Source organism: Vogesella mureinivorans, from assembly GCF_007644035.1.
Taxonomy (GTDB): domain Bacteria; phylum Pseudomonadota; class Gammaproteobacteria; order Burkholderiales; family Chromobacteriaceae; genus Vogesella; species Vogesella mureinivorans.
Genome location: NZ_VMTV02000003.1, coordinates 1 through 56,777, shown reverse-complemented (window position 1 = coordinate 56,777; position 56,777 = coordinate 1). Strand labels below are relative to the sequence as shown.

Sequence of the window (56,777 nt, the reverse complement as noted above, 5' to 3'; positions counted from 1 at the left end):
CGCGCCTTGCCTGTCAGTGCCGAGCCGCACGGCTGTTGGTAGCCGCCACATTACACGGTGCGGCGGCGGGCGGGTTTAGCGGTTCTTTTTGCGGCGTATATAGAGTGTCTTGTGGACCTTGGCCACCAGCTCGCCCTGGCTGTCCACCACGTCTACTTCCAGCTCGGGCAGGTATTTTTCGCCGCTGGCGGTGGCGCTGCGTACCTCTTCCAGCCAGCCATCGTGCAGCTGGAAGCGCGCCATGACCACGCCTTTGCCCGGCTTCACGTAGTCCACGCGGCCGGCCTTGTCCCACACGATGTAGTCATTGCCCAGGTTTTTCAGCGTCATCAGCATGAAAAACGGGTCGGTCATGGCGTACAGGCTGCCGCCAAAGTGCACGCCCACGTAGTTGCGGTTGGTCAGGCCCAGGCGCAGGCGGACTTCTACCTGTTTCCAGTCTGGCGCAATGCGTGCCACTTTGATGCCGGCGCCCCAGAACGGGGGCCACAAGTTGAATACGGTTTTGGCGAGGCGATGGTTCATGTGTGTGCTGTGAAACGGCTGTTTGAATCATGCCATCGTCGGTAATTTGCCGCGGGGCGTCAAGCACCTGGCCACCGACTAGGTGGCCAGGCTGTGGCTAGAACGGCAGCTCGCTTTGCGTGCCGTGCAGGGGTTCGATGCGCGCCCCGGTGACACCGTCGGCCAGGTGAATCTGTACATGTTCGCCAAACTGCAGCTCGCCTGGCGAGCGCACCACCTGGCCGGCGGCGTTTTGCACGATGGCGTAGCCGCGTGCCAGCACGGCCTCCGGGTTCATGGCCAGCAGGGTGGCCTCCAGCCGGCCCAGTGCCAGCGTGCTGTGCGCCAGGCGCTGGTGAATGGTGGCCTGCAGCGCCTGCGCCTGGTGCTGTAGCCCGGCTTGCTGGCGGCGGATATCGGGCCGCTGCCGCTGCAGGCGGTGTTGCAGGCTGCTGATGCGCCAGTTGCGCTGCTGCAGGCCTTGCTGCAGGCTGCGTTGCAGGCGGGCTTCCAGCTGTTGCAGGCTGGCTTGCTGGCGGCGCAGCTTGTCGCCGGGGTGTTGCAGGCGGCGCGCCAGGTAGTCCAGGCGCTGGGTTTTATCAGTCAGCAGGCGGCCCAGGGCACGCGCCAGGTGGCGGCGTGTCAGGTCTAGCTGCTGCTGCATGGCATCGCGGCTGGGCGAGACCATTTCGGCAGCCGCCGTCGGGGTAGGCGCACGGCGGTCGGCCACGAAGTCGGCAATGGTAAAGTCGGTTTCGTGCCCCACGCCGCTGACCACGGCCAGGGTACTGGCGGCGATGGCGCGGGCTACCGGCTCTTCGTTAAACGCCCACAGGTCTTCGATACTGCCACCGCCACGGCACACGATCAGCACGTCTACCTCGTTGCGGCGGTTGGCCGCAGCGATGGCAGCGGCAATCTGCTGCGCTGCGGTCTGGCCTTGTACCTGGCAGGGGTAGAGCACAACTTCGATGGATGGCATGCGCCGGCGCAGCGTGGTCACCACGTCGCGCAGCGCGGCGGCGGCAGGGGAGGTGACAATCCCCACGCGGCGCGGGTTGGCCGGGATGGCGCGCTTGCGCTGATTGTCGAACAATCCTTCTTTTTCCAGCTGCGCTTTCAGGCGCTCGTACGCCTCGTACAGCCGGCCCAGGCCTGCGGAGCGCATGCTGTCGACGTTGATCTGGTAGTCGCCCCTTGCTTCGTACAAGGTTACCGTCCCGCGCAGCTCTACCTGCATGCCTTCTTGCAGGCGAAAACCCAATGCGGCCAACTTGTTACGGAACATGACGCAGCGCACCTGCGCCCCGGCATCTTTCAGCGAAAAATAGCCATGGCCGGAGGCGGCCAGGGTCAGGTTGGAAATTTCGCCGCCTATCCACATGGGCGGCAAGCCGCTTTCCAGCAGGTCGCGGGCCATACGGTTGAGCGAGCTGACGCTGATGACGTCGTTTTGTGATGCGCCGAAAAACATGCTTGTCAAGTCATCCACAGAGGGGGGTAAAACAAAAACAGGCTGATTGCTTATGCATGCAGCGTGCAGTGGGGTAAATTGAAAAAATCAAAAACCTTTAAAAACAATGGCTTAGTTCTGCCGTGTAATTTGTGTGCAATGTAGCGGCAGGCTTGTTTTTACAAGGGGATAGGCACTTGCTCCGGCTTCATCCACAGAGTTATCCACAGCTTTTGTGGATGCTTGGTAAAAGCCTAGAAAAAATCGACACTTAGCGCCATAACTTGGGACAATGTCTCACCTGCGGTGGTAAGGCAATCGTATTGCGCCCCTGCCGCCTACCCGATAAAGTTTAACGCTTGCTCAATCAAGGGAGAATCCCCTCGTGCTGTCTATCATTGAAGCCGCTGGCTGGCCGATCTGGACCATCATTATCGCTTCCGTTATCTCCCTCACCATTACCATCGAGCGCTTTTACAGCCTGCGCGCCGCGCTGGTGGTGCCCAAAGGGCTGCTGGCGCAAACCCTGCAGCAGCTGCGCCGTGGCGGTGCCAGCCGTGATATGGCCGCCGAGCTGCGCGGGCATTCGCCGCTGGGGCGCCTGCTGGCTGCCGGCCTGCGCCAGGTCAGCGCATCGCGTGAGGTGATGAAAGAGGCCATCGAGGACGAAGGCCGCATTGTGGCACATGAGCTGGAGCGCTACCTCACCACGCTGGGCACTATCGCCGCCATGTCGCCGCTGCTGGGCCTGCTGGGTACCGTGATCGGCATGATCGAGATTTTCGGCTCGCAATCGCCCACCGGCACCGACCCGCGCGTGCTGGCGCATGGTATTTCGGTAGCCTTGTACAACACCGCATTCGGCTTGGTGGTGGCGATCCCCAGCATGATTTTCTACCGCCACTTCCGCGCCCGCGTGGATGATTTTCTGGTGGAAATGGAAGCCCAGGCCGTGCGCCTGGTAGAAGCCATCCACGGCGACCGCCACGGCGACTAGGAGCAGGCATGAACTTTCGACGTCGTGGCCAGCGTGAAGAGCCGGAAATCAACTTTATCCCGCTGATCGACCTGCTGCTGGTGATCCTGATCTTCCTGATGGTCACCACTACCTACTCGCGTTTTTCCGAGCTGCAAGTCAGCCTGCCACAGGCAGAGGGCAAGGCAGAAGAGAAGAAAAGCGCCGAGCTGCGGGTAGAGGTAAGCCGGGCAGGGGACTATCTGGTCAATGGCAGCCGCCCGGCAGACAAGTCGGTGGCTGCGCTCAGTACGCTGCTGAAAACACTGTCTAGCGGCAAGCAGAACCCGGTGGTGATCATCAGTGCCGACGCGCAGGCCACCCACCAGTCGGTGGTGTCGGTGATGGAAGCGGCGCGCTTTGCCGGCCTGTCGCAGCTGACCTTTGCTACCCAGTCGGTGACGCCGTGAACCGGCTGGAGCAACACTGGTACCGCCCTGTCTGGTGGATGACAGCCCTTCTGGCCCTGCCCGAAGGGCTGTTTGCCCTGTTGGCCGCACTGCGCCGGCTGCTGTATCGCTGTGGCCTGAAAACCGTGACCACGCTGCCGGTGCCGGTGGTGATCATCGGCAATATCAACGTGGGCGGCGTGGGCAAGACGCCACTGACCGAAACCCTGCTGCGCGACTTTGCTGCGCTGGGGGTCAAGGCGGGGGTAATCAGCCGCGGTTACGGTGGCAGCCATACCGCCGCCACGCTGGTGTCGGCCCACACACCTGCCAGCCTGGTGGGGGACGAGCCCTTGCTGCTGGCCGCCACTGGCGCACCCGTGGCGGTAGGGCGCGACCGTATCGCGGCCGCACGCCTGCTGCTGCAGCAGCACCCGGACCTGGACCTGATGCTGAGCGACGATGGCCTGCAGCACTATGCCTTGGGCCGGTCGCTGGAAATCGTGGTGCTCGACGGCGAGCGCGGGCTGGGTAACGGCCACCTGTTGCCGGCCGGCCCCTTGCGCGAAGCGCCCTCGCGCCTGCGCAGTGTGGACGCGCTGGTGGTGAATGGCGGCCAGGCGGGCGCATTGGCCTTGCCTGCGGGCGTGCCGGTGTTCCGCCAGACGCTGGCACCCGGTGCGTTCTACCGTGCGGCCAACCCTGCCGACACCCGCCAGGCGCAGGACTTTGCCGCGGAGCGCGTGGTGGCGCTGGCCGGTATCGGTAATCCGCAGCGCTTCTTTGACACCCTGCTGCGCCTGGGCCTGACCTTGCAGCGCAGCATTGCCCTGCCAGACCACCACCCGCTAGCCGCAGCCGACCTGCCGCAAGACGCCGACGCCGTGATTGTGACCGCCAAGGACGCGGTCAAGTTGCAGTGCGTCAATCATGCTAGACTATGGATTCTGCCCGTGGCCGCGCGGCTGGAGCCCGATCTGGCCCCGTGGATACTGTCCCGACTGAAAGAAACAAATGGACGCAAAATTTCTTGAAATTCTGGTTTGCCCGCTGTGCAAAGGCCCGCTGCATCTGGACAAAGCCAAGCAGGAGCTGATCTGCAAAGGCGACCGCCTGGCTTACCCTGTCCGTGACGGCATCCCCATGATGCTGGAAAGCGAAGCCCGCGAGCTGGCACCCGAGGAAGAAGTGCAATGAGCGGTTTCCTGGTGGTGATTCCCGCGCGGCTGTCATCCAGCCGCCTGCCGGAAAAACCGCTAGCCGATATCGGCGGTAAACCGATGGTGGTGCGTGTCGCCGAGCGTGCCGCGCAGTCTGCCGCCAGCCGCGTGATCGTAGCCACAGACCACCCGCGCATTGTGGACGCTTGCCGCGCACACGGCGTGGAGGTGGTGCTGACCCGTGCCGACCACCCCAGCGGTACCGACCGCCTGGCCGAAGTAGCCAGCCTGCTGGCGCTGCCAGACAATGCCGTAGTGGTAAACGTGCAGGGCGACGAGCCGCTGATTGACCCGGCGCTGATCGATGCCCTGGCCGCACAAATGCAGGATGGCGCGCTGCCTATGGCTACGCTGGCGCACGCCATCCACAGTGCAGAAGACATGTTCAACCCGAACGTGGTGAAGGTTGTGGTGAACAAGCAGGGGCGGGCGCTGTATTTCAGCCGTGCCGCCATCCCGTTTGCCCGCGACGCCTTCGCAGCCGACCGCAGCACCCTGCCGGCCGGCTTGCCGGTGTACCGCCACATCGGCATGTACGCCTACCGTGCCAGCCTGCTGCATACCTACAGCCAGCTGGCCCCCGCGCCGCTGGAGCAGTTCGAGGCGCTGGAACAGCTACGCATGCTGTGGCACGGTTTTGACATTGCGGTTGAATGTGTGGCCGACGCGCCGCCAGCCGGCGTGGATACGCCGGAAGACCTGGCCCGCGTGCGAGCCATCGTTGCGGCCAACCTTTCCGAATAACACAACAAGTGAATGATGGGAGTAAACGATGAAGTTGATTCTGTTGGGCGCTCCGGGCGCTGGTAAAGGCACCCAGGCAAACTACATCAAGGAAAAGTTTGGTATTCCGCAAATCTCCACCGGCGACATGCTGCGCGCAGCCGTCAAAGCCGGCACCCCGCTGGGTGTGGAAGCGAAACAGATCATGGATGCAGGCGGTCTGGTACGCGACGACATCATCATCGGTCTGGTGAAGGAGCGTATTGCCCAGGCGGATTGCGCAAACGGTTTCCTGTTTGACGGTTTCCCGCGCACCATCCCGCAAGCTGAAGCCATGAAAGAAGCCGGCGTGGATATCGACTACGTCGTCGAAATCGACGTGCCGGACGAAAACATCATCGACCGCATGTCCGGCCGCCGCGTACACGTGGCTTCCGGCCGTACCTACCACGTGAAATACAACCCGCCAAAAGCGGAAGGCGTGGACGACGAAACCGGCGAGCCGCTGGTACAGCGTGACGATGACAAGGCCGACACCGTGAAAAAACGCCTGGACGTTTATCACGAGCAGACCGAAGTGCTGGTAGGTTTCTACTCGCAAATGGCTGCCTCCGGCGATGCCAAGGCACCGAAGTACGTGAAGATCGACGGTACCCAGGCAGTAGAGTCGGTACGCGATACCGTACTGGCGGCACTGGGCGCCTGATCGCGCGCATGGCCACAAAAAAAGGCGGGGTTATCCCCGCCTTTTTTCATGTCTGTCCCCCGCTTAGCTGTTTTCCAGCGGCCCCAGTAACGGCGCGGGCAGGCGCCTTTCATTGACCAGCTGCAGCAAGGCGTTGACCACATGCGGGTCGAACTGCGTATTGGCGCGGCCGGCGATGTAGTCCAGTACTTCTTGCAGTGGCCAGGGCTCCTTGTACGGGCGCTTGTGCAGCAGCGCATCAAACACATCCACCACGGCCACGATACGGGCCGATAGCGGAATCGCCTGCCCCTGCAGCTGGTGCGGGTAGCCGCTACCATCAAAATACTCGTGGTGCCCGCCGGCAATATCGGCGCCCATGGACAGGTAGCTCAGCCCCTCTACCATGGTGCTGGCCTTGCGCAGGATATTGGCACCAATGGTGGCGTGCTGCTCCATGATGCGGCGCTCTTCCGGGTCCAGCCGGCCTGGCTTGAACAGGATATGGTCGGGTGTGCCGACCTTGCCCACATCGTGCAGGATACTGGCCATGCCTATCATGTCCATGAAGCGGGGCGTGAGGTCGTCTTCGTATACCCCCATGCGTTGCAGCTCGGCGGCAATGGCATCGCTTAGCAGCTGCACGCGCAGCACGTGTTCGCCGGTGTCGGTATCGCGGAATTCGGCCAGGTCGGCCAGCGCCACCACGGTGGCCTCTTGCGAGCTGATCAGCTGCGAATACAGGTACAGGTTGTCGTACGCCGATGAAATGCGCTGGCAGTACACCTCCAGCAGGCTGCGCTCTACGTCCTCCAACGGCCACGGTGGCGAAAAGTGCACCACGAATTCACGGCCGTTTTGCGGCGAGATGTACAGGATGTCCAGCGGGTGGCGGTAAACATTGTTCTTGCCGCCCAGGGCTTCCTGGATGGCGGTGTGCAGCTCGGGAAACTGCTGGGCGATGGCACTATCGTTTTTATTCAGCAGGGATTCGAATGCGCCGGTCGCCGCCAGCACTTCCAGCTCTGGTCTGCCGGTGTAGTGGGTGTTTTCCATGCACAGTACGCCGTCTGTGCCTACGTCCAGAATCGCGCTGATCTGCTTGAGCACGCCGGAGGCAAACTCCTTGAGCGAGCGCAGCCGGTACAGGTCGCTGGCGCCTTCCAGGATCTTGGACAAGCCCTGGCGGTTTTTCTCGATAGCCACCAGGTTTTCGTAGGCGCGCAGCGAGGCAATCACAGTGGTAAACAGCTTTTGTACCGTCAGCTCGGTTTTGGTTTTGTAGTCGTTGATATCGTAGTTCAGGATCACTTCCTGCTCGGGCGCCTGGCCAGGCTGGCCGGTACGCAGCACGATACGCGATACGGTATTGCCAAGCTCGTGGCGGATGCGCTCTACCAGGCGCAGGCCCGCATCGTCGGTTTCCATCACCACATCCAGCAGTATCAGTGCAATATCCTGATGCTGTTGCAGGATACGGTAGCCTTCCGCCGCGCTGTAGGCGCTCAGCAGGGCCAGCGGGCGGTCTTTGTAGCGCAGGTCCTTGATGGCTAGCCGGGTGGCGCTGTGGACGTCTTTTTCATCATCGATGATCAGTACATTCCAGGGGCGGCGCTGCGGGGTATCCGGTAGCGGGGTGTCCTGGTCGTCCAGCAGCCAGTCGTTGTTGTCGGTGAGCTCGCTCATACTGGTTCCTTACGCTTGTTGTTCTGGTGCCACGCAGGGCAGGGTCAATGTAAAGCGGGTCCCCTCACCCACCATGCTGTCCACATTGATATTGCCCCCCAGGCGCTTGAAGACGATGTTGAAAACAATGTGCAAACCCAGCCCGCTACCGCCATTGCCACGTTTGGTGGTGAAGAACGGTTCAAAGATGCGCTCCAGGTTTTCTTTTGGTATGCCCTTGCCATCGTCACTGACGACCAGCCGTAATTTTTGTCGCGATAGTGCATCGGCCTTGATCAGGATGGTGCCTTCCTGTTCTTCATCATAGGCATGCAGCAGGGCATTCATCACCAAGTTTGTTACCACTTGCGACAGGGCACCGGGGTAGCTATCCATCTCCAGCCCTGCCGGGCAGTCGATTTCCACCTGGGTATGCGTGCGCCGCAGCTTGGGCCGCAGGCTGGTAATGACCTCGTGCAGGTACTCGTTCAGGTCAAACGTACGGCGTGCCTCGCTGGTCTGGTCTACTGCCACCTGTTTGAAGCTATGGATCAGGTTGGCCGCACGTTCGGCATTGCTCAGTATCAGCGCCGACGACTCTTCGGCCGTGTGCAGGTAGTCTTGCAGATCGCTTTTCTTGATCTGCCCGCTGGAAAACTGGCTGACGATTTGCTGCGTCGATAGCGACAGGTGCGATGCGGCGGTCAGGCTAATGCCCACCGGGGTGTTGATTTCATGCGCCACCCCGGCCACCAGCCCGCCAAGCGAGGCCAGCTTTTCGGTGCGGATCAGCGTGTCCTGGGTTTCCAGCAGCTGCTGGTAGGCGCCTTCGGCGCGCTCTTTTTCTTCCAGCGCGCACGATTCGGCATTGCGGCGGCGTACCAGCTCGTTACTCACTTTCTGGGTGATGGCATTGACCCCGTGCGCCAGCTCGGAAAACTCGGAAAACCGTGCCTCGGGCAGCTGGGTGCTTTCATTGCTTTCCAGCTGCGATGCCCGCAGGAGGGCAGCGTGCAGTTCTTTGATGGGGGAGAACACATAGCTGCGCAGCAGCAGTACCAGGATGATGGACAAGCTCACGGCCACCAGCAGCGCCTGCATGCCCTGGCGCAATACTTCGTTTTCCAGGCGGTTGTCGATGCGCGCCCGCGACAGGTAAACGGTGATGGTGCCCAGGTTGTCACGCTGCTGGTACAGCACCGGGAGCACCAGCGTTTCGTCACTCTTGATCTGATCGTCTTTTTTCAGGTTTACCACGCGGCCATCGGGCAGGTTCTGGCGGCCAAGGTACAGGCCGGCATCGCCTTCTACCCGCATGCCTACCACGGCAGCAGATTCCAGCTCGGCATCCAGTGTCAGGCGGATGAACTCGTCATCCAGCTGCCACACCCCGTGCGGTAGCGACAGGGCCAGGCGCTGCTTCAGGCCGTCTTTCAGCGCCAGGTAGTCTTGCTCTTCCTGCGCCTGCGTGCTGCGATAAGATGCCAGCCCGGTTGCGCCCAGCACCAGTAGCAGGGCAAACAGGATCCAGATCAGCAGTCTTGCCTTGATGCTATGCATGGCAGCGTTCCATTCATCGGGTGTCTATTTCATATTACGCCACGCTTTTATAGCTTTTATGCAGAATATGGCGAGCCAGACCAAGTGTTCTTGTCTGCGTGTCCAAAATGCTGCAATGGCAATGCGGCCAACATGGTATTGAAATTGCCGCGAGCAGCCCTATCTAGTGTCTACCGTTGTTAACCTCACAGACAGACACTATGAGCGCACAGAAAGAAACCCTGGGTTTTCAGACCGAAGTCAAACAGCTTTTGAAGCTGATGATCCACTCCCTGTACTCCAACAAGGAGATCTTCCTGCGTGAGCTGGTATCCAACGCCAGCGACGCCGCTGACAAGCTGCGTTTCGAGGGCCTGAATAATGCGGCCCTGTTCGAGAGCGACCCCGATCTGAAAATCCGCATCAGTGTGGATAGCGATGCCAAGACCATCACCATTGCCGACAACGGCATCGGCATGAGCCGTGACGAGGTGATTGCCAACATCGGCACCATCGCCAAATCCGGCACCAAAGCCTTTTTCGAGCAGCTGTCCGGCGACGCCAAAAAAGACGCCAACCTGATCGGCCAGTTTGGCGTGGGCTTCTACTCCGCCTTTATCGTGGCCGACAAGGTCACACTGACCACCCGCCGTGCCGGTGCTGCCGCCAGCGAAGGCGTGCGCTGGGAATCGGCCGGTGAAGGCGACTTCACCCTGGAGCAGGTAGACAAAGCCGGCCGCGGCACCGAAATCGTGCTGTACCTGAAAGACGGCAACGAAGACTTCCTCAACGACTGGTCGCTCAAGCGCATCGTGCGCACCTACTCCGACCACATCTCGATTCCTATCGAGATGAAAAAGGGCAACAGCTACGGCGAAAACGGCGAAGTCATCGTCAGCGACGACTTTGAAACCGTCAACGAAGCCTCCGCGCTGTGGGCCCGCAGCAAGAACGACATTACCGAAGAGCAGTACAAAGAGTTCTACAAACACGTTGCCCACGACTTTACCGACCCGCTGGCCTGGAGCCACGCCCGCGTAGAAGGCCGCCAGGAGTACACCGAGCTGCTGTACATCCCGTCGCGCGCGCCGTTCGACATGTGGGACCGCGACCGCAAGCAAGGCGTGAAACTGTACGTGCGCCGCGTGTTCATCATGGAAGACAGCAACAAGCTGATGCCGCAGTACCTGCGCTTTGTACGTGGCGTCATCGACAGCAACGACCTGCCGCTGAACGTATCGCGTGAAATCCTGCAGGAATCCAAAGACATCGACGCCATCCGCGCCGGCTGCGTGAAGAAAGTACTGGGCCTGCTGGACGACCTGGCGGCCAACCAGCCAGAGAAATACGCCGACTTCTGGAAAGAATTCGGCCAGGTGCTGAAAGAAGGCGTGGGCGAAGACTTTGGCAACAAAGACCGCATCGCCAAGCTGCTGCGCTTTGTGTCTACCGCCAGCGAAGGCGATGTGCCTGCCGTGTCGCTGGCCGACTACGCCTCCCGCATGAAGGAAGGCCAGGACAAGATCTACTTCATCACCGCCGACACCCTGTCTGCTGCGCGCAATAGCCCGCATCTGGAAGTGTTCAAGAAGAAGGGCGTGGAAGTGCTGCTGCTGACCGACCGCGTGGACGAGTGGGTGACCGGCTCGCTCACCGAGTTCGACGGCAAGAAGCTGCAGTCTGTGGCCAAAGGTGCGCTGGACCTGGGTGCGCTGGAAGACGACGCCGACAAAGAAGCGCAGAAGCAAGTGGAAGAAGCCGCCAAGCCGGTGGTGGAGCTGGTACAGAAAGCGCTGGGCCAGCGCGTGAAAGACGTGCGCGCCACCGCCCGCCTGACCGACAGCCCGGCCTGCCTGGTGGTAGGCGAGCAGGACATGAGCGCCCACCTGGAGCGCATGCTCAAAGCCGCCGGCCAGCCGGTGCCGGAAGGTGCCAAGCCCACGCTGGAAATCAACCCGGAGCACGTGCTGGTAAAACGCCTGGCCGCCGAGTCTGACGACGGCCGCCGCGAAGACCTGGCCAATGTGCTGTACGACCAGGCGCTGCTGGCCGAAGGCGGCAAGCTGGAAGACCCGGCAGCCTTCGTTAAACGCATCAACAAGCTGATGCTGGAGCTGTCGGCCTGAGTGTAACAGTTGGCCGCAAGCCGCCCGGTTGGGCGGCTTTTTGTTTTTGGGGGCACCCATAACGCGCACGGTGCGCCAAGCGGCATCCGGCCTGTTTTACGGATTTGTGGTGGTTTTCATGGTCAAAGCCTGCTGTGCTTTGGTACTGTTACGGCCATGAAAATTACCCGCCACCTCCCCAAAGACGAGATCAAGGCGCTGCCGCCGTTTGCCGGTTTGCCGCTGTCGCAGATTACCCTGGTGCAGGACGAAGCCGGCTTGCTGGCCGCCGTTGCCGCCCTGCAGGCGCACGACGTACTGGGTTTTGATACCGAGTCGCGGCCAACCTTTCACAAGGGCCAGAAGCCTACCGGGCCGCACTTGGTGCAGCTGGCTAGCGCCGACCATGGCTGGCTGTTTCCGCTGGGCGAAGGCCCGATGCCGGCACCGTTGGCCGCACTGCTGTCGCGCCCCGGCCTGACGCTGGCCGGCTTTGACCTGAGCTCGGACCGCGCCCACCTGAAAAACCGCTTTGGCGTCACCGACCTGAACCTGCTGGACCTGGGCAACCTGTTCCAGTGCGAGGACAAGCGCCTGACCATTGGCGCTGTGCAGGCGGTAGCCCAGCTGTTTGGCCAGTACTTTCGCAAATCCAAAAAACAATCCACGTCCAACTGGTCGCTGAGCGCGCTATCCGAGGCGCAGCAGCTGTATGCGGCCAACGATGCCTGGGTGGCCTGGCGCGTGTGGCAGGCGCTACAGGGTACTTGACCTGCCGTGGTGCTGTGTTAGTCTGCCCGTCCCGCGCGTGGCACGGGCTTGACCCCTGATCTTCCTGAGTATTTTCATGCTGTTTGAGCAACCCTGCGCCATCGTGGATCTGGAAACCACCGGTGGCCATATCACCCGCGACCGTGTCACCGAGGTGGGCGTCATTCTGGTGGATGGCGAGCACGTGGAGCGCTTTGACTTTCTGGTGAACCCCGGGCAAAGCATTCCGGCCTTCATCGAACAGATGACCGGCATCAGCAACGACATGGTGGCCAGCGCGCCGCCGTTTGCCGATATCGCCCCGGCGCTGCTGGAAAAGCTGCAAGGCCGGCTGTTCATTGCCCATAACGTGCGCTTTGACTACGGCTTTCTGAAGAACGAGTTCAAGCGGGTAGGGCTGAGCTTTCGCAGCGATGTGCTGTGTACCGTCAAGCTGTCGCGCCGCCTTTATCCACAACACTACAAGCACAACCTGGACAGCATCATCGCCCGCCACGGCATTGTGCTGGCCGAGCGCCACCGTGCGCTGGCCGACGCCGAGGCGGTGTACCAGTTTCTGCGCCAGAGCACGGCCAGCCTGGGCCAGAGTGTGGTGGAAGACGCCGCGCGCGAGCTGATGGCGCTGCCGTCGGTACCGCCGGGGCTGGACCCGGAGGTGGTGGACAACCTGCCCGACGTGCCGGGCGTGTATCTGTTCTACGACGAAAAACGCTTGCCGCTCTACGTGGGCAAAAGCGTCAACCTGCGCACGCGCGTGCTGTCGCACTTTAGCGGCGACCATCGCCAGCACAAGGAAATGCGCATCAGCCAGGAAATCCGCCACGTAGAGTGGGTGGAAACCATCGGCGAGTTTGGCGCGCTGCTGCTGGAGCTGCAGCTGATCAAGCAGAAAAAGCCGCTGCACAACCAGCGTGGCCGGCTGGAGCAAGAGCTGTGTACCTTGCAGCTGGCCGAGGGCGCGGACGGCTTTTTGCTGCCGCGCATCGTGTACGCGCGCGATGTGGACTTTGCCCGCCTGGATACCATCTATGGCTTGTTCCGCACGCAGAAAGAGGCCAAGAAGGCGCTAGGCGAGCTGTGCGAGGCCAATGGCCTGTGCCAGACCTGCCTGCAGCTGGAAAAGCGCGGGGCGCGCAAGGGCGCCTGCTTTGCCTACCAGATCGGCCGCTGCAAGGGGGCGTGCATCGGGCGGGAGGACGCGGCCAACCACAATACCCGTCTGCTGCATGCGCTGGCGAAGGTCAAGCTGAAGAGCTGGCCCTACGCGGGCATGATTGCGGTGCGCGAAACCGACCCGGTAAGCGGCGAGTGGGAAGAGCACCTGTTCGAACGCTGGTGTTACCTGGGCAGCCGCCGCAGCGAACAGGCCGCCCCGCAGGGGACGCCGCGCTTTGATGTGGATACCTACAAGCTGCTGGCTGCCTTCATCAAAAAGCCCATGGAGAACACCGCGCTGCGCGAGCTGGCTTGAGCTGGCGGGCAGTCACAAGACAAACGCCACCGTAAAGGTGGCGTTTTGCATGGCTTGGTGGCGCAGCGCTTAGTCGTTGATACTGGCCAGGCTGCGCAGGCGGGCTTCGATCAGGCGCGGGTTTTCACCGTTGGCAATGGCGACGACCCCTTCCATCACCAGCTCTTTGCCGGTGCTTTCCAGCCGGATCAAGTGCTTGAGCTTGGTGGCCATGGGCAGGAACAGCAGGTTGGCCGCCCCCACGCCGTACACGGTCGCCACAAAGGCCACGGCAATGCCGCCGCCCAGCTTGGCGGGGTCGGACAGGTTTTCCATCACGTGAATCAGGCCCAGTACCGCGCCCAGGATACCCATGGTGGGCGAGTAGCCGCCGGCCGATTCCCAGATCTTGGCGGCCTGCTTGCGGCCGTGCTCGTGGCTGTCGATTTCGCTTTCCAGTACCTCGCGAATGCTTTGCGGCTCGCCGCCGTCCACCAGCATTTGCAGGGCTTTCTTGATGAACGGGTCTTTCTGGCTGTTGACGAAGCTTTCCAGCGCCAGCAGGCCACCGCGGCGGCTGGTCTGGCTCCAGTTCACGATTTCGCGGATTTGCTTGTCGTATTCGAATGGTGGCGGGCTGAATACCCAGCGCGCCATGCGCATACCGGTGACAAACTGCTTGGGCGTGCTTTGCAGCATGACGGCACTGGCGGTGCCGCCAATCACGATAAGAAACGCCGTGAGCTGCAGCAGGGAGCCCAGGTGGCCGCCTTCCAGCGCCTGGCCAGCCAGGATGGCGGTAAGCCCGCCCAGCACAGCGACAATACTGATCTTGTCCAAGTTTGGCTTTCGTTAAGGTTCAGGTCCACTCGCGCAGGCGGCTGCGCAGGCGGGTAATGGCCTGGCTGTGCAGCTGGCACACGCGCGATTCGGAAACGCCCAGTACGGCGCCGATTTCTTTCAGGTTCAGCTCTTGCTCGTAGTACAGGCTCATCACCAGCTGGTCGCGCTCTGGCAGCAGCTTGATGGCATCGACCAGCGCGTTGCGAAAGGCATCGTCGCTGAGTACGGCCGAGGGCTCGACGCCGTGTTCGTCGGCAATATTGTCGATGCTGTGCGTGGCGTTGCCTTCGTCGTCCTGAAAGTCTTCAAAGTGCACCACGCCAATGCCGCGACATTCGCCCAGCATGGCCTGGTATTCGTCCAGCGGCAGCTGCATGTGCTCGGCGATTTCGCTTTCGATGGGCGAGCGGCCCAGCTGCTGTTCCAGCTTGTGGATGGCGTCTTCGATCTGGCGGCTGTTGCGGCGGGTCTGGCGCGGCATCCAGTCTTCGCGGCGCAGCTCGTCCAGCATGGCGCCGCGGATGCGCTGGCTGGCAAAGGTTTCAAACTGCACGCCCTGGGCCGGGTCAAACTGTTTGGCCGCTTCCATCAGGCCGATCACGCCTACCTGGATCAGGTCGTTGATATCCACGCTGGCGGGCAGGCGGGCTACCAGCATGCTGGCCAGCTTTTTGACCAGCGGGGTGTATTGTTCGATCTGTATGGCCGGGCGGGTATCCGCCGCTTGGGCGTAGGCCCGCATTTTGTGGTGAGCTGCCATGTCAGGACCCTGTCAAGTCTGCAAGCGATTTGGTTGTCATGAGTAGGTGCTCCAGATAGCTGCTGCGTGGCGCGCTCTGGTCGGGCGCGTGCCAGCGCGGCAGCATGTCGGCCAGCTGGTTATAGGCCAGCGCGGCTTCGCATTCGGCAAAGGCTTCTACGGTGGGGCGGCGCAGGGTCTGGCTTTTGCGCACGGTACTGTCGGCCGGGACAAAGCCTACCCAGCGTAGCGCTACCGACAGGTAGTCACCGGCCACGCTGTTGAGGCGGTTGAACACGGCCTGGGCTTCTTCAAAGTCTTGTGCATGGTTGACCAGCACATTGAACCGGCGCCGCGCGTAGTCTGCGGCCAACCTTTTCAGGCTGGCGTAGCCCTGGGTAAGGCTGTCGGCATCGGGGCTCAGTACCAGCACCAGATTATCGGCGATACAGGCGGGGGCCGGGTCGTCGCCGATATTGGGGCAGTCGATCAGCAGCACGCTGCTGTCGGCTTCTACCGAGGCAAACTCGTGTGCCAGCCGCCGCCATAGCCGTGGCGACAGGCGCGTGCGTTCTTCGCTGCTGGCGGCCAGGTTGATCAGGTTCAGCCCGTAGCGGTTGGCCACCATCAGCTCGTTGATGCCGCCCAGGCTAATGGCCAGGCTGGCAAAGGTACCGGTGGCGGGCAGGCCCAGGCGGCGTGCCTGCTGGTGGCCCGGCTGGTGTTCTATCAGCAGCGGGCGGCCACCGCGCAGGGCCAGGCTGGCGGCCAGCTCGCCCACCAGGGTGCTCACGCCGCTGCCTTCGCCGCCGATAAAGGCAAAGCTGGGCGGGTAGTCGGCTTGGGCACGCTGCAGACGCAGGCTGGAGGCTTGATCGCTCATGCTTACCCCAGCCAGCCGGATTGTGCGGCGTTCATGATGGCCATTTCGTCCCCGGCGGGGTTGAAGGGCGAATTGTTCTGTGCGGCACGCAGCGCGCGGTCTATCAGTAGCTCGGCGTGGGCCGCGTGGATGTCTTCCGGCACACGTTGGCCGTTGGTCACGTAAAACAGGCGCAGGCGGTTGCGGATGACCACATCCAGGCTGGGGCCCAGGGTGAGCGCTTCGTCAATCTTGGACACGATGGCGCCGGTCAGGCCATCGCCTTTGTAGTGGCGTACCACGTCTTCCAGCGTGTGGCCGTCGGCATTGGCCGCCAGCAACAGCAGGCGTTGTACCGGGCGGCCGGCCTGGTTGAACATGTCCAGCTGGGTTTGTACCCGCGCATCGCGCTGGCCCATGCCCACGGTGTCGATCAGTACTACTTTGCGCGGCGTCAGGTCGGCCAGGGTGAGCTGCAGGTCGCCTTCGTTCTGTACCGAAAACACCGGCACACCCAGAATCTTGCCGTAGATGCGCAGCTGGTCTTGTGCGCCGATACGGTAGGTGTCGGTGGTAATCAGCGCCACGCTTTGCGCACCGTAGCGCATGGTGGCGCGGGCGGCCAACTTGGCTACCGTGGTGGTTTTGCCCACGCCGGTGGGGCCGACCAGGGCATAGATGCCGCCGGCCTCGATAGGGTCGTGCAGCGGGTCCATGCACTTGAGGTTGTGGATCAGTGCCGAGCGCGCCCATTTTTGCGCCACGTCGCCGTCGTACTGCGGCGGCAGCTTTTGTGTGAGCTGGCGGATCAGCGCCGAGCTGAAACCGGCGGTCAGCAGATGGCGGAACAGCTCGGTGCGGTTGGGCGTGCGCTGCTCCATGTCGGACCAGGCAAAACCGGCCAGCTGGCTTTGCAGCAGGCTGCGCAGCTGTTTGATTTCGTCGCTGATCTGCTTGAGCTCTTGCGCCATTTGCTCGCGGTCCGGCTCGTCCTGCGCGGGCGCTGCGCGGCGCGGGTTGGCCGCAGCGGCGGGCTGCGCGGCACTTTGCGGTGGCGGGGCGGTACGGCGCGAGCTGGCTTGTACGTGCTCCAGAAACGGCTGCGGCTGGTTGCGCGGCGGTTCTGGCGGCGGAGGTGGCGGTGGCGGGGCGGGCGGCTCCTCCAGTGGCTCTACCGGCATGGCATAGGTGCGCGCCAGCGCGCGGTTTACCGCCGGGCTGGCTTGCTGTTGCGGTGCCGGGCTGACCGGGGCCGGCTGTTGCGGCACATTACGCGGCGGCTTGGGCTGCGAGGGCGGGGTGAGGGTGGTGGCCAGCGCAGACACGTCTGCGTCGGCTACGGCCATGATCTCTACCCCGCCGCCCAACGTTGGACGGTTGGACAGGATCAACGCGTCAGCGCCAAGCTCTTCCCGAACCTGGCGCAGTGCATCGCGTGTGGTTTTGCCGTAGAACTTTCTGACGACCATCTATTAGCCTTTGCTCCCCCCAATCACCGCAATTATACGAATGGATTTGCTGTCTGGAATCTCATTATGCGAAATCACGCGCAGTTGTGGCAGTGCCCTGCGCAGAAAGCGTGCCAGTAGTGGTCGCAAACCCGGCGGTGTAAGCAAGACTGGATTGTAACCCTGATTTTCAACATTTTCTGTTTGCTGTGCGGCATTGGCCAATAGATTCTCTGCAAGGCCCGGCTCCAGCCCGCCACCAGCCTTGCTGTTGACGGCTTGTAGCAGGATACCTTCCAGTGAGGGTTCCAGCGTCATCAGCGGCAATTCCTGCTCGCCGGGGAACAGCTGCTGCACGATGGCACGCGATAGCGCGGTACGTACAGCGCTGGTCAGCTCGTCGATATCCTGGGTGATGGCGATGTGGTCGGCCAACGTTTCGATAATGGTGCGGAAGTCGCGCAGGTTGATGCCATCGGTCAGCAGCTGTTGCAGGACTTTTTGCAGTACGCCTACGGGTACCACTTTCGGCACCAGGTCTTCGATGAGCTTCGGTGCTTCCTTGGCCACATGGTCGATCAGCGCTTGTACTTCTTCGCGGCCCAGCAGCTCGGCGGCGTGCGATTGCAGCAAGTTGGAGATATGCGTGGCAACCACGGTGCTGGCGTCCACCACGGTGTAGCCCATGTTCTGCGCTTCGTCACGGCGGCTGGCTTCTATCCAGACGGCAGGCAGGCCAAAGGCCGGGTCGGTGGTGGCCATGCCGTGCAGCTCGCCGCTGACCTGGCCGGGGTTGATGGCCAGAAACTGGCCGATGTAGGCCTCGCCGGTACCGATTTCTACGCCTTTGAGCAAGATGCGGTAGGCATTGGGGCGGATTTCCAGGTTGTCGCGGATATGCACGGCGGGCACGAGAAAGCCCAGCTCTTGTGCCATTTTTTTGCGGATGCCACGAATGCGGCGTAGCAGCTCGCCGTCCTGGTCGCGGTCTACCAGCGGTATCAGGCGGTAGCCTACCTCCAACCCCAGCGCGTCCACCGCTTGTACGTCTTTCCAGCTCACTTCAGCCAGCGGTTGTTCCATGATGGCCGGTGGCGGGGCGCTGCTGGCGGCGGGCGCGGCGGCTTTTTCGCTTGCCAGCTTGTCCAGCCACCAGGCGGTGCCTGCCAGGGTGCCGGCAATCAGCAGGAAAGCCATGTGCGGCATGCTGGGGATCATGCCCAGCAGGCCGATGACGGCGGCGGTCAGGTAGAGCACGGTCGGGTTGGCAAACAGCTGGCTGACCAGTTGTTCGGACAGGCCTTTTTCTGTGCCGACCCGCGCGACCACCATACCGGCGGCGGTAGAGATGATCAGGGCGGGGATCTGGGCTACCAGGCCGTCACCGATGGTCAGCAGGGTGTAGGTTTCTGCCGCGTCGCCCACGGCCATGTCGTGCTGCAGGATACCGATGATCAGGCCACCCACAATGTTGATCACCATGATCAGGATGCCCGCCATGGCATCGCCACGCACAAACTTGGAGGCACCATCCATGGAGCCGAAGAAGTTGGCTTCTTCGGCAATCTTGGCGCGGCGGGTGCGGGCTTCTTCTTCGCCGATCAGGCCGGCGTTCAGGTCGGCATCGATGGCCATCTGCTTGCCGGGCATGGCGTCCAGCGCAAAGCGTGCCGATACCTCGGCAATACGGCCGGCACCTTTGGTGATCACCACAAAGTTGATGATGGTCAGGATGATGAACACCACGATACCGATGGTGATGTTGTCGCCAATCAGGAAGTGGGCAAACGATTCGATCACGGCGCCGGCGGCGTCCGTACCGTTGTGGCCTTCCAGCAGGATGATACGGCTACTGGCCACGTTCAAGGACAGCCGCAGCAGCGTGGTAATCAGCAGTACGGTAGGAAACGAGGAAAATTCCAGCGGTTCACGCGTGTTGACGCCCACCATCAGCACAATGATGGAGATCGCAATGTTGAACGTAAAAAAGATGTCCAGCAGCAGCGGCGGCAGCGGCAGCACCATCATGGACAGCACCAGGATGATGAGCACCGGGCCGGCCAGGGTGTTGATGTCGATCTTTTTCAGGAATTCCAGCAACTTATCCATGCCTTATCAATAGTTTCAGGTGGGCGCAGTATGTTGAGTGTGTTTGGTTTCAGGGTCAAGCTCGGGCGGTACTTCCAGTTTCTCGGGGAAAACCGGTGAAATACCGCCTTGTTGTTCATAGTGCTTGAGCTGGTGCACATATGCCAGCACCTGTGCCGCGGCGGTATAGAGTTTGCTGGGCACATCTTCACCCAGCTCGACATTGAAATACAAAGCGCGGGCAAAAGGCGGCGCCCGCACTACCAGTACTTTGTGTTCGCGCCCCTTTTCGATGATCTTTTCGGCCATCTTCAACGAGCCCTTGGCAATCAGCTTGGGCGCGGCCATGCCGTCTTCGTAGTGAATCGCCACCGCGTAGTGCGTGGGGTTGGTAATGATCACATTGGCATTGGGGATTTCCTGCATCATTCGCCGCCGGGCTGCTTCGCGTTGCAGCTGGCGGATACGGCCTTTTACTTCGGGCGAGCCTTCTTGCTCTTTATATTCCTGCTTGACCTCTTCTTTGGTCATGCGCAGGTTCTTGGTGTAGTGCCACAGCTGGAACGGCACATCCAGCAGCACCAGCACCATCATGGCACCGACCACAATCAGGAAGGTATGTTCCATCAGGCCGATAAGGTGAATCTGTGCGCGGTCCAGCGGCATGCTGACCAGGCCGATCAGGTCGCCGCGCTCGCCCCAGATTACCCAGGTGGCTACGCCGCCAATCAGCAGGCTTTTCAATAGTGCTTTCAAGCCCTCGCTGGCGGCCTGTACCGAAAACAGCCGGGCGATGCCGCTGAACGGGTTCAGCTTGCCAAAATTGGGCATGATGGCCTTGGTGGAGAAGTTCCAGCCGCCAATCAGCAAGGGCGTCAGCGCCGCCACCAGGAACAGGCCGCCCAGCAGGGGCGCCATGGCCTGCAGCGCGTCTACCAGGCTGGCGCGAAACTGCTCCAGGATAATGTCGGTGCTCTTGGCGCGTGCCGCGTCAAAGCTTAGCCAGTCGTGCATTACTTTCAGCAGGTACTGGTATATGCCTTCGCCCGTGGCCATCAGCAGGGCTAGCCCGGTGGCGGTAACGGCGAAGGTAGACAGCTCGCGCGAACGGGGGACGTTACCCTCTTCGCGTGCCTGGTCTATCCGTCGCCCCGAGGGGGCTTCTGTTTTGTCTTCCTGATCGCTATCGGCCATGGTGCAGCGGCGTATCGGGTGAGTGGATCAAGCGGGCATGTTAGCGGATTGCCGTGCGCAGCGCTGCGACTTGGCGCAAAGGTTGGCCGCATCGCCGCAGCTGGGTGGTAAAATGGCGCGATTAACTTATTACCCGGCAGCTCCATGAAACAGTATCTCGACCTGATGCGCCACGTGCTGGAAAACGGCACAGACAAGTCCGACCGCACTGGCACCGGCACCCGCTCGGTCTTCGGCTACCAGATGCGCTTTGACCTGGCCGACGGCTTTCCGCTGGTGACCACCAAAAAATGCCACCTGCGCTCCATCATTCACGAGCTGCTGTGGTTTTTGTCCGGCGATACCAATATTCGCTACCTGCAGGAAAACGGCGTGCGCATCTGGGACGAGTGGGCAGACGAAAACGGCGACCTCGGCCCGGTATACGGCTACCAGTGGCGTAGCTGGCCCGCCCCCGATGGCCGCCATATCGACCAGATCGCCAAGCTGCTGGACATGATCCGCCGCACCCCGGACTCGCGCCGGCTGATGGTCTCGGCATGGAACCCGGCGCTGGTAGACGAGATGGCGCTGCCGCCTTGCCACAGCCTGTTCCAGTTCTACGTGGCCGACGGCAAGCTGTCGTGCCAGCTGTACCAGCGTTCGGCCGATATTTTCCTGGGTGTACCGTTCAATATTGCCAGCTATGCCTTGCTGACCCTGATGGTGGCCCAGGTATGCGGCCTGCAGCCAGGCGAGTTCATCCACACCCTGGGTGACGCCCACCTGTACAGCAACCACCTGGAACAGACCCGCCTGCAGCTCACGCGCGAGCCGCGCCCACTGCCGGTGATGCGCATCAACCCGGCGGTAACCGACCTGTTTGCTTTCAAGTTCGAGGACTTCACGCTGGAAGGCTACGACCCGCACCCGCATATCAAAGCCGAGGTGGCAGTATGAGCCCGCGCATTACCCTGGTAGCGGCCATGGCGCGTGGCAATGTAATAGGTGTCGATAACACCTTGCCATGGCACCTGCCGGAAGACCTGAAGCACTTCAAGGCCGTGACGCTGGGCAAGCCGGTGATCATGGGGCGCAAGACATTTGACTCGATTGGCCGCCCCTTGCCGGGCCGGCTCAATATTGTGGTCAGCCGCCAGGCAGACTGGCAGCACGATGGCGTCACGGTAGCGCACTCGCTGCCGGACGCGCTGGCGCTGGCCGGTGACGCGCCCGAGGTGTGCATTATTGGCGGTGCCAATCTGTACGCGCAGGCGCTACCGCTGGCGCATGCCATGGCGCTGACCCATATCGAGCTGGATGTGGCAGGGGACGCCTGCTTTCCCGCCTGGGTGCCTAGCGAGTGGGCCGTTACCCTGCATGAACCCCAGACCGGTGCCGGGGGGCTGTCGTACCGCTTTGCCGATTACCAGCGGCTGGCCCCGCCAGCGCTGTAGCCTGGCGCGAAGTGCCAAGAAAAAAAGGAGGCTGCGGCCTCCCTTTTTCATGCTGCCCAAGCCACAGGCTTACTGGGCGAGTGCCTCGGCCGATGCCTGTGCCAGCAGGCTGTAGGCGCTGCCGAACTCGGGCACCATCTGGCGGATGGCGGCCTGGTCGCGGGCGATGATGGCTTTGAGCAGGCTGTCCAGAAACGCATGGGTGCGGTCCAGCTGGCCTTTGCCAGCACGCAGGATGGCGTACAGGCTGCGCTGTGCCTGCGGTAGCAGGTCGAACAGCATTTGCTGGGTGTAGCGGTTGCCTGCGTGCTGGTACAGCAGGCTAAGGAAGCTGACGCCGGTGTGATAAAACGCCTCGGTATCGCCCTTGCGGTGCTGTTCGCCCAGCTCGGTCATGATTTCGATGAAACCTGCCAGGTCGTCGTTTTGCCAGTGCTGCGATAGCTGCACGGCCACTTGCTCCAGCAGCAAGAACCATAGCTCGAACAGCTCGCGCACATCGTCGCGGTTGATGCTGGACACAATCGCACCGCGGCGCGGGTAGATATCCACCAGATGGCGGCGCTGCAGGATCAGCAGTGCTTCGCGTACGGAGCCGCGGCTGACATCCAGCTCGGCCGCAATACGCAGCTCCTGCACGCGGGCACCGGGGGCGATGTCGCCAGAGACGATCTTGTTGCCCAGGTACTGCGCAATCTGTTCGGTGAGTGAATCGTTAGCCTTGAAGCTCAAGTCGGCCTCCTGGTGGGGACTTATCGTTGTTTTATATTGTCCGGCAATCGGACTTTCGACAGATTCTAGCACTGCAGGGGCAGGCCGGGCTATGTAGCCGCCGCCTGTATGTTTCGGCAGCCGCGATGGCAAGTGTTGTGTAAAGCCATCATTACGCAGCCAAAATCTGCAACAGTACTTGTGATGTGTCAGGGAAAACCCGTACTATTCAAACGCTTGTTTAAGCAAGGCCGCGCGAGGAGATTCAGGGGCTAACACCACAATGTGGCTCGCAAGGTTTTTGTTTGGACAGCTGCTTCAAGAGTGATAGTGAATGCTATTGCGTGTTCCTTTGGGAACCTTGCAGGTACGACACGGGTGTTTGCCTCTCCCATTGCGGGGGAGGCATTTTTTTTGCCCGCACCTGGCGCTGGATGGCTTGTCCAGCGCTAGCGCTGCCGCTCGCGTTCGGCGGCGACCAGGTCGGATAGCAGGATGTTCAGCGCGTCGGTAGACATGCGTAGCTCCAGCAGCGACATGCCCAGCGACACGATCAGCAGCAGCAGGCTGACACCAAAGATGTACTGCGCCGACTGCGGCCAACCTGTGTAGATCATGAACATGGCCACCACGCACAAAAACAGGCTGCCCACCCCCAGGCTCTGCATGCCCTTGATCAGCGCGATGCGGCGGCGCAGGTTGCCGATTTGCTGCACCAGCTTGTCGCTGGGCTGTTGCTGGTAGTCGTCGTACAGGCCGCGAATGATGCCGGCCAGCGCCAGGTAGCGGTTGGTATAGGCCAGCAGCAGCAGGGAAATGGCGGGAAACAGCAGGGCGGGTGTGGTGAGGTTCAGCATGGTTACAGGGTTTCGTTGATGAGTACGTCGATGCCGTTGGGGGTGATGTCGTACAGGTCGATGATGTCGTCGCCGCTCATGCGCACGCAGCCGCGCGAGGTAGGGGTGCCAAAGGCCACGTGGCCACCGGCACCATGGAGGTAAATGGCGCGGTCGTAGCTGTCCACGTCGCCGCCCTGGTTCAGGCCGGGCTCCTGGCCGCACAGCCACAGGATGCGCGTCAGTATCCAGTCTTTGTTGGGGTACTCGGCATGGAGCTGCGGCGTGTACAGCCAGGGGGTGATCTGGCGGCGGTAAATAATGGTGTCACGCGCGATGCCATCGCCAATGCGCTCGCATACCTTGTGCCAGCCGCGTGGGGTCTGGTAGCTGTTTACCCGCTCGCCCACGCCTTTGCTGGCAGTAGAGATCACAAACTGCCGCACCGGCATGCCGCGCTCGTCGTATAGCGCCAGGCGCTGGCTTTGTACGCCTACCTCGATCCACGGTGCACCGGGGGTGCGCGGGTTCGGTTTGAGCTGTACCGGCTGCAGCGGCTGGTTTTGCAGCTGCTCTACCAGCTGGTACTCGCTGGCGGTGGCCCAGCAGGGCAGGGCCAGTAACAGGGTGGCCAGCAGGGGTTTCATGGTGTGCCTCCCGGGCGACGATTGGCAAAAAAGCTGGCCAGCAGGTCTGCGCTTTCCTGCGCGGCGATACCGCCATCGATGGCGGTGTGGCTATTGAGCTGGCGCAGGGCAAACAGGTCTATCACGCTGCCGGCTGCGCCGGTACGTGCTTCGCGGGCACCGTAGATCACCTGGTCCAGCCGACTATGCAGTATGGCACCGCTGCACATGGCGCAGGGTTCCAGCGTAACGTACAGCGTGCAGCCGGCCAGGCGGTAATTGCCCAGCGCCTGCGCGGCCTGGCGCAGCGCCACCATTTCGGCGTGCGCCGAGGGGTCGTGGCGGCTGATGGGCTGGTTATAGCCCTGGCCGATAATCTGCCCCTCTTTTACTACCACTGCCCCGACGGGTACTTCGCCTGCGCTGGCGGCTTGCCGGGCCAGTGCCAGGGCTGCCTGCATATGCTGCTGCAGTTCGTTCGCGGGTGGTAACGGCCGCACCGGCGCGTGGGCTGCGGCGGCTTGGCGCAGCGCCTGGCGGTCGTTATCGGTCAGCGCAGACCAGTGCACGCCGCGTGCGGTGGCTTCCAGCGCAAACAGCAGCTTGTCGGTAACCGTATGGCCGCTGGCTTTCAGCAGCAGGTAGGCGCGCACGCTGCCACACGCCAGCAGGGTGGCGCGATCGCTCAGGCCCAGCGCGGCCAGCCACTGTATGGCCTTGGGTGGGAGAGGGGGCGAGGTCAGCATGCAGGTTCCGTCACAGACTTGCGGCCAACCTGCCGCTGCCAGTGCAGGGCAAGGTTGGCCGCAGGGTTGGCCGTATTGCCTTGTTAGGCTAGACGGCGGGTGGCGATCAGGTAGTTCACATCGGTGTCGCTGCCCAGGCTGTAAATGCGGGTGAGCGGGTTGTAGCTCATGCCGGACAGCGTCTCGATGCCCAAGCCCGCGTTACGCGCCATGCGCGACAGCTCGGACGGCTTGAGGAAGCGGCCGTACTCGTGCGTGCCCTTGGGCAGCATGTTCAGCACGTATTCCGCCGCCAGCACCGCCAGCAGGTAGGACTTGGCATTGCGGTTCAGGGTAGAGAAAAACACCCAGCCGCCCGGCTTTACCAGCTGCGCGCAGGCGCGTACCACGCTTTGCGGGTCCGGCACGTGTTCCAGCATTTCCATGCAGGTGACCACGTCAAAGCTGGCGGGTGCTTCTGCGGCCAGCTCTTCTACCGGCACGCAGCGGTAGCTTACGCTCACGCCGCTTTCCAGGCCGTGCAGCTGGGCCACTTTCAGCGACTTTTTCGCCAGGTCGATGCCGGTGACGCTGGCGCCGCGTGCTGCCATGCTCTCGGCCAGAATGCCGCCGCCGCAGCCTACGTCCAGCACGGTTTTACCGGCCAGGCCGGCGTGGCTGTCGATAAAGTCCAGACGCAGCGGGTTGATCTCGTGCAGCGGTTTGAACTCGCTGTCCATGTCCCACCACTTGTGGGCTATCTGGCTGAATTTATCCAGCTCCAGTTCGTCTACATTGCTCATTTCGTGTCCTGCTTATTTGGCCAGAATACGTACGCGCCAGGCGTCGGCACGGGCTTTCAGGTCGGCTTCGTCCAGGGTGGTCAGCGTGCGCTCGCTCAGTACCTTGCGGCCGTTTACCCAGACGTGGCTCACCTGCTCGCGGCCGGCGGCGTACACAATGTGGGAAATCGGGTCAAAGCTTGGGCTGGTTTCGATCTGCGCCAGGTCTACGGCAATCAGGTCGGCCAGCTTGCCAACGGTCACGCTGCCGACCTTGTCGCCAATGTGCAGCGCGTTGGCACCCTGCTGGGTAGCCATGCGGATGGCGGTGGCGGCCGGTACGGCTACCGGGTTCAGCGTGCCGACCTTGGCCAGCAGCGCGCCCATGCGGGTTTCGCTCAGCATGTCCAGCTTGTTGTTGGAGGCGGCGCCGTCGGTGCCGATACCTACCGTTACGCCGGCATCCAGCAGCTTTTGTACCGGGGCAATGCCGGAGGCCAGCTTCATATTGCTGGTAGGGTTGTGGGCAATCGCCACACCACGCTCGGCACACAGGGCGATCTCTTCATCATTCAGGTGCACCATGTGTGCGGCAATCAGGCGCGGGCTCAGCATGCCCAGCTTGTCCAGGCGCGCCAGCGGGCGCACGCCGTGCTCGGCTACGCCGCCGTTTACCTCGTCCTGGGTTTCGTGGATGTGGCAGTGGATCAGCATGTCGTGCTCGTCGGCCAGCGCCACCACCTTGCGGAAGGTATCGTCGGACACGGTGTACGGTGCATGCGGGGCCAGCGTGAAGGTAATCAGCTCGTTGCCCTGGTAGTTGGCCGCATCGGCCAGGCCCTTGGCAATGTAGTCGTCGGCGTTCTGGCCGTAGGCGGTGGGGAATTCCAGAATCGAGCAGCCCACAAAGGTACGCATGCCGGCTTGCAGGCCCGCGCGCGCCATGGCGTCGTGGAAGAAGTACATGTCGTTGATGGTGGTGGTGCCGCTGCGGAACATCTCGCCCATGGCCAGCAGCGCGCCGTCGAACACGAACTGCTCGCTAACGTGTTTGCCTTCGGCCGGCCAGATGTGGTTTTGCAGCCAGTCCATCAGCGCTTTGTCGTCGGCCATGCCGCGCAGCAGCGTCATGGCGCTGTGGCCGTGCAGGTTCACCAGGCCCGGCATCAACACATGGTTATCCAGCATCACCCGTTCGGTGGCGTCGGCTGCTGCGATCTGCTCTGGCGACAGGATGGCGGCAATGCGGCCATCCTTGATACCCACAGCGTGGTTTTCCAGCACCACACCATCTTGCTCCACCGTAATGATCCAGCGGGCACAGAGCAATTGGTCGAAGCGATTGTTTTCCATGTGATATCTGCCTTTTATAAAGTTAGCCAAGGATTGTAGGCGGGCTGTTCGGCATTCGGCAACCGGCCATCCCTGTGTATACTATGCACACAGCGTCTTTGCACACCACGGCAAGGGCGCTTATTCTGTGCAGATAACTGATGAAACCAGCGGCAAAGTGCCCTGAGGGTAAACGACTCCATGAACCAGAAGCCAGACAACTTCGATAGCTACCTTATCGGTTCTCGTTTGTCTTTGCGGCAAGTTTTCCTGATGGCGCTTGTGTTGGGTTTGCTGATTCCGGCGGTCATCATCACCGTGCTCAGCTACAACCTGCAGCGCGAGCGCATGGAAAACCAGCTGGCAGTGGACCAGAAGCGCCTGCTGGACATCGTGGCGCTGGGCATGCAGGAGCCGCTGTGGAACCTGAGCAGACAAGCTGGCGCACCATTGGTTTCCTCGGTGATGGACGACACCCGCGTGATTTCCATCCGCGTGTCCGACACCCAGTCCAACACCGTCTTTCTGTCTACCCTGCGCAGCGAGCGCCGCATTGGCAGCGTAGCCTTTGTGCAGAAAGACGTGGTGTACCGCGGCGAGGCCATCGGCCAGGTCAGCATAGAATTTGATACCGAGCACCTGGCGATCGACCAGCGTAACCAGCTGAAAAACCTGTTGATGATCGTGGTCGCGCAGCTGCTGCTGTCCGTGCTGCTGATCATGACCATTCTGCACTCGCGCTTTCTGCGCCCCATCCGCCAGTTGTCCGAGCAGGCCACACAGTTGGCCGCACTCAAGCTGGACGAGCCGTTTCACTGGGGCCGCCAGGACGAAATCGGCACCGTGGGCAAGCACCTGGAGTGGATGCGCGCCGAGCTGAAACGCCTGATCGACGAGCTCAAGTCCAAAACCCTGGCGCTGGAAGCCGATATCGAACGCCGCCGCGAGGTAGAAGACGCGCTGCGCCGCTCGGAAAACAAATACCGCGAGCTGTTCTGGTCCAACCTGGACGGCATCGTGATCAGCTCGCTGGAAGGCCAGATCATCGACGCCAACCCGGCCTTCCTCAGCCTGCTGGGCTACAGCCTGGACCAGCTCAAGCTGCAAAACTTCTGGGGCCTGCTGGACCGCGAAAGCGAGCCACAAGAGCGCTACAACCTGGACCACAAGGTGATGCGCTTCGGCTTCTGCGACGAATTCGAAGTGCAGTACATCAACCGCGTCGGCAACCCTATCCCGGTCAGCGTCAAGACCGTGGCCATGCGCGACGCCGCCGGCCGCATCACCGCCGTGTGGCGCATGGTGCGCGACATCTCCGAACGCCGCGCCGCCGAAGAGCGCATGCAGCTGGCCGCCAAGGTGTTCGAGAACACCGCCGAAGGCATCATGATTACCGACGCCGACGTGCTGATCCGCTCCGTCAACCGCGCCTTTACCGAAATCACCGGCTTCAGCCAGGACGAAGTACTGGGCCAGCGCCCCACCGTGCTGACCTCTGGCCGCCACAGCAGCGAGTTCTACGAAGCCATGTGGAAAGAGCTGCGCGAAGAGGGCTTCTGGCAGGGCGAGGTATGGAACCGCCGCAAAAATGGCGAGGTGTACCCGGAATGGCTGGCCATCAACGTGGTGAAAAGCCCTACCGGCGAAGTGACCCACTACGTGGCCATTTTCAGCGACCAGTCCGAGCGCAAAGCCGCCGACGAGCGCATCCAGTTCCTGGCCCACTTCGACGTGCTGACCGGCCTGCCCAACCGTGGCCACCTGCAAGACCGTGCGCTGCTGGCCATCCAGAACGCCGTGCGCGACAACGGCAAGCTGGCCATCCTGCTGCTGGATCTGGACCGTTTCAAAACCGTTAACGAATCGCTGGGCCACGCCGCCGGCGACATCCTGCTCAAGATGGCATCCGAGCGCATCCGCAAGGTGCTGGGCACCGGCGAGGTGGTGGCGCGCCAGGGCGGCGACGAATTCATTGTGCTGCTGCCGCTGATCAGCGATGCCGCCGTGGCCGCCCACGTGGCCGAGCGCATCCTCACCGAATTCGGCATCCCGCTGGAGGTGTACAACCACACCCTGTCCATTAGCGGCAGTATCGGTATCAGTATCTTCCCGGAAGACGGCCGCGACTTCGACACCCTGGTCCGCAACGCCGATGCGGCCATGTACCACGCCAAATCCAGCGGGCGTAACAACTACAAGTTCTACACCGCCGACCTGAACGCCCGCGCCCGCGAGATTCTGGCCATCGAAAGCCAGCTGCGCTACGCGGTAGAGCACAACGAATTCATCCTGCACTATCAGCCACAGGTAGACATTGCCAGCGGCAAGATCATCGGCGCCGAAGCGCTTATCCGCTGGAACCACCCGTCGCTGGGCTTGCTGGGGCCGATGCACTTCATCGACGTGGCCGAAGAGCGCGGCTTTATCGTGCAGATCGGCAACTGGGTCATTCGCGAAGCCTGCCGCCAGATTGCCGCCTGGCACGCTGCCGGCCTACCGCTGGTGACCGTGGGCGTCAACCTGTCGGCGCTGCAGTTCCGCCACCAGGACCTGGTGCAGGTGCTGAGCAACGCGCTGGCCGCCTACCAGCTGCCGGGTAGCTGCCTGGACGTAGAAGTGACCGAAAGCGTGATCATGGACGACATGGACGCCACCATCCAGACCATCCGCGCCATCCAGTCCATGGGCATCCGCATGTCCATTGACGACTTCGGCACCGGCTACTCCAGCCTGGCCTACCTCAAGCGCTTCAAGGCCGACAAGCTCAAGATCGACCGCTCCTTCGTGCGCGATATCCCGGACGACCAGGACGACACCGCCATTACCCGTGCCATCATCAACATGGCCAAGAACCTGAACATGCAAGTGGTGGCCGAAGGCGTGGAAACCATCGAGCAATGGTCGTTCCTGGAAGAACACGGCTGCGACCAGGTGCAAGGCTACCTGCTGGCCAAACCCATGGCCGCCGAGCTGGTAGAGCCCCTGCTGCGGCAAGAAACCCTGCGCCCGCCGGTATAATGTGCCGTGCGGCCAACTACCCGGCTGCGGCCGGGTTTTTTCATGCCCGGCAGGCGCCGGTTGGCCGCATGGTTACACAAACTAAACAGTGGCAAATTTGATAGCTTGCCCTGTTCAAATTAGAATTCGAGCCATTAACCTAATTCGAGACCTGTTCAGTGAACGCACCGACTTCTCTTCGCGACCTCCCGCAAGGCAAACTTTTCCGCCAGGGCGACGTATTCGTGCTGTTTGGCGAGCTGTTCGGCCGTGGCTACGCCAACGGCCTGATCAACGAAGCCCGCGCCGCCGGCATGACCATCATCGGCCTGACCGTGGGCCGACGCGAAGCCGATAACAGCCTGCGCCCGCTGAATGCCGAAGAGCTGGCCGAAGCCGAAGCCCGCATCGGCGGCAAGGTGATCAACGTGCCGCTGATGGCCGGTTTCGACCTGGACGCCCCGGCCGGCGAACCCACCCCCACCGAGCTGCTGTCGGTACTGACCCTGAAAAACTGGCAGGACGAAAAGCTGGACTGGGCGCAGATCGAACGCTGCCGCGAAGCCGGCGTGGCCCGCTTCAAAAACAGCGTAGCCGAAGTCATGGCCCAGCTGGAGCCGCTGGTAGCCGACGGCAGCAATGTGTTCTTTGCCCACACCATGGCCGGCGGCATCCCCAAGGTGAAAGTGTTCCTGGCCATTGCCAACCGCATCTACAAAGGCCGTGGCGACCGCTTCATGTCGTCGCGTGCGCTGCTGGATAGCGACCTGGGCAAGCTGATCCTGATGAACTTCGACGAAGTCACCGCCAACACCTTCCAGTACCTGATCGACGGCAGCGCCGCGCTGCGCCAGCGCCTGGAAGCCACCGGCGGCCAGGCACGCTACACCGCCTACGGCTACCACGGCACCGAGATCCTGATCGACGGCCAGTACCAGTGGCAGACCTACACCAACTACACCCAGGGCGGCGCCAAAAAACGCCTGGAAGACCACGCCCGCACCGCGTGGGAGCAGGGTGTCAAAGCCACCGTGTTCAACTGCCCGGAAATCCGCACCAACTCGTCCGACATCTTTGTGGGCGTGGAGCTGTCGCTGTTCCCGCTGCTCAAAGCCCTGCGCCAGGAAGCCCCGGGCGCCTGGACCGAAGCGCAATGGGCCGCCTGCCACGCGCTGCTGCAAGACGGCTACAGCATTGAAGACCTGCTGGCGCAGATCGAAAGCTACAACACCGACGCCACCATGCTGGCCTTCCGCGACTTTGCCGCCTGGCCCATGGACAACTCCCCGGCGCTGGCCGACGTGATGATCGGCACCTCCGACGACATCACCAGCAAGCACAAAGAGCGTAGCGCACTGGTTACCGACCACCTCAGCGCCCTGGTGCTGGAAGGCACCGGCCCGCTGATGTTCGGCGAAGCGGCCAACCCTGCCGGCCCGGTGCTGTGGCTGAACCACGACATCATCGCCAAACAGCTGGCCCAGCTGCACAGCTAAGCGTTTGGTTGCTTGCCAACAGGCAAAGCAAAACCCCGGTCTACTGGCCGGGGTTTTTTCATGCGCGTACCGGGGGGCGGCTGGCAGCGTTGCCATCAAACCTGCTGCTGATCGGCTAGCCAAGCCTGCTGGGCGTGTCTGAGCGCACCGCAGCGTGGAAACGCCCATCATGCCCACTCTGCGCCAACCTTGCGGGCCGGACGGCGGGCCGGACGGCGGGCCTGGCAGCGGCCGCTATGCAGTCCTTTTCAGTGCAACAGCACGATAGCCGCCACGCCGGTAAAGCCCGTCAACAGCGCAATACCCAGCAGCAACAGGCTGCGCAGCAATACGCCACGCGCCAGCGCCGGGTGTTCGCTGACCGCCGCCAGCGCCAGCAACACAAAGCTCGCCGCCCACAAGTAATACGCGCCGTGCAGCCGCAGGCTGGGCAGCAGCGCCACCAGCGGCCGTATCAACATCACGTTATGTACCGCCACCGCCAGCAACAGCAGCAGCGCGCCCAGGCCGATAGTTGGCCGCAGTGGCTGCCGCTGGCGGCGCAGCTCGGCCAGCATCAGCCCGTTACTGAGCACCCCCAGCCATAGCCACGGCGAACCCGGCAAAGTAACCGGCAGCCACGCCGCCAGCAGCAGCGTGCCGCTAGCCAGTAGCTGGATACCCAACAGCATATCGCCGTGTGGTGAAATAGCCGCCGGCCACAGCAGGCTGGCCAGCCACAGGGCCAGCGCGGCCAGGCGAAGCGCTTGCGTCATCGGTATGCACCCAAAAAGGAACGCTGACAGCATACGCGATGCCGCTGCGGTTGGCAGCGGACGGGTGGCGTGGGGTTACACGAGGTTGGCCGCATGGGCTGGCAGGACAGGGCCACAACGCACGGCTTCCGTGTTCTGGCTGCAACCACGCTGGAAGAAGAAGGGTTGGACCCACGTGTGAACGAACAGCAGCTGGTACTCCACCCGCGCAGGATGCCTGCAAGCCAAGTGGACATTGGCCTTGAGCAAAATGTCAGCTTGCATTTTCGGGTTCCCACCGCTGGTAGGCAAGCAGGGCCAACGGTGCGATTGGCTGTGGCCGGGGCCGGACCACGTGCTGCTCGTCAAGGCCCCACGGCGCCACGAAATCTGCAATGACCTCCGTAGCTGCGCACGAGCAGCTCTTCCGAGCGGCACGTGACGGCTCTCCGTCGTACTCGAAGCGGATGCGAACCACATGGTTAGCCGCATCCAGCTCTGCGGACGCCGCACGAAGCACCGGATGAACTTCGCCAAGAAGCCCACGGGCGAGGGAAAGGGTGAGCACGTTACGTTCCATGCGGTCTAAAGCCTGACGTGAGGGGAGGCGCGCATGCGGGAAGACCCGTTGACGGGCATGTTCGGCGCCTCAGTCACGCACCGGCACTTGAAGCGTCTCTCCATTGAGTTCGTACTCCAGCACACTCCCTGCTGGTGCACCCAGTTCGGTGAGTTTCTTGCGAAGAAACGGGATGCCTGTTATTGGGTCGGTCAGTTCTACATCAAGGCCGACCCACTCAATGGTCTTCTCTTTTGACAGCATGCTCCCCGCTCCCGTGACCTCGCCGAGACCTGCCTTTTTCAGGGCTTCGTCTAGCGGATCCTCGTACTTCTCGCCGCGCTGAATGGGCATTATTGACTCCGTGATCTTCACGAATACGAATGTTGTCGCATGCTGCGCCCATACGCTGGTAGCGATGGTTATGGCAACGATAAAGGTGAGAGTACGTTTCATCAATGAGGGGCCTTAGGGTCGAGCTAAACGCAGTAGCGGATCAGCTTGAGCGAGGGGGGGGACTGCAATCGCATACGCCTGAGCGACGTTTTGCTGCACTGTGATTTCATTTGCCCAGCCCGTCGCCCGGATAAGCTAACGGCGCATCCGGGGTTGATTGTCTTGGCGCTGTCACTTGGTCATCTGAACAGGGTGCGGCCAACTTTGGGTATCTGGCTGTTCCCCGGATGCGGCTGTGCCTTATCCGGGCTACTTGCTGCTCGGTGCGCAGGCTGTCATGCCTTACTCACAGCGTCTGGCGCAATATATCGAGCAAGCGTGGCGCGGCAGCCCCATCTGACTGTGTACTTTCCATTGGTAACTCCAATGGCTTGTAAAACAATAAGAAATGCGTATATCTTGCCTAGTTATACACACAGATAAACCAAGCATACCTCTTCAACGGTGTATATTTCACGTTAGCTCGCATAGGATTATATCGAAATGACAAATCAACAACACCTAGTCGCAGCGTGCGCAGCAATGACTTTCTTAGTGCTGCTGGTTGCATTGCGACTCCTTCAAAACCGCATCCGCGAAATGCGTTCAAAGCGAATTCATCCGCAAGCCACCGCGAACTCCATCCAGGTCGCCGCGCGTCTGGAAAATGTACAAGCCGCGGATAACTACAAGAATCTGTTTGAAGCCCCAGTACTTTTTTATGCGCTTTGCGCAATCGCAATTGCTACCGGGTTCGCGCCTAACTGGCTGATTGTTGGCGCCTGGATCTTTGTATGTCTGCGTTACCTTCATAGCTTCATTCAATGCACCTACAACAAAGTGATGCATCGATTTCCAGTATTCATGTCAGGCCTTGTATTGCTCGTCGTGCTTTGGATTAGCTACGCCGTTGATTTCTTGAGTCGCGCTGCGGCCTAACAATTCATTCAATCCGACGCCGCTTCGCGGCGCGGCTTAATTCAGGCATTAGGGAAGGTCTGAACAAGTCCCGACCTTCCAGTTAGAATTCATCATCCCACCGCACCGAGGACTGGCGATGAGCAAGCAGCTGAGCTTCACCGATCTCGAACAGACTTTAAAGAAGAAGCAGACCCGTCGAGAAATCTTCTTGGCCGAAATGGACAAGGTCATGCCGTGGGACAAGCTCGAAGCTGCCATCGCCCCCTTCTACCCCAAGGCCGGCAATGGCAGTCGCCCCTATCCCTTATCGAGCATGCTGCGCATCTATTATCTGCAGCAGTGGTATGCCCTGTCCGACCCATCCATGGAGGAGAGTCTGTACGAAATCGCTTCCATGCGGCATTTCGCACAGATCAATATCGATACGGTGCCGGACGAGATCACCCTGCTCAACTTCCGCCATCTGCTGGAAAAACAAACTGACTGAAGCCCTGTTTTACACGATCAATCAGCAAGTAGCCCGGATAAGGCGTAGCCGCATCCGGGGAACAACCGGATACCCAAGGTTGGTCGTATCCTGTCAGATGGCGAAGTGACGGCAGCGCCTGTCCGTAATTCTGTGTAAACCGGTCGTTTCCCACTCATCTGTCGACAGGCAGCTTTTACCGATACGCAGTCCTCCTCAGTACCACACATCCAAGAAACCAACAGCCCTAGCCCAGATAAGCTAATGGCGCATCCTGGGTTGATTGTCTTGGTGCTGTCACTTGGTCATCTGACAGGATGCGGCCAACCTGGGTGTCTGGCTGTTCCGCGGCTGCGGCTGCGCCTTATCCGGGCTACTTGCTAATTTTTGAGTTAATCGGCTGGCAGCAAGGCCGAAAATAGGCGAAGCCGCCGGCATTGCTGACTGTCCGTGTTGAACGATGGGTTAAGTATTGGTATGACTAATTCCAATGTGTCAATGACCATATATAAAATACCCACCAAATGGAAGCAATAGTGCACCCAAGGGAAAATGCACGGTAAGAACTGAACCACAGGTGATAAAACATACCAGCCAATAAAAATGGTAGATGCCAACCAACGATGCCAAAAAATAATATGCTTACTTTGGCATAATCACCACTTCTATTGTGCTGATCTAATCCGAATTGATAGAGCATGAAAATAGCAATGGCTATTGTAATCGCAGTAGTTCTAATGAAGTAAAAATCTATTAAATCGTGGCGTTGAGTTTTTAAAAACAATTGTATACTAGCTATCCCAATCAGCAAGACAAATAGTGAGAGTGGGCCAAACATAAATAGAGCAAACATAGAGATACCTAACGTGAAATATATACCTTCGCAGGTGTATATTTTTTTCTGTGTATCATTAGGCATGATAAGCGTATTTCTCTTTGCTTTACAAGCTATTGGAGTCGTCAATGCCAAAACTACGCAGCCAGATGGGTCCGCCGCGCCACGCTTGCTCGATGTGTTGCGCCAGACGCTGCGAGTCAGGCATGACAGCCTGCGCACCGAGCAGCAATACGTCAATTAGGTACGGCGCTTTTTGCGCTTTCACCCTCATCGGTACCTGTGCGAGATGGGGGCTGCGGAGGTCAGTAGCTTTGTCACCCATCTGCTTGAGTCCGGCTACGATATTCGCACGTTATAGGAGCTACTGGACCACGGCGATGTCAGTACCACGGGTAGCAAGGGGAGGGAGTAGCAGGAGTCAGTAGAGCGGTGATTCTTTTGTCACCCTACTTTCGCTGCGAGTAGGCAGCCTGCTGCAGGAAGATCTGGGCATGAAAAACCCCGCGTCGCGCGGGGCGAGGCGGGGTTGGGCGCGGGCCTTGTCCGGTAAGGCTTAGGCTTCGTGGCGCATCTGCGGGAACAGGATGACGTCGCGGATGGACGGGGCGTCGGTCAGCAGCATCACCAGGCGGTCGATGCCGATACCGCAGCCGCCGGTCGGGGGCAGGCCGTATTCCATGGCGCGGATGTAGTCGGCGTCAAAGTGCATGGCTTCGTCGTCGCCGGCGTCTTTCTGCGCTACCTGGGACAGGAAGCGGTTGGCCTGGTCTTCCGGGTCGTTCAGCTCGGAGTAGCCGTTGGCGTGTTCGCGGCCAACAATGAACAGCTCGAAGCGCTCGGTGATGTTGGCGTCGGCGTCGGAGCCGCGTGCCAGCGGCGACACTTCCACCGGGTAGTCGATGATGAACGTCGGGTTCCACAGCAGGCTTTCCGCACATTCTTCAAACAGCGCCAGCTGCAGGCTGCCCAGGCCAGGTGCCGGTGGCAGCTTGCCGCCTAGGCGCTTGATCTCGGCGGCGACCCATTCGGCGTCGGCCAGCTGTTCGTTGGTGTATTGCGGGTTGTAGTGCTGGATGGCGCCCACGATGGTGAAGCGGTCAAACGGCTTGCCCAGGTCGACTTCTTTGCCGCCGTAGGTCACGGTGGTGTTGCCGGTGGCGGTGATGGCGCATTGGCGGATGATGTTTTCGGTCATCTCCATCATGCGCTGGTAGTCGCTGTAGGCTTCGTAGAATTCGATCATGGTGAACTCGGGGTTGTGGCGTGTGCTCATCCCCTCGTTGCGGAAGTTACGGTTGATTTCGAACACGCGTTCCAGGCCGCCTACCACCAGGCGTTTCAGGTACAACTCGGGGGCGATGCGCAGGTACAGCGGCATGTCCAGGGCGTTGTGGTGGGTGGTAAACGGTTTGGCTGCGGCGCCGCCCGGGATGGGGTGCATCATCGGGGTTTCTACTTCCAGGTAGCCTTGGCTTACCATCACGTCGCGCACGGTTTGTACGATTTTGGAGCGCTTGATGAAGGTGCTGCGGCTCTCTTCGCTCATGATGAGGTCAACGTAGCGCTGGCGGTATTTTTGTTCCTGGTCGGTCATGCCGTGGAACTTGTCCGGCAGCGGGCGCAGCGATTTGGACAGCAGGCGCAGCTCGGAGACGTTTACCGACAGCTCGCCTTTGTTGGTTTTGAACAGGGTGCCTTTGGCGGACAGGATATCGCCCATGTCCCAGTGTTTGAAGGCGGCGTGGATGTCGGCGCCGACGCCCTGGTCGTTGATGTACAGCTGAATCTGGCCGGCAACGTCTTGCAGGGTGGCGAAGCTGGCTTTACCCATCACGCGCTTGAGCATCATGCGGCCGGCTACGGCTACCTGGATGTTCAGCGGCTCGAGCTCTTCTTTGCTTTTGTCGTTGTAGGCGGCGTGCAGGTCGCCGCTGAGGTGTTCGCGCTTGAAGTCGTTGGGGAAGGCAACACCGGCTTCGCGGATGGCTTTCAGTTTTTCACGGCGCTCGGCCATGATGTGGTTTTCGTCGTGCTGCTGCAGGCTGGATTCTTGTTCCGACATGGGGGATCTCCGTTAATGTAAAAGGTTGGCCGCAGTCTTGCGGCCAACCTTGGGTATGGCTTACACGCCTTGTTTCAGGCTGGCTTCGATAAAGCCGTCGAGGTCGCCGTCCATGACGGCTTTGATGTTGCCTACCTCGTAGCTGGTGCGCAGATCCTTGATGCGCGACTGGTCGAATACGTAGGAGCGGATCTGGTGACCCCAACCTACGTCGGTCTTGCTGTCTTCCAGCGATTGCTTGGCTTCGTTACGCAGTTTCAGTTCGCGCTCGTACAGCTTGGCACGCAGCATCTGCCAGGCTTCGTCACGGTTGCGGTGCTGCGAACGGTCGTTCTGGCACTGCACCACAATGCCGGTCGGGCCGTGGGTCAGGCGTACGGCGGAGTCGGTTTTGTTGATGTGCTGGCCGCCGGCACCGCTGGCGCGGTAGGTGTCGGTACGCACATCGGCCGGGTTGATGGTGATCTCGAAGCTGTCGTCTACTTCCGGGTACACAAACACGGAGCAGAACGAGGTGTGGCGGCGCGCGTTGGAGTCGAACGGCGACACGCGCACCAGGCGGTGTACGCCTACTTCGGTACGCAGCAGGCCGTAGGCGTATTCGCCTTCGATCTTGATGGTGGCGCTGCTGATGCCGGCCACTTCGCCTTCGGATTCTTCCAGGATGTCTACCTTGAAGCCTTTGCGTTCGGCGTAGCGCACGTACATGCGCAGCAGCATGCCTGCCCAGTCTTGCGCTTCGGTACCGCCGGCGCCGGCCTGGATGTCCAGGAAGCAGTTGTTCGGGTCCATCGGGTCGTGGAACATGCGGCGGAATTCCAGCTTGGCCAGCTTTTCTTCCACGCTGTCCAGGTCGGCTTTTACCGCCAGGATGGTGTCGTCGTCTTCTTCGGCCTTGCCCATTTCAAACAGCTCGCCGCAGTCGGCCAGGGTGTTGGCGATGCCTTCGATCACCAATACCACGTCTTCCAGCTGCTTGCGTTCACGGCCGAGTTCTTGCGCCTTTTTGGGGTCGTTCCAGATATCGGGGTCTTCGGTGAGGCGGCTTACTTCTTCCAGACGGTCTTTTTTACCGTCGTAGTCAAAGATACCCCCGGATATCGGTGTTGCGGGTAGTCAGATCGTCGATCTGAGCCTGAATTTGATTGAGTACTTCAGCTTCAATCATGGTATTGCGACCTCCAAAAAGAGCAATATAAACAAGATGACAGGGTATTTCAGTAAAGACAAAAAGCGCACCTTGCGGTGCGCTTTGGGCTGAACAGCTAGCTCATTAACCCAGCAGGTGGGCTACGCCAGCGCGTTCTTCTTCCAGCTCGTTCAGGGTAACGTTGATGCAGCTACGGCTGAATTCGTCGATTTCCAGGCCTTGTACGATGGTGTACTGGCCGTTTTCGCAGGTTACCGGGAAGCCGAACATCACGTCTTTCGGAATGCCGTAGGAACCGTCGGACGGGATACCCATGGTAACCCACTTGCCGTTGGTGCCCAGGGCCCAATCGCGGATGTGGTCGATGGCAGCGTTGGCCGCAGAAGCAGCAGACGACAGGCCACGGGCTTCGATGATGGCTGCGCCACGTTTGCCTACGGTAGGCAGGAACACGTCGCGGTTCCATTCGTGGTCGTTGATCATGTCTTTTACCGATTCGCCATTGATGGTGGCGTAGCGGTAGTCAGCGTACATGGTTGGGGAGTGGTTGCCCCATACGGCCAGCTTCTCGATGTCGGCCACGGCTTTGCCGGTTTTGGCAGCCAGTTGCGACAGGGCGCGGTTGTGGTCCAGGCGCAACATGGCGGTGAAGTTGTTCGGGTTCAGATCCGGTGCCGACTTCATGGCGATGTAGGCGTTGGTGTTGGCCGGGTTGCCGACTACCAGTACTTTTACGTTGCGGTCGGCCACTTTGTTCAGGGCGGCGCCTTGTACGGTGAAGATTTCGGCGTTGGCGGTGAGCAGGTCTTTGCGTTCCATGCCTTTGCTGCGTGGGCGTGCGCCTACCAGCAGGGCAACTTGTACATCCTTGAAAGCTACTTCCGGGTCATCGGTAGCGACCATGCCGGCCAGCAGCGGGAAGGCGCAGTCTTCCAGCTCCATCATCACGCCTTTTACAGCGGTTTGTGCCTGTGGCAGGTCCAGCAGCTGCAGGATGACCGGTTGGTCTTTACCCAGCATTTCGCCACTGGCAATGCGGAACAACAGGCTGTAACCAATCTGACCGGCTGCACCAGTAACGGCAACGCGAACGGGGGCTTTCATCGATGTACTCTCCTTTGGACTTGGCGATGGATGCGTAGCGCATGCTCTTCCTTGCGCATGCTGCTTTGCAATACTGGCATCGAGTGTAGCACGCCAAGTTCAATTTGTGGGTATCAAGGCGGGTGGTGCGGCGCAGCAAGATTTACTCTTGTCTTGTGTCTTATATAAGACTAATCTTTACGCTTGATTTATTTGATGTTAAAAAGAACACATGCACGCAAAATCGCTACATCGGTTACCGCTTTATGAGCAAGTAAAGCTGCAGGTGCTAGAACGTATTGCCGAAGGGGAGTGGGCCAGTAACGAGCTGCTACCCAGCGAGTGGGACCTGGCAGACCAGTTTGCCGTAAGCCAGGGCACAGTACGCAAGGCTTTGACCGAACTGGTTAACGACGGTGTGCTATACCGCCAGCAGGGCAGGGGCACCTTTGTGTCAGCCCCGCTGGATGACTGGGCAGGCCTGGCGATGGTGTCGCCCGGTTTGCTGGCCGAAAAGCCGGACCGCCTGTTGCGCGAGTTTCTGGGGGTAAGCCGGGTACATGCGCATGAGGAGTTGGCCGCAGCCATGGGTTTGCGCCGCAGTGCGCCCTTGCACCGCATACGCATGCTGTGGCGCATGCAGGGGCAGGTGGTGGCGCTGGACGATGTAATGCTGCCGGTAGAACGCTTTGATGCCATCGATACCCGCTGGCTGCGCCAGATGCCTGGCGTGTGGTCGCTGTTGCAGCAGCACTTTGGCGTGCGCTTGCGGGTACAGGCAGAGCAGTGGCGCGCGATTCTGCCAGGGCGTGAAGAAATGCAGTTGTTGTCCGTAGCTGATGGTGTGCCGCTGTTGCAGTATCTGCGGCTGTCTTGCGATATGCAGGGCGTGCCGGTGGAGTGGCGCGAGCGCTGGTGCGTGACGGACAAATTTGGCCTGATACGTCAGGGAAATCCCTGATTCGCGGGCAAATTATGTGGCTGGATGGTCTTTGTCTGGCTGTTTGGCGTCCGCAGCAGGGCGCGGTTTTGATAGAATCTCAGGGACATGTTGCACCTGCAGCATTGGTTCAACATGTTTTGATGGGTGGGAGTGCCGTGCTGGCTCCCGTTCCGATGGCCCCTGCAACCATGGCGGGGGCCGGGTATAACCACTTGGTACATGCACATCCAAGGAAGCTCTATGCAGAAGCAACGACCTAAGCACTTAGATCTGGGCAAGATCAGGCTGCCTCTTCCGGGCATTGTCTCGATCATGCACCGAATCAGCGGTGTGGCATTGTTTTTTTCGCTGCCACTCCTGATCTATCTTTTGAGCGGTTCGCTCAGTTCCGCAGAAACCTTCGACAGCTATCGCGCCGTAGTTGCCCATCCCCTGATGAAACTGATCCTGATCGGCTTCCTCTGGGCATTCCTGCATCACGCAGTGGCCGGCATCCGTTTCCTGCTGCTCGATATTCATAAAGGTCTGGAACTGCAGACCGCCCGCGCTACTGCCAAGCTGGTGCTGGTAGTCAGCCTGTCTCTGACTGTGATTCTGGGGGCCATCCTATGGTAAACCGCAACGTCGTTGGTGCTCACTACGGCCTGCGCGACTGGATCATGCAGCGTGTCACCGCCGTGATCATGCTGGCTTACACCGTCATGCTGGTGCTGTTCCTGCTGGCCATGCCGGCTGGCTACGAAGGCTGGAAAGCCCTGTTTAGCCTGACCTGGGTAAAGGTTCTGACCCAAACTACCCTGCTGGCGCTGTTCCTGCACGCCTGGGTAGGTATTCGTGACCTGTGGATGGACTACATCAAGCCGGTAGGCGTTCGCCTGACCCTGCACTCCGTAACTGCAGTGTGGCTGGTGTCCTGTTTTATTTATTCGCTTAAGGTTGTCTGGGGGCTGTAATGACTGTACCCGTTCGTCGATTTGATGCAGTAATTGTTGGCGGCGGCGGCGCAGGTATGCGTGCTGCCCTGCAACTGTCCGAGTCCGGCCTGAAAACTGCCGTACTTTCCAAAGTATTCCCTACCCGTTCGCACACTGTTGCTGCTCAAGGTGGTATCTCCGCCTCGCTGGGCAACGTGCAGGAAGACCGTTGGGAATGGCATATGTACGACACCGTAAAAGGGTCGGACTGGCTGGGCGACCAGGATGCTATCGAGTTCATGTGCCGCAAGGCGCCGGAAGCCGTTATCGAACTGGAACACTTCGGTATGCCGTTCGACCGTCTGGAAAACGGCAAGATCTACCAGCGTCCGTTTGGCGGCCATACCCAGAACAACGGTGAAAGCCCGGTGCAGCGCGCCTGTGCCGCAGCCGACCGTACCGGCCACGCCATGCTGCACACGCTGTACCAGCGTAACGTGCGCGCCAACACCCAGTTCTTTGTCGAGTGGATGGCACTGGACCTGATCCGTGACGAAGCTGGCGATGTGGTGGGTGTGACTGCCCTGGAAATGGAAACCGGCGAGGTGTACATCTTCCACGCGAAAGCCGTGCTGTTTGCTACCGGCGGTGCTGGCCGTATCTACGCAGCTTCCACCAACGCCTTCATCAACACCGGTGATGGCCTGGGTATGTGCGTGCGCGCAGGTATCCCGCTGGAAGACATGGAATTCTGGCAATTCCACCCCACCGGCGTAGCCGGTGCCGGCGTACTGATTACCGAAGGTGTGCGTGGCGAAGGCGGTATTCTGCTGAACGCTAACGGCGAGCGCTTCATGGAGCGCTACGCACCAAACCTGAAAGATCTGGCCCCACGTGACTTCGTGGCCCGCTCCATGGAGCAGGAAGTGCTGGAAGGCCGTGGTTGCGGCCCGAACAAAGACTACGTGCTGCTGAAGCTGGACCACCTGGGCCCGGACATCATCAAACAGCGCCTGCCTGGCATTCGCGAGATCGCCATCAAGTTTGCCGGCGTAGACCCGATCAAGGAACCGATTCCGGTTATCCCGACTTGCCACTACATGATGGGCGGTATTCCGACCAACTACCGTGGCGAAGTGGTGATCCCGCAAGGCGACAACCCGGAAGCCCGCGTAAACGGCTTCTATGCCGCTGGCGAATGTGCCTGCGCATCGGTACACGGTGCCAACCGTCTGGGTACCAACTCCCTGCTGGACCTGGTGGTATTCGGCAAATCGGCCGGCGACAGCATGGTCGAGTTCATCCGCAATGAAATGCCTAACTGGAAACCGCTGCCGGCCAACGCCGCAGAGCGCTCCCTGGCCCGTATCAGCCGCCTGGACAACCAGACCAACGGCGAAGACGTGACCGAAGTACGTACCGCCATGCAGCGTACCGTTCAGGCGCGTGCTGCCGTGTTCCGTAACTCGGAAAACCTGGCACAGGGCGTGAAGGAAATCCAGGAAGTGGCCGAGCGTGTAAAACGCATCCAGATCAAGGACAAATCCAAAGTCTTCAACACCGCACGTGTCGAAGCGCTGGAGCTGGAAAACCTGATCGAAGTGGCTGTGGCTACCCTGATCTCCGCCGATGCGCGTAAAGAGTCCCGTGGCGCCCACGCCCACGCCGACTTCCAGCAGCGCGACGACGAGGTATGGATGAAGCACACCCTGTACTACGGCGATGACCGTCGCCTGACCTACAAGCCAGTGCACACCAAACCGTTGTCGGTGGATTACATCCCGCCGAAAGAGCGTACTTTCTAAGCGGCGACCAGGAGATCAACATGACCAAAGCCCGTTTTTCCATTTACCGCTACGATCCGGACAAGGACGCCAAGCCGTACATGCAGGATTACGAGATCGAGCTGGGCCCGAACGACGTAAAACTGCTGGACGTGATCGTCAAGCTCAAAGCCATGGACGACACCCTGTCGTTCCGTCGCTCCTGCCGCGAAGGTATCTGTGGCTCTGACGCCATGAACATCAACGGCAAGAACGGCCTGGCCTGCGTGACCAACTGGGCTGACCTGAAACAGCCTATCGAGCTGCGCCCGCTGCCTGGCCTGCCGGTTATCCGCGACCTGATCGTGGACATGACCCAGTTCTTCAAGCAGTACCACTCGATCAAGCCTTACGTGATCAACGACACGCCACCGCCAGAGCGCGAGCGCCTGCAATCGCCGGAAGACCGTCTGGAGCTGGACGGCCTGTACGAGTGCATTCTGTGCGCCTGTTGCTCTACTTCCTGCCCGTCTTTCTGGTGGAACCCGGACAAATTCGTTGGCCCGGCCGGCCTGCTGGCTGCCTACCGCTTTATCGCCGATACCCGCGATCTGGCGACCAACGAGCGTCTGGACAACCTGGAAGACCCGTATCGCCTGTTCCGTTGCCACACCATCATGAACTGCGTGGATGTGTGCCCGAAAGGTCTGAACCCGACCAAGGCGATCGGCAAGATCAAAGACATGATGGTTAAGCGTGCCGTATGACCGACATCGATCCGGTTGAAATAAAACGGATCCGCTGGCGCTCGCGCCGTGGTTTGCTGGAACTGGACATTGTGCTGGAGCGTTTTCTGGCTAATGGCTTCGACCAGCTCACCATGGCCGAGCTTGCCGCGTACAGGAAGTGCCTGGAGCTGGGCGATAACGACTTCCTGGACTACGTAAACGGCAAAGCGGAAGTAGACGATCCCGAGCTGGCACACATCATCGGGATTTTGCGGGCGGCTTAAGGCCTGCAAGCAGCAAAACAAATTACAACGACCACAAACTGAACTGGGAGTATTGCTGTGGAAAACAATCGTAAAGTGACGCTCACCTACAACGATGGCAAAGACAATCTGGAGATGCCGGTACTGAAAGGTACCCTGGGCCCGGACGTAGTCGATATCCGTTCGTTCTCCAAAACCGGTATGTTCACCTTTGACCCCGGCTTCCTGGCTACCGCCAGCTGCGAGTCGCAAATCACCTTTATCGATGGTGACCTGGGTCAGCTGTACTACCGCGGTTACCCTATCGAACAGTTGGCCGAGAAGAGCGACTACCTGGAAGTGTGCTACCTGCTGCTGAATGGCGAGCTGCCTACCGCAGAAGAGCGCAAGGTATTCGAGCGCGGCATCATGCGTCACAACATGCTGCACGACCAGCTGATGAGCCTGTTCAAAGGCTTCCGTCGTGATGCACACCCGATGGCGGTGATGGTGGGTGTGGTTGGCGCGCTGTCTGCCTTCTACCACGACTCGCTGGACATCAATAACCCGGAACACCGCAAGATCTCGGCACACCGCCTGATCGCCAAGCTGCCGAACATTGCCGCCCAAGCGTATCGCTACAACAAGGGCCTGCCGTTCTCCTACCCGAAAAACGGCCTGACCTACGCCGAGAACTTCCTGCACATGATGTTCTCTACCCCGTGCGAAGAGTACAAGGTGAACAAGACCCTGGCCCTGGCCCTGGATCGCATCTTCACCCTGCACGCCGACCACGAGCAGAACGCGTCTACCTCTACCGTGCGTCTGGCTGGCTCCTCTGGTGCCAACCCGTTTGCATGTATCGCCGCCGGTATCGCCTGCCTGTGGGGCCCGTCCCACGGTGGCGCCAACGAGGCTGTACTGAAGATGCTGGACGAAATCGGTTCGGTAGAAAACGTACCGGCGTTCATGGAAGGCGTGAAGAACAAGACCCACAAACTGATGGGTTTTGGTCACCGCGTGTACAAGAACATGGACCCGCGCGCAGCCATCATGAAAGAGACCTGCGACGAAGTGCTGAGCGAGCTGGGCCTGCACAACGATCCGAAGTTCAAACTGGCCATGGCGCTGGAAAAAATCGCCCTGGAAGACCCGTACTTCATCGAGCGCAAGCTGTACCCGAACGTAGACTTCTACTCCGGTATCGTGCTGTCGGCTATCGGTATTCCGGTATCCATGTTCACCCCGATCTTCGCCCTGGCACGTACCGTGGGCTGGATCTCGCACTGGGCTGAAATGATTGCCGACCCGACAATGAAGATCGGCCGTCCGCGTCAGCTGTACACCGGTGCCCAGCGCCGCGACTACATCCCGCAGGAACAGCGTTAATCGCTAGCAAAAGGTTGGCCGCCATGCGGCCAACCTTTTTGCGGTGAAGAGCGTTCTGTCAAAAAGAGGCGTGTGCGACGCCGTGTCCACATAGCTCTTTTTGTCAAAACGGTTTTTGCAAAGCAGCAACGCAGACAAAAGGGTCGAATAATGATGCAATCCATGTACAGTCATTCCCACCTGTTTGGTGGAAATGCACCGTTCATCGAGGAACTGTACGAACAGTATCTCGCTGATCCGAACGTGGTTCCGGCGGAATGGCGGGATTACTTCGATAAGCTGGCAATGGCACCGGGTGCGGCAGAGCGCGACGTAGCGCATCAGCCTATCCAGGAGTCGTTCATTCAGCTGGCCAAAAAGCCGCTGGCTGGCCAGCGCAGCAGCGATGTAGCCAACTGGGAATCCATGCAAAAGCAGGTAGGCGTACTGAAGCTGATTTCGGCTTGGCGCGTACTGGGTTCCCGCCAGGCTAACCTGGACCCGCTCAAGCGTATGGACCAGGCGACCATGCGTGAGCTGGACCCGGCTCAACATGGCCTGTCCGATGCCGATATGGCTGTGCAGTTCAATGTAGGCTCGCTGGTTGCCCCGCAAAAGCTGCCATTGTCCGACATTCTCGCCCGTCTGAAACAGACCTACGGCGGCAATGTGGGCGTGGAATACATGCACATCACCACCTCTGAAGAAAAACACTGGGTACAGAAGCGCTTTGAAGGCGACCTGTCCACCCCGCGTTACAACGCAGAGAAAAAACAACGCATTCTGAAGCAGATCACCGCGGCAGAAACGCTGGAACGCTACCTGCATACCCGCTATGTAGGCCAGAAGCGTTTCTCGCTGGAAGGTGGCGAATCCGCCATCGCCGCGCTGGACCACCTGATCCAGAACGGTAGCGCCTACGGCGTAGAAGAGCTGATCATCGGCATGGCCCACCGTGGCCGCCTGAACGTGCTGGTGAACACCCTGGGCAAGCTGCCGCGCGACCTGTTTGCCGAGTTCGAAGGCAAGGCAGCGCAAGAGCTGGCCTCGGGCGACGTGAAGTACCACATGGGCTTCTCGTCCGATATCCCTACCGCCAGCGGCCCGATGCACGTATCGCTGGCGTTTAACCCGTCCCACCTCGAAATCGTGAACCCGGTAGTAGAAGGTTCCGTGCGCGCCCGCCAGGAGCGCCGCAACGACGTGGAAGGCAAATCGGTCGTGCCGCTGCTGATTCACGGTGACTCCGCCTTTGCCGGCCTGGGCGTGAACCAGGGCACCTTCAACCTGTCGCAAACCCGTGGCTATCGTACCGGCGGTACCATCCACCTGGTGATCAACAACCAGGTAGGCTTTACCACCTCCGATACCCGCGACATGCGTTCCACCCTGTACTGTACCGACGTGGCCAAGATGATCGAAGCACCGATCTTCCACGTGAACGGGGACGATCCGGAAGCCGTCTGCTACGTGATGCAGGCTGCGCTGGAATACCGCATGCAGTTCAAGAAGGACGTGGTCATCGACCTGGTGTGCTACCGCAAACTGGGCCACAACGAAGGCGACGATCCGTTCCTGACCCAGCCGATGATGTACAAGCGCATCGCCAAGCACGCCGGTGTGCGCGCCATGTACGCACAGCGTCTGGTCGCCGAAGGTGTACTGAAGGCCGAAGCCGCAGACGACCTGATTCGTGCCTACCGTGATGCGCTGGACAAAGGCGAACACGTCGAGCAGACCGTGCTGTCCAACTACCGCCGCGAACACGCGCTGGACTGGAGCCTGTATCAGGGCACCCACTGGGCACACCCGACCGATACCAGCCTGCAGCAAGCCGACGTACAGCGTCTGGCCGAGAAGTTCACCCACGTACCGGCCGACTTCAAACCGCACCCTACCGTGAAGCGCGTTATCGAAGCCCGCCAGGCCATGGCGCGCGGCGAGCAGCCGCTGGACTGGGGTATGGCAGAAACCCTGGCCTACGCCAGCTTGGTGACCAACGGCTACGCCGTACGCATCTCCGGTGAAGACTCGGGCCGTGGCACGTTCTCGCACCGCCACTCGGTACTGCACGACCAGAACCGCGAAAAGTGGGACCAGGGTACTTACATCCCGCTGGCCAATATGAGCGAAAACCAGGCCGACTTCCGCGTGATCGACTCGATCCTGAACGAAGAAGCGGTACTGGCCTACGAGTACGGCTACGCCTGCTCCGCCCCGGACCAGCTGGTGATCTGGGAAGCCCAGTTCGGCGACTTCGCCAACGGCGCCCAGGTGGCCATTGACCAGTTCATCTCCTCTGGCGAAACCAAGTGGGGCCGTCTGTGTGGCCTGACCTCCATCCTCCCGCACGGCTACGATGGCCAGGGCCCGGAGCACTCGTCCGCCCGTCTGGAACGCTGGCTGCAGCTGTGCGCCGAGCACAATATGCAGATCGTGATGCCGTCCGAAGCCGCGCAGATGTTCCACATGCTGCGTCGCCAGGTACTGCGCCCGTATCGCAAGCCGCTGGTGATCTTCCTGTCCAAGCGCCTGCTGCGCTACAAAGACTCGATGAGCCCGATCGAAACCATCACCCAGGGCTCTTTCCGCCCGGTGATTGGCGACGCCAGCATCCAGGACCCGAAAAAGGTGAAGCGCGTACTGCTGTGCGCTGGCCAGGTGTACTACGACCTGGTCAACGGCCGCAAAGAGCGTGGCATGGAAGAAGACGTGGCCATTATCCGTATCGAACAGCTGTATCCGTTCCCGACCGAGCTGCTGCAAGCCGAGCTGGCCCAGTTCTCGCACGTGAAAGAGCTGCTGTGGGTACAGGAAGAGCCGCGTAACCAGGGTGCCTGGTACCAGATCCGCCACCGCCTGGAAGGCCTGCTGCAAGCCAAACAGACGCTGGAGTTTGCCGGTCGTCCGTCGTCGGCCTCCCCAGCCGTGGGCTATATGAGCAAGCACGTTGCCCAGCTCAAGTCCTTCGTCGAAGAAGCGTTTTCGCTCAATAAATAACACCTGCACAAAAGAACGGGGCGGCAGCAAGCCGCCCCACAACGGAGAAGAACAATGGCCATTATCGAAGTCAAAGTCCCCCAGCTCCCGGAATCCGTGTCCGAAGCCACCCTGATGACCTGGCACAAGCAAGTAGGCCAGGCTGTTGCCCGCGATGAAAACCTGATCGATCTGGAAACAGACAAAGTGGTACTGGAACTGCCAGCCCCACTGGCAGGCGTGATCGTGAAAATCATCGAGCAGGATGGCGCGACCGTGACCTCCGGCCAGCTGATCGCCCACATCGATACCGAAGCCACCGCTGGTGCGTCTGCGCCCGCTGCTGCAGCGCCTGCCGCTGCCCCGGCTGCTGCCCCGGTACAAGCTGCTGCTACCGGCGGCGCTGCCATGCCTTCCGCTGCCAAGCTGGCCGCCGAAACCGGCGTGAACCTGGCTGACGTAGCCGGCACCGGCCGTGATGGCCGCATCCTGAAAGAAGACGTTGCCGCCGCCAAGCCGGCTGCTGCCCCGGCCCAGTCCGGCCCGGTGATCGCTGCTGCCGCACCGTCTGCTGGTGTCGCCCTGGCGTCCACCCCTGCCGTGAATGCGGTTGCGCTGACTTCCGGCCGCCCGGAGCAGAGCGTGCCGATGTCCCGCCTGCGCCAGCGCGTAGCCGAGCGCCTGATCCTGTCGCAGCAAACCAACGCGATTCTGACCACTTTCAACGAAGTGAACATGAAGCCGCTGATGGACCTGCGCAACAAATACAAAGACAAGTTCGAAAAAGAGCACGGCGTGAAGCTGGGCTTCATGGGCTTCTTTGTGAAAGCCGCGGTTGCCGCACTGAAGAAATACCCGATCGTGAACGCGTCGGTAGATGGTAACAACATCATCTATCACGGCTACTTCGACATCGGCGTGGCAGTAGGCAGCCCGCGTGGCCTGGTGGTGCCGGTTATCCGTAACGCCGACCAGCTGTCGCTGGCCGACATCGAAAAACAGATCGCCGACTTCGGCAAGCGCGCCCAGGAAGGCAAGCTGACCGTGGACGAGCTGACTGGCGGTACCTACACCATCTCCAACGGCGGTACCTTCGGCTCCATGATGTCCACCCCGATCATCAACCCGCCGCAATCCGCCATTCTGGGCATGCACGCTACCAAAGAGCGCGCTGTCGTAGAAAACGGCCAGGTTGTGGTACGCCCGATGATGTATCTGGCGCAGTCCTACGACCACCGCATCATCGACGGCCGCGAAGCCGTGCTGTCGCTGGTAGCCATCAAGGACGCCATCGAAGATCCGGCTCGCCTGATCCTGGATCTGTAATCACCGCAGGCGGGGGCAGGCGCAGCCTGTCATCCGCCATTCACGACGAACTGGCAAGTTGGCCGCACGCGGCCAACTTGCTACAGGATAGAGAACACCATGTCCCAACAATTCGACGTAGTAGTGATCGGCGGCGGCCCTGGCGGCTATGTAGCTGCCATTCGTGCAGCCCAGCTGGGCTTCAGCACCGCTTGCGTAGACGCTACTAAAAACCCGGAAGGCAAGCCTTCGCTGGGTGGTACCTGCCTGAACGTAGGCTGCATCCCGTCCAAGGCCCTGCTGCAGTCGTCGGAAAACTTCCACGCCGTACAGCACGACTTTGCCAAGCACGGTATCAGCGTAGAAGGCGCGCAGATGGACGTGGCCAAAATGCTGGCCCGCAAGAACGACATCATCACCAAGAACGCCGGTGGTATCAGCTTTCTGTTCAAAAAGAACAAGGTCGCCAACGTCCACGGTCTGGCCACGCTGAAAGCCCGCCAGAACGAAAAATGGGTCATCGAGGTAGCCGATAACGGCGCCGTGGTGGATACCCTGGAAGCCACCCACGTCATCATCGCTACCGGCTCCAGCCCGCGCCAGCTGCCGGGCCTGGCGACCGACAACCAGATCGTACTGGACAACGAAGGCGCCCTGGCGCTGACCGCTGTACCGGCACGCCTGGGCGTGATCGGTGCAGGTGTCATCGGCCTGGAAATGGGTTCGGTATGGAAGCGCCTGGGCGCCGACGTCACCATTCTGGAAGCCGCCCCGACTTTCCTGGGCGCTGCCGACCAGCAAATCGCCAAGGAAGCCTTCAAGACCCTGACCAAAGACACCGGCCTGGATATCAAGCTGGGCGTGAAAATTGGCGAGATCACCAAGGCTGACAACGGCGTAGTGGTGAACTACGAGCTGAACGGCGAAACCGTGAAAGCCGAGTTCGACAAGCTGATCGTGTCCATTGGCCGCGTGCCGCACACCCAGGGCCTGGGTGGCGCCAACGTGAACCTGCAAATGGACGACCGCGGTTTCATCGTGGTAGACGACCACTGCCACACCAACCTGCCAAACGTATGGGCGATTGGTGACGTGGTACGCGGCCCGATGCTGGCGCACAAAGCGTCGGAAGAAGGCGTGGCCGTGGCCGAACGTATCGCCGGCCAGAAGCCGCACGTAGACTTTGGCGTGATTCCGTGGGTGATCTACACCAGCCCGGAAATCGCCTGGGTCGGCAAGACCGAAGAGCAGCTCAAAGCAGAAGGCATCGAGTACAAGAAAGGCACCTCCAGCTTTGCGGCCAACGGCCGTGCGCTGGGTCTGGGCCAGGCACAAGGTACCGTGAAGCTGCTGGCGTGCGCCAAGACCGACCGCATCCTGGGCCTGCACATGATTGGCCCGATGGTGTCCGAGCTGGTGACCGAAGGCGTGGTATCCATGGAATTCAAAGCTGCCAGCGAAGACCTGGCACGCATTGTCCATGCCCACCCGAGCCTGTCCGAAGTGGTACACGAAGCCGCCCTGGCCGCTGACAAGCGCGCCCTGCACGGCTAAAAGAACAGGCAGCAGGCAGGGCACTTTCAGGGTAAAGTGCCGGCCCGCTGCCTCTATGGTTTTGTTGCCGATATCGATAGAACACACCGCTTGTAGCCCAGGCGGTACAATCGCGACATCTCAGGCATAGCAAGGTTGGCCGCAAAGCCAGCCAACTATCCACCCGAAAGGAAACTTAATGAACCTGCACGAATACCAAGCGAAAGAGCTGTTGGCCAAATACGGCCTGCCGGTGCAAAAAGGCATTCTGGCCACCACGCCGGAAGAAGCCGCTGCTGCCTACGACCAGTTGGGCGGTAAATTTGCCGTTGTAAAAGCCCAGGTCCACGCTGGTGGCCGCGGCAAAGCCGGTGGCGTAAAAGTGGTGAAAACCCGCGAAGAAGCTGCCGAAGTAGCCAAAACCCTGATCGGTACCAACCTGGTAACCTATCAGACCGACGCAGCCGGCCAGCCGGTAAACAGCGTGCTGGTATGTGAAGACATGTACCCGGTACAGCGCGAACTGTACCTGGGCGCCGTGGTAGATCGCGGTTCCCAGCGCGTGGTATTCATGGTGTCCACCGAAGGCGGCGTGGAGATCGAAAAAGTAGCCGAAGAAACCCCGGAAAAGATCATCAAGATCGAAGTGGACCCGCTGGTAGGCATGCAGCCGTTCCAGACCCGCGACGCGGCCTTCGCCCTGGGCCTGTCCGGTTCGCAGATCGCAGCGTTCAGCAAACTGATGCTGGGTGCTTACAACGCTTTCGTTGAAAACGACTTTGCCCTGTTCGAAGTGAACCCGCTGGCACTGCGCGAAAACGGCGAACTGGCTTGCGTAGACGGCAAGATCAACCTGGACTCCAACGCCCTGTACCGTCACCCGGCCCTGCTGGCCCAGCGCGACAAGTCGCAGGAAAACGAACGCGAAGTGAAAGCTTCCGAGTTCGACCTGAACTACGTAGCCCTGGAAGGCAACATCGGCTGCATGGTAAACGGCGCCGGCCTGGCCATGGCCACCATGGACATCATCAAGCTGAAGGGCGGCCAGCCTGCCAACTTCCTGGACGTGGGCGGCGGCGCAACCAAAGAGCGCGTGATCGAAGCGTTCAAGCTGATTCTGGCTGATACCTCGGTACAAGGCGTGCTGATCAACATCTTCGGCGGCATCGTACGTTGCGACATGATCGCCGAAGCGATTATCGCTGCCGTTAAAGAAGTGAACGTGACCGTACCGGTTGTTGTGCGCCTGGAAGGCAACAACGCCGAGCTGGGTGCCAAGATCCTGGACGATTCCGGTCTGAAACTGACCTCCGCCCAGGGCCTGAACGACGCAGCCGAGAAGATCGTTGCTGCTGTTGCCGCCCTGTAATCACCTGCACCGCATAAGGATTTCAAAATGAGCGTATTGGTAAACAAAGATACGAAAGTGCTGGTGCAAGGCTTCACCGGCAAAAACGGTACTTTCCACGCCGAACAGGCGCTGAAAGTAGGCACCAAGGTGGTTGGCGGTGTAACCCCGGGCAAAGGTGGCAGCGAGCACCTGGGCCTGCCGGTATTCAACACCATGAAAGACGCTGTACGTGAAACCCAGGCTGACGCTTCGGTTATCTACGTACCGGCAGCTTTCGCCAAGGATTCCATCCTGGAAGCGGTTGAAAGCGGCGTGAAGCTGATCGTGTGCATCACCGAAGGCGTGCCTACCCTGGACATGCTGTACGTGAAAAAAGCCGTAGACGAAGCCGGCATCCGCCTGATCGGCCCGAACTGCCCAGGTATCATCACCCCGGGCGAGTGCAAGATCGGCATCATGCCGTGGCACATCCACAACCCGGGCCGTATCGGTATCGTGTCCCGTTCCGGCACCCTGACTTACGAAGCTGTGGCACAAACCACCGCGCTGGGTCTGGGCCAGTCCACTTGCATCGGTATCGGCGGCGACCCTATCCCGGGTACCAGCCACATCGACGCGCTGCGCCTGTTCCAGGACGACCCGGATACCGACGCGATCGTGATGATCGGTGAAATCGGTGGTTCCGCCGAAGAAGAAGCCGCCGAGTTTGCCAAACAGTACGTGACCAAGCCGGTAGTAGGTTACATCGCTGGTGTGACTGCACCAAAAGGCAAACGCATGGGCCACGCTGGCGCCATCATCTCTGGCGGCAAAGGTACTGCCGAAGAGAAATTCAAGGCTTTCGAGCGTGCAGGCATCGCCTACACCCGCAGCCCGGCCGAAATCGGCAAGACCATGTTCGAACTGCTGAAAAGCAAGGGCATGATCTAAGCTTTCTGCCTCGCCAGAACAGCACAACGCCACCGCATGCGGTGGCGTTTTTTATTGCCTGCGGCCAACCTTTACGGCTGATACCACAGGTTTTTGCGCTCTAGCGGCGTATCAGGTGGCAGCAAGGGGTTGGCCAGGTGAATGATCTGGCGTTTATCCAGCTGCAGTGCGCGCAGGGTGTTGCCGTTGTGCTGCTGGAACAGCGCGTCGAAGCTACCGTCGCTGATGGCCAGCTCCAGCCCCTGGCGGATCATTTGCGCCAGCTTGGGGCGGTTGGGGCTGACAAAAAAGTAAAACGCGGTAGGGTAGTGCAGCAGGATGTGCTGGTCTATTTCCAGGCGTAGGTCGGCATGGGTGCGCTGTTCGTTCTGGATCTCGATGACACTGCGCGGAAAGTAGTCAAAGCGGTGCTTGGCCAGCATGGTGAACAGCGGTTCGTAGTCCGGCGTGCTCACTACCGGCAGGCCCGCTGCTTGCAGAATGGTGGTGTCCGGCCAGTCGTGCTCTTGCCCGGCGGTAAACCTGGCCAGGGTTTTGACGCTGTTTACCTCGGCCAGCAGGTGGGCTTTGCCGGGGGGCAGCAGCGCCACCCGCCAGCCTATCAGGCCCTTGTACAGCGGGATGCGGATGGGGAGCAGCAGGCGTTCGCGTTCGCGGTTGGTCATGGTCCACATCACATCGATGCGGCTTTGCTTGCGTTGTAGCTCCAGAATGGCCCGCCCTTGTACCATGGCCGGGCCTGGGCGTAGCAGGCAGGTACTCCCGGCTTTGCCGCAGGCCAGCTTTAGCAGGGACAGCATGTAGTGCAGCTGCGGGTCGCCCTTGGTGGGCAGAATGGGGTAGCTGATCAGCACCGGGTTTGCGTGGCAGCTTGCCCCGATGAGCAGGCCTAGCAAGAACAGTTTAAGGCGGGCTGGCATGGTGGCTATCCAGTAGCAGTTCACGGGTCAGGGTGATCCAGGCCCGGGCTGCATGGGAAAGATAGCTGTCTTTCTTCCAGATCAGGCCGATGTGCCAGATGATGCGCTCATCATCAATGGGGATCACGTCGAAGCGGTGCGGCTCCAGCTGGCTGGCAATAGCTTGGGGCAGCAGGGCAATACCCAGTCTAGCTTCCACCATGGCAACGATAAAATCCCAGTGCGCGCTGCGCCCGGCAATGTTGATGTTTTTTCCCATCATGCGGAAAGCATCGCTGATGCGCGTGGTGAGCGAGAAGTCCTCGGGGTAAAACACGATGGGCTGGTCGGCCACGTCGGGCAGGGTCAGCATGGCGCGGCCATGCCAGGGGCTGCCGGCCGGGGCCACTAGGCACAGGCGGTCGCGTACTAGGCTCAGGCTGTTGAAGGTGTGGTGGTCTACCGGCAGCACGGCGGCGCCGACTTCCAGGTTGCCCGAGCGGATGCTGCTTTCAATGGCCAGGGCGCCGTCTTCCACCATTTTCAGCTCTACGCCAGGGTAGCGGTCGCGAAACGCGCCCACCACCGGGGCAAAGAAAGCGCCACCGGCCATGGGCGGCAGACCTACCACCAGCTCGCCGCGTGCTAGCGAGGCCAGGTCGGCCAGCGCGTTTTTCAAGCGTAGCTGCGCAGCGAGCACGTCTTGCCCACGCAGGTAGACCACCCGCCCGGCGTCGGTCAGCTGAAAGCTTTTGCCTTCGCGTATCAACAGCGGCGTGCCCAGCTCGTCTTCCAGCTGCTTCACCATCTTGCTGATGGTGGGCTGGGTGACAAACAGCGCCTCGGCGGCGCGGGTAAAGTTTTGCTGGCGTACCAGCTCGGCAAAATAGCGCAGCGCTTTGATGTCCATAATCATTCCAAAATAGAATAGTTTTGATAATTTTAATTCATTTTTAGAATGCAATAAACCTACGTATACTCCGCATCACTCTCTGTGTTGTGTTGTGGCTCGTAAACACAGCAGGTGTTGACCGCTAAAGGCTGCCAAGGATTCTCCTCCCGACGCAGCTGCGAAACACCCGCTGTCTGCCACAGGTGGCTTTGCCACTTTTGGTACAGGCACCAGCCTAGTGCTGGTTCAGGATTATCTGGTGCCTCGTACATCCGGGGATTGTGTACGAGGTGAATCCTCTGTTTTCCCCTTACGAGCGTTGTTCGGCCGGCTATCAAGCCGGCTTTTTTTTTGCCTGCCTGTTTTGTACAGCGCGCCTTGCGGCCAAGCTGGCTACGACGCGTCGTGACAGGCGCAGGCCTCGCCCGTAGCCGCATCATCCAGCGTTTTCAGAATGCCGCAGTCCGCCAGCGTATGCGGGCTCTCGCAGCGTGCGCGCAGCTGTTGCAGCTGTATTTCCAGCTTTTGCAGGGCTTCGATCTGGCTGTGCACGCGGCTGATTTGCTGGTCGATCAGCGCGTTCACGCGGTCGCACGGCTCGGCGGCCGGCTGCTGGTGAAAGCCGGCCAGCAGGCGGATATCGGCCAGTGGCATGCCCAGCGAGCGGCAGTGCAGGATAAACGCCAGCTGTTCCAGATGCGGCTGTTCGTAGCGGCGGTAGCCGCTGCTGCTACGCGCCGGTGCCGGCAACAAGCCTTCGCGTTCGTAATAGCGGATGGTTTCGCTTTCGCAGCCGGTGCGTTTTGCCAGTTCGCCGATTTGCATCATCTTTCTCCTTTGGGGGCTTGACCTTATAGTAGCTACAGGGTTTGCAATAGCACAAGCAAGCTTCTGTGGAGACCATCATGGCACTGTACCAACCCAAACCTGGCAGCAAGATTATTCCCGTTACCGCCGCGCAGCCACATGCTGCCGACCACGACCACGACCACGACCACGACCACGACCACGACCACGACCACGACCACGACCACGACCACGACCACGA

The 56,777-nt window shown here is 60.6% G+C and carries 52 protein-coding genes and 1 pseudogene; 27 read left to right on the top strand and 26 right to left on the bottom strand.

What is annotated here, in order from left to right; all coding sequences use genetic code 11:
• Nucleotides 1–75: 75 nt before the first annotated feature.
• Both FLQ44_RS00270 and xseA read right to left on the bottom strand, forming a co-directional pair.
• Complete coding sequence (locus FLQ44_RS00270) at nt 76–525, bottom strand: DUF4442 domain-containing protein (RefSeq protein ID WP_147692552.1); 450 nt, start codon at nt 523–525, stop codon at nt 76–78.
• Between the two features lie 97 nt (nt 526–622).
• A complete protein-coding gene (gene xseA / locus FLQ44_RS00265) occupies nt 623–1,978 on the bottom strand; it encodes an exodeoxyribonuclease VII large subunit (protein ID WP_147692551.1) in 1,356 nt (451 codons plus the stop codon).
• A gap of 364 nt (nt 1,979–2,342) precedes the next feature.
• Here xseA and FLQ44_RS00260 point away from each other — a divergent pair, with 364 nt between their 5' ends.
• Genes FLQ44_RS00260 through adk form a run of 6 tightly spaced genes read left to right on the top strand, consistent with a single transcriptional unit; the run spans nt 2,343 to nt 6,010 of the window.
• Nucleotides 2,343–2,954: a MotA/TolQ/ExbB proton channel family protein gene (locus tag FLQ44_RS00260; protein WP_147684483.1), complete on the top strand. Its 612-nt coding sequence runs from the start codon at nt 2,343–2,345 to the stop codon at nt 2,952–2,954.
• An 8-nt stretch (nt 2,955–2,962) separates the two neighbouring features.
• On the top strand, nt 2,963–3,382 hold the full coding sequence (locus FLQ44_RS00255) for an ExbD/TolR family protein (RefSeq protein WP_147692550.1): 420 nt from the start codon (nt 2,963–2,965) through the stop codon (nt 3,380–3,382).
• 38 nt (nt 3,383–3,420) lie between these two features.
• Entirely contained in the window at nt 3,421–4,395 is a 975-nt protein-coding gene (lpxK, locus tag FLQ44_RS00250; protein ID WP_240801138.1) for a tetraacyldisaccharide 4'-kinase, read from the top strand.
• Nucleotides 4,376–4,558, top strand: a complete 183-nt coding sequence (locus tag FLQ44_RS00245) for a Trm112 family protein (RefSeq protein ID WP_147692548.1) — start codon at nt 4,376–4,378, stop codon at nt 4,556–4,558. The genes lpxK and FLQ44_RS00245 overlap by 20 nt, the downstream gene beginning before the upstream one ends.
• Nucleotides 4,555–5,325: a 3-deoxy-manno-octulosonate cytidylyltransferase gene (gene kdsB, locus FLQ44_RS00240; RefSeq protein WP_147692547.1), complete on the top strand. Its 771-nt coding sequence runs from the start codon at nt 4,555–4,557 to the stop codon at nt 5,323–5,325. The genes FLQ44_RS00245 and kdsB overlap by 4 nt, the downstream gene beginning before the upstream one ends.
• 28 nt (nt 5,326–5,353) lie before the next feature.
• The gene (adk, locus tag FLQ44_RS00235; RefSeq protein ID WP_147692546.1) at nt 5,354–6,010 is read left to right on the top strand and encodes an adenylate kinase; all 657 of its coding nucleotides are present in this window, start codon (nt 5,354–5,356) and stop codon (nt 6,008–6,010) included.
• Nucleotides 6,011–6,073: 63 nt separating this feature from the next.
• Here the strand turns inward: adk and FLQ44_RS00230 are convergent, their stop codons facing one another.
• The gene (locus tag FLQ44_RS00230) at nt 6,074–7,675 is read right to left on the bottom strand and encodes a DUF3369 domain-containing protein (protein WP_147692545.1); all 1,602 of its coding nucleotides are present in this window, start codon (nt 7,673–7,675) and stop codon (nt 6,074–6,076) included.
• 9 nt (nt 7,676–7,684) lie between these two features.
• Complete coding sequence (locus FLQ44_RS00225) at nt 7,685–9,214, bottom strand: sensor histidine kinase (protein WP_147692544.1); 1,530 nt, start codon at nt 9,212–9,214, stop codon at nt 7,685–7,687.
• A gap of 200 nt (nt 9,215–9,414) precedes the next feature.
• On the opposite strand from FLQ44_RS00225, the gene htpG reads away from it, so the two are divergent.
• From htpG to FLQ44_RS00210, 3 genes are all read left to right on the top strand, one after another.
• A complete protein-coding gene (htpG, locus tag FLQ44_RS00220; RefSeq protein ID WP_147692543.1) occupies nt 9,415–11,319 on the top strand; it encodes a molecular chaperone HtpG in 1,905 nt (634 codons plus the stop codon).
• Between the two features lie 156 nt (nt 11,320–11,475).
• Entirely contained in the window at nt 11,476–12,069 is a 594-nt protein-coding gene (locus FLQ44_RS00215) for a 3'-5' exonuclease (RefSeq protein WP_147692542.1), read from the top strand.
• A gap of 76 nt (nt 12,070–12,145) precedes the next feature.
• A complete protein-coding gene (locus FLQ44_RS00210; RefSeq protein ID WP_147692541.1) occupies nt 12,146–13,540 on the top strand; it encodes an exonuclease domain-containing protein in 1,395 nt (464 codons plus the stop codon).
• Between the two features lie 69 nt (nt 13,541–13,609).
• On the opposite strand, the gene FLQ44_RS00205 is transcribed toward FLQ44_RS00210, so the two are convergent.
• Genes FLQ44_RS00205 through flhB form a run of 6 tightly spaced genes read right to left on the bottom strand, consistent with a single transcriptional unit; the run spans nt 13,610 to nt 20,693 of the window.
• The gene (locus FLQ44_RS00205; RefSeq protein WP_147692540.1) at nt 13,610–14,359 is read right to left on the bottom strand and encodes a flagellar motor protein; all 750 of its coding nucleotides are present in this window, start codon (nt 14,357–14,359) and stop codon (nt 13,610–13,612) included.
• 19 nt (nt 14,360–14,378) lie between these two features.
• On the bottom strand, nt 14,379–15,122 hold the full coding sequence (locus FLQ44_RS00200) for an RNA polymerase sigma factor FliA (protein ID WP_276607813.1): 744 nt from the start codon (nt 15,120–15,122) through the stop codon (nt 14,379–14,381).
• A 1-nt stretch (nt 15,123) separates the two neighbouring features.
• Nucleotides 15,124–15,984: a MinD/ParA family ATP-binding protein gene (locus tag FLQ44_RS00195; protein ID WP_147692539.1), complete on the bottom strand. Its 861-nt coding sequence runs from the start codon at nt 15,982–15,984 to the stop codon at nt 15,124–15,126.
• A 2-nt stretch (nt 15,985–15,986) separates the two neighbouring features.
• On the bottom strand, nt 15,987–17,432 hold the full coding sequence (flhF, locus tag FLQ44_RS00190; RefSeq protein WP_147692538.1) for a flagellar biosynthesis GTPase FlhF: 1,446 nt from the start codon (nt 17,430–17,432) through the stop codon (nt 15,987–15,989).
• 3 nt (nt 17,433–17,435) lie between these two features.
• Nucleotides 17,436–19,520: a flagellar biosynthesis protein FlhA gene (gene flhA, locus FLQ44_RS00185; RefSeq protein WP_147692537.1), complete on the bottom strand. Its 2,085-nt coding sequence runs from the start codon at nt 19,518–19,520 to the stop codon at nt 17,436–17,438.
• A gap of 15 nt (nt 19,521–19,535) precedes the next feature.
• Nucleotides 19,536–20,693 (bottom strand): flagellar biosynthesis protein FlhB, encoded by a 1,158-nt coding sequence (gene flhB, locus FLQ44_RS00180; RefSeq protein ID WP_147692536.1) that lies wholly within the window; start codon nt 20,691–20,693, stop codon nt 19,536–19,538.
• Between the two features lie 144 nt (nt 20,694–20,837).
• Between flhB and FLQ44_RS00175 the strand changes: the two genes are divergently transcribed.
• Nucleotides 20,838–21,632, top strand: a complete 795-nt coding sequence (locus tag FLQ44_RS00175) for a thymidylate synthase (RefSeq protein ID WP_147692535.1) — start codon at nt 20,838–20,840, stop codon at nt 21,630–21,632.
• Nucleotides 21,629–22,129, top strand: coding sequence for a dihydrofolate reductase (locus tag FLQ44_RS00170; protein ID WP_147692534.1), 501 nt, complete (start codon nt 21,629–21,631; stop codon nt 22,127–22,129). Before FLQ44_RS00175 ends, FLQ44_RS00170 begins: the two co-directional genes overlap by 4 nt.
• A 69-nt stretch (nt 22,130–22,198) precedes the next feature.
• Here the strand turns inward: FLQ44_RS00170 and FLQ44_RS00165 are convergent, their stop codons facing one another.
• From FLQ44_RS00165 to FLQ44_RS00140, 6 genes are all read right to left on the bottom strand, one after another.
• Nucleotides 22,199–22,861, bottom strand: coding sequence for a GntR family transcriptional regulator (locus FLQ44_RS00165; protein ID WP_147692533.1), 663 nt, complete (start codon nt 22,859–22,861; stop codon nt 22,199–22,201).
• Between the two features lie 428 nt (nt 22,862–23,289).
• Nucleotides 23,290–23,697 (bottom strand): DUF2721 domain-containing protein, encoded by a 408-nt coding sequence (locus FLQ44_RS00160; protein ID WP_147692532.1) that lies wholly within the window; start codon nt 23,695–23,697, stop codon nt 23,290–23,292.
• A 2-nt stretch (nt 23,698–23,699) separates the two neighbouring features.
• Nucleotides 23,700–24,323 carry a L,D-transpeptidase gene (locus FLQ44_RS00155; RefSeq protein WP_147692531.1) on the bottom strand — a complete coding sequence of 208 codons (624 nt, stop codon included), beginning with the start codon at nt 24,321–24,323 and terminating at the stop codon, nt 23,700–23,702.
• Nucleotides 24,320–25,048, bottom strand: coding sequence for a tRNA adenosine(34) deaminase TadA (tadA, locus tag FLQ44_RS00150; protein WP_147692530.1), 729 nt, complete (start codon nt 25,046–25,048; stop codon nt 24,320–24,322). The genes FLQ44_RS00155 and tadA overlap by 4 nt, the downstream gene beginning before the upstream one ends.
• A gap of 83 nt (nt 25,049–25,131) precedes the next feature.
• The gene (gene ubiG, locus FLQ44_RS00145) at nt 25,132–25,830 is read right to left on the bottom strand and encodes a bifunctional 2-polyprenyl-6-hydroxyphenol methylase/3-demethylubiquinol 3-O-methyltransferase UbiG (protein ID WP_147692529.1); all 699 of its coding nucleotides are present in this window, start codon (nt 25,828–25,830) and stop codon (nt 25,132–25,134) included.
• A 12-nt stretch (nt 25,831–25,842) separates the two neighbouring features.
• Complete coding sequence (locus FLQ44_RS00140; RefSeq protein ID WP_147684439.1) at nt 25,843–27,162, bottom strand: TRZ/ATZ family hydrolase; 1,320 nt, start codon at nt 27,160–27,162, stop codon at nt 25,843–25,845.
• Nucleotides 27,163–27,342: 180 nt separating this feature from the next.
• Between FLQ44_RS00140 and FLQ44_RS00135 the strand changes: the two genes are divergently transcribed.
• Together FLQ44_RS00135 and FLQ44_RS00130 are read left to right on the top strand one after the other, a co-directional pair.
• Nucleotides 27,343–30,159 (top strand): EAL domain-containing protein, encoded by a 2,817-nt coding sequence (locus FLQ44_RS00135; protein WP_147692528.1) that lies wholly within the window; start codon nt 27,343–27,345, stop codon nt 30,157–30,159.
• A 158-nt stretch (nt 30,160–30,317) separates the two neighbouring features.
• On the top strand, nt 30,318–31,634 hold the full coding sequence (locus FLQ44_RS00130; RefSeq protein WP_147692527.1) for an enoyl ACP reductase FabMG family protein: 1,317 nt from the start codon (nt 30,318–30,320) through the stop codon (nt 31,632–31,634).
• A gap of 248 nt (nt 31,635–31,882) precedes the next feature.
• On the opposite strand, the gene FLQ44_RS00125 is transcribed toward FLQ44_RS00130, so the two are convergent.
• From FLQ44_RS00125 to FLQ44_RS00115, 3 genes are all read right to left on the bottom strand, one after another.
• On the bottom strand, nt 31,883–32,389 hold the full coding sequence (locus tag FLQ44_RS00125) for a hypothetical protein (protein ID WP_147692526.1): 507 nt from the start codon (nt 32,387–32,389) through the stop codon (nt 31,883–31,885).
• Between the two features lie 253 nt (nt 32,390–32,642).
• A complete protein-coding gene (locus FLQ44_RS25485; protein ID WP_147692525.1) occupies nt 32,643–32,948 on the bottom strand; it encodes a MafI2 family immunity protein in 306 nt (101 codons plus the stop codon).
• A 69-nt stretch (nt 32,949–33,017) separates the two neighbouring features.
• On the bottom strand, nt 33,018–33,383 hold the full coding sequence (locus FLQ44_RS00115; RefSeq protein WP_147692524.1) for a hypothetical protein: 366 nt from the start codon (nt 33,381–33,383) through the stop codon (nt 33,018–33,020).
• 483 nt (nt 33,384–33,866) lie between these two features.
• On the opposite strand from FLQ44_RS00115, the gene FLQ44_RS00110 reads away from it, so the two are divergent.
• On the top strand, nt 33,867–34,301 hold the full coding sequence (locus FLQ44_RS00110) for an MAPEG family protein (RefSeq protein WP_147692523.1): 435 nt from the start codon (nt 33,867–33,869) through the stop codon (nt 34,299–34,301).
• A 118-nt stretch (nt 34,302–34,419) separates the two neighbouring features.
• Nucleotides 34,420–34,758 (top strand): annotated as a pseudogene (locus FLQ44_RS00105) (transposase); the annotation flags it as partial.
• A gap of 472 nt (nt 34,759–35,230) precedes the next feature.
• Here the strand turns inward: FLQ44_RS00105 and FLQ44_RS00100 are convergent.
• The 4 genes from FLQ44_RS00100 to FLQ44_RS00085 form a co-directional block, all read right to left on the bottom strand.
• Nucleotides 35,231–35,668 (bottom strand): hypothetical protein, encoded by a 438-nt coding sequence (locus FLQ44_RS00100; RefSeq protein ID WP_147692521.1) that lies wholly within the window; start codon nt 35,666–35,668, stop codon nt 35,231–35,233.
• A 472-nt stretch (nt 35,669–36,140) separates the two neighbouring features.
• Entirely contained in the window at nt 36,141–37,649 is a 1,509-nt protein-coding gene (gene lysS / locus FLQ44_RS00095; RefSeq protein ID WP_147692520.1) for a lysine--tRNA ligase, read from the bottom strand.
• Between the two features lie 60 nt (nt 37,650–37,709).
• Nucleotides 37,710–38,814 (bottom strand): peptide chain release factor 2 gene (gene prfB, locus FLQ44_RS00090; RefSeq protein ID WP_147692571.1). Its coding sequence is split into 2 segments (ribosomal slippage): nt 37,710–38,732 and nt 38,734–38,814, totalling 1,104 coding nucleotides; the frame shifts between segments, so codons are not numbered across the junction.
• A gap of 108 nt (nt 38,815–38,922) precedes the next feature.
• Nucleotides 38,923–39,903 (bottom strand): malate dehydrogenase, encoded by a 981-nt coding sequence (locus tag FLQ44_RS00085; RefSeq protein ID WP_147692519.1) that lies wholly within the window; start codon nt 39,901–39,903, stop codon nt 38,923–38,925.
• A 211-nt stretch (nt 39,904–40,114) separates the two neighbouring features.
• On the opposite strand from FLQ44_RS00085, the gene FLQ44_RS00080 reads away from it, so the two are divergent.
• The 12 genes from FLQ44_RS00080 to sucD all read left to right on the top strand — a co-directional run bounded on the left by FLQ44_RS00080 (nt 40,115) and on the right by sucD (nt 53,938).
• A complete protein-coding gene (locus FLQ44_RS00080) occupies nt 40,115–40,843 on the top strand; it encodes a GntR family transcriptional regulator (RefSeq protein ID WP_147692518.1) in 729 nt (242 codons plus the stop codon).
• 222 nt (nt 40,844–41,065) lie between these two features.
• Complete coding sequence (sdhC, locus tag FLQ44_RS00075) at nt 41,066–41,440, top strand: succinate dehydrogenase, cytochrome b556 subunit (protein WP_147692517.1); 375 nt, start codon at nt 41,066–41,068, stop codon at nt 41,438–41,440.
• A complete protein-coding gene (sdhD, locus tag FLQ44_RS00070; protein ID WP_147692516.1) occupies nt 41,434–41,778 on the top strand; it encodes a succinate dehydrogenase, hydrophobic membrane anchor protein in 345 nt (114 codons plus the stop codon). The genes sdhC and sdhD overlap by 7 nt, the downstream gene beginning before the upstream one ends.
• On the top strand, nt 41,778–43,544 hold the full coding sequence (gene sdhA / locus FLQ44_RS00065) for a succinate dehydrogenase flavoprotein subunit (RefSeq protein ID WP_147692515.1): 1,767 nt from the start codon (nt 41,778–41,780) through the stop codon (nt 43,542–43,544). The genes sdhD and sdhA overlap by 1 nt, the downstream gene beginning before the upstream one ends.
• A 20-nt stretch (nt 43,545–43,564) precedes the next feature.
• A complete protein-coding gene (locus FLQ44_RS00060; protein ID WP_017506946.1) occupies nt 43,565–44,269 on the top strand; it encodes a succinate dehydrogenase iron-sulfur subunit in 705 nt (234 codons plus the stop codon).
• Nucleotides 44,266–44,514, top strand: coding sequence for an FAD assembly factor SdhE (locus tag FLQ44_RS00055; RefSeq protein ID WP_147692514.1), 249 nt, complete (start codon nt 44,266–44,268; stop codon nt 44,512–44,514). Before FLQ44_RS00060 ends, FLQ44_RS00055 begins: the two co-directional genes overlap by 4 nt.
• A 57-nt stretch (nt 44,515–44,571) precedes the next feature.
• Complete coding sequence (gene gltA / locus FLQ44_RS00050) at nt 44,572–45,861, top strand: citrate synthase (protein WP_147692513.1); 1,290 nt, start codon at nt 44,572–44,574, stop codon at nt 45,859–45,861.
• 150 nt (nt 45,862–46,011) lie between these two features.
• The gene (locus FLQ44_RS00045) at nt 46,012–48,840 is read left to right on the top strand and encodes a 2-oxoglutarate dehydrogenase E1 component (RefSeq protein ID WP_147692512.1); all 2,829 of its coding nucleotides are present in this window, start codon (nt 46,012–46,014) and stop codon (nt 48,838–48,840) included.
• A 54-nt stretch (nt 48,841–48,894) separates the two neighbouring features.
• Complete coding sequence (gene odhB, locus FLQ44_RS00040; protein ID WP_147692511.1) at nt 48,895–50,145, top strand: 2-oxoglutarate dehydrogenase complex dihydrolipoyllysine-residue succinyltransferase; 1,251 nt, start codon at nt 48,895–48,897, stop codon at nt 50,143–50,145.
• Between the two features lie 99 nt (nt 50,146–50,244).
• Nucleotides 50,245–51,678: a dihydrolipoyl dehydrogenase gene (gene lpdA / locus FLQ44_RS00035; RefSeq protein ID WP_147692510.1), complete on the top strand. Its 1,434-nt coding sequence runs from the start codon at nt 50,245–50,247 to the stop codon at nt 51,676–51,678.
• 178 nt (nt 51,679–51,856) lie between these two features.
• Nucleotides 51,857–53,026, top strand: a complete 1,170-nt coding sequence (gene sucC / locus FLQ44_RS00030) for an ADP-forming succinate--CoA ligase subunit beta (RefSeq protein WP_017506952.1) — start codon at nt 51,857–51,859, stop codon at nt 53,024–53,026.
• 27 nt (nt 53,027–53,053) lie between these two features.
• On the top strand, nt 53,054–53,938 hold the full coding sequence (gene sucD / locus FLQ44_RS00025; protein ID WP_017506953.1) for a succinate--CoA ligase subunit alpha: 885 nt from the start codon (nt 53,054–53,056) through the stop codon (nt 53,936–53,938).
• Nucleotides 53,939–54,009: 71 nt separating this feature from the next.
• Here the strand turns inward: sucD and FLQ44_RS00020 are convergent, their stop codons facing one another.
• The 3 genes from FLQ44_RS00020 to cadR all read right to left on the bottom strand — a co-directional run bounded on the left by FLQ44_RS00020 (nt 54,010) and on the right by cadR (nt 56,557).
• Nucleotides 54,010–54,858, bottom strand: coding sequence for a transporter substrate-binding domain-containing protein (locus FLQ44_RS00020; RefSeq protein WP_206208583.1), 849 nt, complete (start codon nt 54,856–54,858; stop codon nt 54,010–54,012).
• Nucleotides 54,842–55,747: a LysR family transcriptional regulator gene (locus tag FLQ44_RS00015; RefSeq protein WP_147692509.1), complete on the bottom strand. Its 906-nt coding sequence runs from the start codon at nt 55,745–55,747 to the stop codon at nt 54,842–54,844. Before FLQ44_RS00015 ends, FLQ44_RS00020 begins: the two co-directional genes overlap by 17 nt.
• Before the next feature lie 375 nt (nt 55,748–56,122).
• Nucleotides 56,123–56,557, bottom strand: coding sequence for a Cd(II)/Pb(II)-responsive transcriptional regulator (cadR, locus tag FLQ44_RS00010; RefSeq protein WP_240801136.1), 435 nt, complete (start codon nt 56,555–56,557; stop codon nt 56,123–56,125).
• Nucleotides 56,558–56,777 lie beyond the last annotated feature (220 nt).

Coding starts and splice junctions, on each gene's coding strand:
- FLQ44_RS00270 (WP_147692552.1), bottom strand. CDS start 525: ATGAACCATCGCCTCGCCAAAACCGTATTCAACTTGTGGCCCCCGTTC.
- xseA (WP_147692551.1), bottom strand. CDS start 1,978: ATGTTTTTCGGCGCATCACAAAACGACGTCATCAGCGTCAGCTCGCTC.
- FLQ44_RS00255 (WP_147692550.1), top strand. CDS start 2,963: ATGAACTTTCGACGTCGTGGCCAGCGTGAAGAGCCGGAAATCAACTTT.
- lpxK (WP_240801138.1), top strand. CDS start 3,421: ATGACAGCCCTTCTGGCCCTGCCCGAAGGGCTGTTTGCCCTGTTGGCC.
- FLQ44_RS00245 (WP_147692548.1), top strand. CDS start 4,376: ATGGACGCAAAATTTCTTGAAATTCTGGTTTGCCCGCTGTGCAAAGGC.
- kdsB (WP_147692547.1), top strand. CDS start 4,555: ATGAGCGGTTTCCTGGTGGTGATTCCCGCGCGGCTGTCATCCAGCCGC.
- adk (WP_147692546.1), top strand. CDS start 5,354: ATGAAGTTGATTCTGTTGGGCGCTCCGGGCGCTGGTAAAGGCACCCAG.
- FLQ44_RS00230 (WP_147692545.1), bottom strand. CDS start 7,675: ATGAGCGAGCTCACCGACAACAACGACTGGCTGCTGGACGACCAGGAC.
- FLQ44_RS00225 (WP_147692544.1), bottom strand. CDS start 9,214: ATGCATAGCATCAAGGCAAGACTGCTGATCTGGATCCTGTTTGCCCTG.
- htpG (WP_147692543.1), top strand. CDS start 9,415: ATGAGCGCACAGAAAGAAACCCTGGGTTTTCAGACCGAAGTCAAACAG.
- FLQ44_RS00215 (WP_147692542.1), top strand. CDS start 11,476: ATGAAAATTACCCGCCACCTCCCCAAAGACGAGATCAAGGCGCTGCCG.
- FLQ44_RS00210 (WP_147692541.1), top strand. CDS start 12,146: ATGCTGTTTGAGCAACCCTGCGCCATCGTGGATCTGGAAACCACCGGT.
- FLQ44_RS00200 (WP_276607813.1), bottom strand. CDS start 15,122: ATGGCAGCTCACCACAAAATGCGGGCCTACGCCCAAGCGGCGGATACC.
- FLQ44_RS00195 (WP_147692539.1), bottom strand. CDS start 15,984: ATGAGCGATCAAGCCTCCAGCCTGCGTCTGCAGCGTGCCCAAGCCGAC.
- flhF (WP_147692538.1), bottom strand. CDS start 17,432: ATGGTCGTCAGAAAGTTCTACGGCAAAACCACACGCGATGCACTGCGC.
- flhA (WP_147692537.1), bottom strand. CDS start 19,520: ATGGATAAGTTGCTGGAATTCCTGAAAAAGATCGACATCAACACCCTG.
- flhB (WP_147692536.1), bottom strand. CDS start 20,693: ATGGCCGATAGCGATCAGGAAGACAAAACAGAAGCCCCCTCGGGGCGA.
- FLQ44_RS00175 (WP_147692535.1), top strand. CDS start 20,838: ATGAAACAGTATCTCGACCTGATGCGCCACGTGCTGGAAAACGGCACA.
- FLQ44_RS00170 (WP_147692534.1), top strand. CDS start 21,629: ATGAGCCCGCGCATTACCCTGGTAGCGGCCATGGCGCGTGGCAATGTA.
- FLQ44_RS00160 (WP_147692532.1), bottom strand. CDS start 23,697: ATGCTGAACCTCACCACACCCGCCCTGCTGTTTCCCGCCATTTCCCTG.
- FLQ44_RS00155 (WP_147692531.1), bottom strand. CDS start 24,323: ATGAAACCCCTGCTGGCCACCCTGTTACTGGCCCTGCCCTGCTGGGCC.
- tadA (WP_147692530.1), bottom strand. CDS start 25,048: ATGCTGACCTCGCCCCCTCTCCCACCCAAGGCCATACAGTGGCTGGCC.
- ubiG (WP_147692529.1), bottom strand. CDS start 25,830: ATGAGCAATGTAGACGAACTGGAGCTGGATAAATTCAGCCAGATAGCC.
- FLQ44_RS00140 (WP_147684439.1), bottom strand. CDS start 27,162: ATGGAAAACAATCGCTTCGACCAATTGCTCTGTGCCCGCTGGATCATT.
- FLQ44_RS00135 (WP_147692528.1), top strand. CDS start 27,343: ATGAACCAGAAGCCAGACAACTTCGATAGCTACCTTATCGGTTCTCGT.
- FLQ44_RS00125 (WP_147692526.1), bottom strand. CDS start 32,389: ATGACGCAAGCGCTTCGCCTGGCCGCGCTGGCCCTGTGGCTGGCCAGC.
- FLQ44_RS25485 (WP_147692525.1), bottom strand. CDS start 32,948: ATGGAACGTAACGTGCTCACCCTTTCCCTCGCCCGTGGGCTTCTTGGC.
- FLQ44_RS00115 (WP_147692524.1), bottom strand. CDS start 33,383: ATGAAACGTACTCTCACCTTTATCGTTGCCATAACCATCGCTACCAGC.
- FLQ44_RS00110 (WP_147692523.1), top strand. CDS start 33,867: ATGACAAATCAACAACACCTAGTCGCAGCGTGCGCAGCAATGACTTTC.
- FLQ44_RS00100 (WP_147692521.1), bottom strand. CDS start 35,668: ATGCCTAATGATACACAGAAAAAAATATACACCTGCGAAGGTATATAT.
- lysS (WP_147692520.1), bottom strand. CDS start 37,649: ATGTCGGAACAAGAATCCAGCCTGCAGCAGCACGACGAAAACCACATC.
- FLQ44_RS00085 (WP_147692519.1), bottom strand. CDS start 39,903: ATGAAAGCCCCCGTTCGCGTTGCCGTTACTGGTGCAGCCGGTCAGATT.
- FLQ44_RS00080 (WP_147692518.1), top strand. CDS start 40,115: ATGCACGCAAAATCGCTACATCGGTTACCGCTTTATGAGCAAGTAAAG.
- sdhC (WP_147692517.1), top strand. CDS start 41,066: ATGCAGAAGCAACGACCTAAGCACTTAGATCTGGGCAAGATCAGGCTG.
- sdhD (WP_147692516.1), top strand. CDS start 41,434: ATGGTAAACCGCAACGTCGTTGGTGCTCACTACGGCCTGCGCGACTGG.
- sdhA (WP_147692515.1), top strand. CDS start 41,778: ATGACTGTACCCGTTCGTCGATTTGATGCAGTAATTGTTGGCGGCGGC.
- FLQ44_RS00060 (WP_017506946.1), top strand. CDS start 43,565: ATGACCAAAGCCCGTTTTTCCATTTACCGCTACGATCCGGACAAGGAC.
- FLQ44_RS00055 (WP_147692514.1), top strand. CDS start 44,266: ATGACCGACATCGATCCGGTTGAAATAAAACGGATCCGCTGGCGCTCG.
- FLQ44_RS00045 (WP_147692512.1), top strand. CDS start 46,012: ATGATGCAATCCATGTACAGTCATTCCCACCTGTTTGGTGGAAATGCA.
- odhB (WP_147692511.1), top strand. CDS start 48,895: ATGGCCATTATCGAAGTCAAAGTCCCCCAGCTCCCGGAATCCGTGTCC.
- lpdA (WP_147692510.1), top strand. CDS start 50,245: ATGTCCCAACAATTCGACGTAGTAGTGATCGGCGGCGGCCCTGGCGGC.
- sucC (WP_017506952.1), top strand. CDS start 51,857: ATGAACCTGCACGAATACCAAGCGAAAGAGCTGTTGGCCAAATACGGC.
- sucD (WP_017506953.1), top strand. CDS start 53,054: ATGAGCGTATTGGTAAACAAAGATACGAAAGTGCTGGTGCAAGGCTTC.
- FLQ44_RS00020 (WP_206208583.1), bottom strand. CDS start 54,858: ATGCCAGCCCGCCTTAAACTGTTCTTGCTAGGCCTGCTCATCGGGGCA.
- FLQ44_RS00015 (WP_147692509.1), bottom strand. CDS start 55,747: ATGGACATCAAAGCGCTGCGCTATTTTGCCGAGCTGGTACGCCAGCAA.
- cadR (WP_240801136.1), bottom strand. CDS start 56,557: ATGATGCAAATCGGCGAACTGGCAAAACGCACCGGCTGCGAAAGCGAA.